Annotated in this window: 53 protein-coding genes (1 of these 53 only partly in view); 32 read left to right on the top strand and 21 right to left on the bottom strand. The window is 42.2% G+C overall.

Annotation, left to right across the window (positions count from 1 at the left end):
* The first annotated feature begins 127 nt into the window (after nucleotides 1–127).
* The 3 genes from RMY16_RS03765 (at nucleotide 128) to RMY16_RS03755 (ending at nucleotide 2,740) form a co-directional block, all read left to right on the top strand.
* Nucleotides 128–574, top strand: coding sequence for a tellurite resistance TerB family protein (locus tag RMY16_RS03765; protein WP_322735232.1), 447 nt, complete (start codon nucleotides 128–130; stop codon nucleotides 572–574).
* 259 nt (nucleotides 575–833) lie between these two features.
* Nucleotides 834–2,189 carry a UDP-N-acetylmuramoyl-tripeptide--D-alanyl-D-alanine ligase gene (locus tag RMY16_RS03760; RefSeq protein ID WP_322735231.1) on the top strand — a complete coding sequence of 452 codons (1,356 nt, stop codon included), beginning with the start codon at nucleotides 834–836 and terminating at the stop codon, nucleotides 2,187–2,189.
* Nucleotides 2,186–2,740, top strand: a complete 555-nt coding sequence (locus tag RMY16_RS03755; RefSeq protein WP_322735230.1) for a GNAT family N-acetyltransferase — start codon at nucleotides 2,186–2,188, stop codon at nucleotides 2,738–2,740. The genes RMY16_RS03760 and RMY16_RS03755 overlap by 4 nt, the downstream gene beginning before the upstream one ends.
* 3 nt (nucleotides 2,741–2,743) lie before the next feature.
* Here RMY16_RS03755 and RMY16_RS03750 read toward each other — a convergent pair whose 3' ends face one another.
* Both RMY16_RS03750 and RMY16_RS03745 read right to left on the bottom strand, forming a co-directional pair.
* Nucleotides 2,744–3,073 (bottom strand): hypothetical protein, encoded by a 330-nt coding sequence (locus tag RMY16_RS03750; protein WP_322735229.1) that lies wholly within the window; start codon nucleotides 3,071–3,073, stop codon nucleotides 2,744–2,746.
* 206 nt (nucleotides 3,074–3,279) lie between these two features.
* Nucleotides 3,280–3,681 (bottom strand): fasciclin domain-containing protein, encoded by a 402-nt coding sequence (locus tag RMY16_RS03745; protein WP_322735228.1) that lies wholly within the window; start codon nucleotides 3,679–3,681, stop codon nucleotides 3,280–3,282.
* A gap of 169 nt (nucleotides 3,682–3,850) precedes the next feature.
* On the opposite strand from RMY16_RS03745, the gene RMY16_RS03740 reads away from it, so the two are divergent.
* Complete coding sequence (locus tag RMY16_RS03740) at nucleotides 3,851–4,795, top strand: putative 2-dehydropantoate 2-reductase (RefSeq protein ID WP_322735227.1); 945 nt, start codon at nucleotides 3,851–3,853, stop codon at nucleotides 4,793–4,795.
* Between the two features lie 123 nt (nucleotides 4,796–4,918).
* On the opposite strand, the gene RMY16_RS03735 is transcribed toward RMY16_RS03740, so the two are convergent.
* On the bottom strand, nucleotides 4,919–5,389 hold the full coding sequence (locus RMY16_RS03735) for a GAF domain-containing protein (RefSeq protein ID WP_322735226.1): 471 nt from the start codon (nucleotides 5,387–5,389) through the stop codon (nucleotides 4,919–4,921).
* Between the two features lie 184 nt (nucleotides 5,390–5,573).
* Between RMY16_RS03735 and RMY16_RS03730 the strand changes: the two genes are divergently transcribed.
* Entirely contained in the window at nucleotides 5,574–6,116 is a 543-nt protein-coding gene (locus RMY16_RS03730; RefSeq protein ID WP_322659554.1) for a Uma2 family endonuclease, read from the top strand.
* A 200-nt stretch (nucleotides 6,117–6,316) separates the two neighbouring features.
* The gene (locus tag RMY16_RS03725) at nucleotides 6,317–7,060 is read left to right on the top strand and encodes a DUF561 domain-containing protein (protein ID WP_322735225.1); all 744 of its coding nucleotides are present in this window, start codon (nucleotides 6,317–6,319) and stop codon (nucleotides 7,058–7,060) included.
* Between the two features lie 100 nt (nucleotides 7,061–7,160).
* Here RMY16_RS03725 and RMY16_RS03720 read toward each other — a convergent pair whose 3' ends face one another.
* On the bottom strand, nucleotides 7,161–8,309 hold the full coding sequence (locus tag RMY16_RS03720) for a DegT/DnrJ/EryC1/StrS family aminotransferase (protein WP_322735224.1): 1,149 nt from the start codon (nucleotides 8,307–8,309) through the stop codon (nucleotides 7,161–7,163).
* A 327-nt stretch (nucleotides 8,310–8,636) separates the two neighbouring features.
* Here RMY16_RS03720 and RMY16_RS03715 point away from each other — a divergent pair, with 327 nt between their 5' ends.
* On the top strand, nucleotides 8,637–9,413 hold the full coding sequence (locus RMY16_RS03715) for an ABC transporter permease (RefSeq protein WP_322735223.1): 777 nt from the start codon (nucleotides 8,637–8,639) through the stop codon (nucleotides 9,411–9,413).
* Between the two features lie 525 nt (nucleotides 9,414–9,938).
* Entirely contained in the window at nucleotides 9,939–10,157 is a 219-nt protein-coding gene (locus tag RMY16_RS03710; protein ID WP_094350008.1) for a hypothetical protein, read from the top strand.
* Nucleotides 10,158–10,326: 169 nt separating this feature from the next.
* On the opposite strand, the gene RMY16_RS03705 is transcribed toward RMY16_RS03710, so the two are convergent.
* The 5 genes from RMY16_RS03705 to RMY16_RS03685 form a co-directional block, all read right to left on the bottom strand.
* On the bottom strand, nucleotides 10,327–10,983 hold the full coding sequence (locus RMY16_RS03705; RefSeq protein ID WP_322735222.1) for a Uma2 family endonuclease: 657 nt from the start codon (nucleotides 10,981–10,983) through the stop codon (nucleotides 10,327–10,329).
* A 374-nt stretch (nucleotides 10,984–11,357) separates the two neighbouring features.
* Nucleotides 11,358–13,199, bottom strand: coding sequence for an ATP-dependent zinc metalloprotease FtsH3 (gene ftsH3, locus RMY16_RS03700; protein ID WP_322700383.1), 1,842 nt, complete (start codon nucleotides 13,197–13,199; stop codon nucleotides 11,358–11,360).
* A gap of 113 nt (nucleotides 13,200–13,312) precedes the next feature.
* Complete coding sequence (locus tag RMY16_RS03695; RefSeq protein WP_322735221.1) at nucleotides 13,313–14,107, bottom strand: aminotransferase class IV; 795 nt, start codon at nucleotides 14,105–14,107, stop codon at nucleotides 13,313–13,315.
* Between the two features lie 17 nt (nucleotides 14,108–14,124).
* Nucleotides 14,125–14,544: a GNAT family N-acetyltransferase gene (locus RMY16_RS03690; RefSeq protein ID WP_322735220.1), complete on the bottom strand. Its 420-nt coding sequence runs from the start codon at nucleotides 14,542–14,544 to the stop codon at nucleotides 14,125–14,127.
* Nucleotides 14,545–14,624: 80 nt separating this feature from the next.
* Nucleotides 14,625–15,410, bottom strand: a complete 786-nt coding sequence (locus RMY16_RS03685; RefSeq protein WP_322735219.1) for a hypothetical protein — start codon at nucleotides 15,408–15,410, stop codon at nucleotides 14,625–14,627.
* Nucleotides 15,411–15,937: 527 nt separating this feature from the next.
* Between RMY16_RS03685 and RMY16_RS03680 the strand changes: the two genes are divergently transcribed.
* From RMY16_RS03680 to RMY16_RS03670, 3 genes are all read left to right on the top strand, one after another.
* Nucleotides 15,938–16,447: a hypothetical protein gene (locus RMY16_RS03680; protein WP_322735218.1), complete on the top strand. Its 510-nt coding sequence runs from the start codon at nucleotides 15,938–15,940 to the stop codon at nucleotides 16,445–16,447.
* A gap of 95 nt (nucleotides 16,448–16,542) precedes the next feature.
* Complete coding sequence (locus RMY16_RS03675; RefSeq protein ID WP_322735217.1) at nucleotides 16,543–17,373, top strand: hypothetical protein; 831 nt, start codon at nucleotides 16,543–16,545, stop codon at nucleotides 17,371–17,373.
* Nucleotides 17,370–18,344, top strand: coding sequence for a hypothetical protein (locus tag RMY16_RS03670; RefSeq protein ID WP_322735216.1), 975 nt, complete (start codon nucleotides 17,370–17,372; stop codon nucleotides 18,342–18,344). The genes RMY16_RS03675 and RMY16_RS03670 overlap by 4 nt, the downstream gene beginning before the upstream one ends.
* Nucleotides 18,345–18,588: 244 nt before the next feature.
* On the opposite strand, the gene RMY16_RS03665 is transcribed toward RMY16_RS03670, so the two are convergent.
* Entirely contained in the window at nucleotides 18,589–19,803 is a 1,215-nt protein-coding gene (locus RMY16_RS03665; protein WP_322735215.1) for an acetate kinase, read from the bottom strand.
* A 214-nt stretch (nucleotides 19,804–20,017) separates the two neighbouring features.
* Here RMY16_RS03665 and RMY16_RS03660 point away from each other — a divergent pair, with 214 nt between their 5' ends.
* On the top strand, nucleotides 20,018–20,893 hold the full coding sequence (locus RMY16_RS03660; protein WP_322735214.1) for a M48 family metallopeptidase: 876 nt from the start codon (nucleotides 20,018–20,020) through the stop codon (nucleotides 20,891–20,893).
* 268 nt (nucleotides 20,894–21,161) lie between these two features.
* Here the strand turns inward: RMY16_RS03660 and cimA are convergent, their stop codons facing one another.
* Nucleotides 21,162–22,871, bottom strand: coding sequence for a citramalate synthase (gene cimA / locus RMY16_RS03655; protein WP_322735213.1), 1,710 nt, complete (start codon nucleotides 22,869–22,871; stop codon nucleotides 21,162–21,164).
* Nucleotides 22,872–22,946: 75 nt separating this feature from the next.
* Here cimA and RMY16_RS03650 point away from each other — a divergent pair, with 75 nt between their 5' ends.
* From RMY16_RS03650 to RMY16_RS03625, 6 genes are all read left to right on the top strand, one after another.
* Entirely contained in the window at nucleotides 22,947–23,285 is a 339-nt protein-coding gene (locus RMY16_RS03650; RefSeq protein WP_322659596.1) for a 2Fe-2S iron-sulfur cluster-binding protein, read from the top strand.
* 17 nt (nucleotides 23,286–23,302) lie between these two features.
* A complete protein-coding gene (locus tag RMY16_RS03645; protein ID WP_322735212.1) occupies nucleotides 23,303–23,680 on the top strand; it encodes a hypothetical protein in 378 nt (125 codons plus the stop codon).
* Between the two features lie 132 nt (nucleotides 23,681–23,812).
* On the top strand, nucleotides 23,813–25,831 hold the full coding sequence (gene thiO, locus RMY16_RS03640; protein ID WP_322735211.1) for a glycine oxidase ThiO: 2,019 nt from the start codon (nucleotides 23,813–23,815) through the stop codon (nucleotides 25,829–25,831).
* 305 nt (nucleotides 25,832–26,136) lie between these two features.
* Entirely contained in the window at nucleotides 26,137–26,316 is a 180-nt protein-coding gene (gene psb34 / locus RMY16_RS03635; RefSeq protein ID WP_322659602.1) for a photosystem II assembly protein Psb34, read from the top strand.
* Between the two features lie 266 nt (nucleotides 26,317–26,582).
* On the top strand, nucleotides 26,583–28,796 hold the full coding sequence (locus RMY16_RS03630) for a tetratricopeptide repeat protein (RefSeq protein WP_322735210.1): 2,214 nt from the start codon (nucleotides 26,583–26,585) through the stop codon (nucleotides 28,794–28,796).
* Nucleotides 28,797–29,240: 444 nt separating this feature from the next.
* A complete protein-coding gene (locus RMY16_RS03625) occupies nucleotides 29,241–29,957 on the top strand; it encodes a choice-of-anchor K domain-containing protein (RefSeq protein WP_322735209.1) in 717 nt (238 codons plus the stop codon).
* A 295-nt stretch (nucleotides 29,958–30,252) separates the two neighbouring features.
* On the opposite strand, the gene RMY16_RS03620 is transcribed toward RMY16_RS03625, so the two are convergent.
* From RMY16_RS03620 to RMY16_RS03605, 4 genes are all read right to left on the bottom strand, one after another.
* On the bottom strand, nucleotides 30,253–31,377 hold the full coding sequence (locus RMY16_RS03620; RefSeq protein WP_322735208.1) for a site-2 protease family protein: 1,125 nt from the start codon (nucleotides 31,375–31,377) through the stop codon (nucleotides 30,253–30,255).
* 82 nt (nucleotides 31,378–31,459) lie between these two features.
* On the bottom strand, nucleotides 31,460–31,690 hold the full coding sequence (locus RMY16_RS03615; RefSeq protein ID WP_322735207.1) for a hypothetical protein: 231 nt from the start codon (nucleotides 31,688–31,690) through the stop codon (nucleotides 31,460–31,462).
* 378 nt (nucleotides 31,691–32,068) lie between these two features.
* Nucleotides 32,069–32,731 (bottom strand): DJ-1/PfpI family protein, encoded by a 663-nt coding sequence (locus RMY16_RS03610; protein WP_322735206.1) that lies wholly within the window; start codon nucleotides 32,729–32,731, stop codon nucleotides 32,069–32,071.
* Nucleotides 32,732–32,793: 62 nt separating this feature from the next.
* Nucleotides 32,794–33,213 carry a DUF6220 domain-containing protein gene (locus RMY16_RS03605; protein WP_322735205.1) on the bottom strand — a complete coding sequence of 140 codons (420 nt, stop codon included), beginning with the start codon at nucleotides 33,211–33,213 and terminating at the stop codon, nucleotides 32,794–32,796.
* 201 nt (nucleotides 33,214–33,414) lie between these two features.
* On the opposite strand from RMY16_RS03605, the gene RMY16_RS03600 reads away from it, so the two are divergent.
* Nucleotides 33,415–34,065, top strand: coding sequence for a LuxR C-terminal-related transcriptional regulator (locus tag RMY16_RS03600; RefSeq protein WP_322735204.1), 651 nt, complete (start codon nucleotides 33,415–33,417; stop codon nucleotides 34,063–34,065).
* A 399-nt stretch (nucleotides 34,066–34,464) separates the two neighbouring features.
* Here the strand turns inward: RMY16_RS03600 and RMY16_RS03595 are convergent, their stop codons facing one another.
* The 3 genes from RMY16_RS03595 to RMY16_RS03585 all read right to left on the bottom strand — a co-directional run bounded on the left by RMY16_RS03595 (nucleotide 34,465) and on the right by RMY16_RS03585 (nucleotide 37,756).
* Nucleotides 34,465–36,177, bottom strand: coding sequence for a bifunctional diguanylate cyclase/phosphodiesterase (locus RMY16_RS03595; RefSeq protein ID WP_322735203.1), 1,713 nt, complete (start codon nucleotides 36,175–36,177; stop codon nucleotides 34,465–34,467).
* Nucleotides 36,178–36,623: 446 nt separating this feature from the next.
* On the bottom strand, nucleotides 36,624–37,331 hold the full coding sequence (locus RMY16_RS03590) for a phosphorylase (protein ID WP_322735202.1): 708 nt from the start codon (nucleotides 37,329–37,331) through the stop codon (nucleotides 36,624–36,626).
* Nucleotides 37,332–37,546: 215 nt separating this feature from the next.
* Entirely contained in the window at nucleotides 37,547–37,756 is a 210-nt protein-coding gene (locus tag RMY16_RS03585) for a hypothetical protein (protein ID WP_322735253.1), read from the bottom strand.
* Between RMY16_RS03585 and RMY16_RS03580 the strand changes: the two genes are divergently transcribed.
* The 11 genes from RMY16_RS03580 (at nucleotide 37,726) to RMY16_RS03530 (ending at nucleotide 50,044) form a co-directional block, all read left to right on the top strand.
* On the top strand, nucleotides 37,726–40,488 hold the full coding sequence (locus RMY16_RS03580; RefSeq protein ID WP_322735201.1) for an efflux RND transporter permease subunit: 2,763 nt from the start codon (nucleotides 37,726–37,728) through the stop codon (nucleotides 40,486–40,488). The two genes, RMY16_RS03585 and RMY16_RS03580, sit on opposite strands and share 31 nt — an antisense overlap.
* A complete protein-coding gene (gene hpnA / locus RMY16_RS03575; RefSeq protein ID WP_322735200.1) occupies nucleotides 40,488–41,513 on the top strand; it encodes a hopanoid-associated sugar epimerase in 1,026 nt (341 codons plus the stop codon). The genes RMY16_RS03580 and hpnA overlap by 1 nt, the downstream gene beginning before the upstream one ends.
* 69 nt (nucleotides 41,514–41,582) lie before the next feature.
* Nucleotides 41,583–42,602 carry an adenosyl-hopene transferase HpnH gene (gene hpnH / locus RMY16_RS03570; RefSeq protein WP_322735199.1) on the top strand — a complete coding sequence of 340 codons (1,020 nt, stop codon included), beginning with the start codon at nucleotides 41,583–41,585 and terminating at the stop codon, nucleotides 42,600–42,602.
* 357 nt (nucleotides 42,603–42,959) lie between these two features.
* A complete protein-coding gene (locus RMY16_RS03565; protein WP_322735198.1) occupies nucleotides 42,960–43,775 on the top strand; it encodes an alpha/beta hydrolase in 816 nt (271 codons plus the stop codon).
* Between the two features lie 528 nt (nucleotides 43,776–44,303).
* Nucleotides 44,304–44,825, top strand: a complete 522-nt coding sequence (locus RMY16_RS03560) for a phycocyanin subunit beta (protein ID WP_099099077.1) — start codon at nucleotides 44,304–44,306, stop codon at nucleotides 44,823–44,825.
* A gap of 96 nt (nucleotides 44,826–44,921) precedes the next feature.
* Complete coding sequence (gene cpcA / locus RMY16_RS03555) at nucleotides 44,922–45,413, top strand: phycocyanin subunit alpha (RefSeq protein WP_012411562.1); 492 nt, start codon at nucleotides 44,922–44,924, stop codon at nucleotides 45,411–45,413.
* A 693-nt stretch (nucleotides 45,414–46,106) separates the two neighbouring features.
* Entirely contained in the window at nucleotides 46,107–46,919 is an 813-nt protein-coding gene (locus RMY16_RS03550) for a phycobilisome linker polypeptide (RefSeq protein WP_322735197.1), read from the top strand.
* Between the two features lie 172 nt (nucleotides 46,920–47,091).
* Nucleotides 47,092–47,961 (top strand): phycobilisome linker polypeptide, encoded by an 870-nt coding sequence (locus RMY16_RS03545; protein ID WP_322659629.1) that lies wholly within the window; start codon nucleotides 47,092–47,094, stop codon nucleotides 47,959–47,961.
* An 81-nt stretch (nucleotides 47,962–48,042) separates the two neighbouring features.
* Nucleotides 48,043–48,300, top strand: a complete 258-nt coding sequence (locus RMY16_RS03540; protein ID WP_416211645.1) for a phycobilisome linker polypeptide — start codon at nucleotides 48,043–48,045, stop codon at nucleotides 48,298–48,300.
* Complete coding sequence (locus RMY16_RS03535) at nucleotides 48,300–49,145, top strand: HEAT repeat domain-containing protein (protein ID WP_322735196.1); 846 nt, start codon at nucleotides 48,300–48,302, stop codon at nucleotides 49,143–49,145. The genes RMY16_RS03540 and RMY16_RS03535 overlap by 1 nt, the downstream gene beginning before the upstream one ends.
* Nucleotides 49,146–49,315: 170 nt before the next feature.
* Entirely contained in the window at nucleotides 49,316–50,044 is a 729-nt protein-coding gene (locus RMY16_RS03530) for a HEAT repeat domain-containing protein (protein WP_322735195.1), read from the top strand.
* Nucleotides 50,045–50,166: 122 nt separating this feature from the next.
* Here RMY16_RS03530 and RMY16_RS03525 read toward each other — a convergent pair whose 3' ends face one another.
* Together RMY16_RS03525 and RMY16_RS03520 are read right to left on the bottom strand one after the other, a co-directional pair.
* On the bottom strand, nucleotides 50,167–50,889 hold the full coding sequence (locus tag RMY16_RS03525) for a nuclease-related domain-containing protein (RefSeq protein ID WP_322735194.1): 723 nt from the start codon (nucleotides 50,887–50,889) through the stop codon (nucleotides 50,167–50,169).
* Between the two features lie 116 nt (nucleotides 50,890–51,005).
* Nucleotides 51,006–51,656: a hypothetical protein gene (locus RMY16_RS03520; protein WP_322735193.1), complete on the bottom strand. Its 651-nt coding sequence runs from the start codon at nucleotides 51,654–51,656 to the stop codon at nucleotides 51,006–51,008.
* Nucleotides 51,657–52,032: 376 nt separating this feature from the next.
* On the opposite strand from RMY16_RS03520, the gene pruA reads away from it, so the two are divergent.
* Both pruA and RMY16_RS03510 read left to right on the top strand, forming a co-directional pair.
* A complete protein-coding gene (pruA, locus tag RMY16_RS03515) occupies nucleotides 52,033–55,005 on the top strand; it encodes an L-glutamate gamma-semialdehyde dehydrogenase (protein ID WP_322735192.1) in 2,973 nt (990 codons plus the stop codon).
* A gap of 347 nt (nucleotides 55,006–55,352) precedes the next feature.
* Nucleotides 55,353–55,799, top strand: a complete 447-nt coding sequence (locus RMY16_RS03510; RefSeq protein WP_322735191.1) for a GNAT family N-acetyltransferase — start codon at nucleotides 55,353–55,355, stop codon at nucleotides 55,797–55,799.
* A 61-nt stretch (nucleotides 55,800–55,860) separates the two neighbouring features.
* Here RMY16_RS03510 and RMY16_RS03505 read toward each other — a convergent pair whose 3' ends face one another.
* On the bottom strand, nucleotides 55,861–57,671 hold the 3' portion of the coding sequence (locus RMY16_RS03505) for an ATP-binding protein (protein WP_322735190.1). Its footprint extends 430 nt past the window's final position; the window shows 1,811 of its 2,241 coding nt (coding positions 431–2,241); its start codon lies off the right edge, out of view — the gene reads right to left on this strand; its stop codon occupies nucleotides 55,861–55,863.

Below are 57,671 nucleotides of genomic sequence, written 5' to 3'. Positions count from 1 at the left end.
TCGCCGTGAATAAATCCTGGGAACACTAAAGTATGAAAGTCTCATAGCGTTTTAGTCTTACCTGTAAATCTACCAAATATACAGGTAACAGTAACGCTATTGGGACTCTAACCAAGGAGCTACTACAATGGGTCTATTCGACGCTGTGTTGGGTACAGAAAGCCAAACCCAAGCAGCACTCAATCCAGCGGAAGCTTTTGCTGTCATCATATTGACGGCAACAGCCTCAGACGGTTATCTTTCTGTTGAGCAAGCAAATTCTATCATTTCTGTGCTGTCTCGGATGAAACTTTTTAAAAGTTATCCCAATGAAATGATAAACAGGCTGTTTGACAATATCTTGGGCATTCTCCAGGGTGATGGCTTTAATGCCTTATTTAATGCAGCCAAAGATTCTCTATCTCAAGACTTGCGGGAAGCAGCCTTTGCAGTAGCCACCGATCTAGTCCTAGCTGAAGGTATTATACCTGAAGAAGAAAAAAACTTCTTAAATGATTTATATCAAGCTTTAGGTGTTTCTAGTGAGATAGCAATACAAATTGTGCAAGTAATTTTGATTAAAAATCGTGCATAGGGTGATAGAACATAACTTGTTATGCCCATTGTCCTTAGCTGATTAAACTGTATAAGTAGCTTATAAACAAGGCGTGGCAGGGAAGTTGAGCTTCTTTGCCACTATTTTTTACTGTTCTTTGATTATTGGCAATAATTCAATATCGTCTAGAGATATTGCATTACAACGTCTCTACATTGATCGTATAAATTATCTCATCTCAACAATATTATGTCATAATTCGATTTTATGATTTTGAACTTTAAATTGTAAATTCCTTATGCGTTGTTCTGCCACCCTAACCCAACTGGTTGAAGTTATTTTGGGCCATTCTGTAAACTTATCTGAAACTGCTTTAACACAAGTAACTAGCGGTATCCAAACAGATAGCCGTACCTTGAAGCCGGGTGAAGTATTTGTCGCTTTCCGAGGCGATAAGTTTGATGGACATGAATTTGTGCCAACTGCGATCGCAAAGGGGGCAATAGCTGCAATTGTAGATTTTGAATACGAAAATCCGGGATTTCCTGTATTACAGGTAAAAGATACTCTCAAGGCATATCAACGAATTGGCAGATGGTGGCGCGATCGCTTTAATATTCCTGTAATTGGCGTCACGGGTTCCGTGGGTAAAACTACAACCAAAGAATTGATCGCCGCAGTTTTAGGAACAAAGGGACGAGTTCACAAAACTTATGGAAATTACAACAACGAAATCGGAGTCCCAAAAACTCTTTTAGAACTTGGCGCAGAACATGACTACGCCGTAATTGAAATGGCGATGCGCGGTAGAGGACAAATTGCCGAACTGACGCAAATAGCGCGGCCGACAATTGGAGTGATTACCAATGTAGGAACGGCACATATTGAGTTACTGGGTTCCGAAGAAGCGATCGCTGAGGCAAAATGTGAGTTGTTAGCCGAAATGCCTGCTGATAGTGTGGCAATTCTCAACCACGACAATCCTTTATTAATGGCCACAGCAGGGAAAGTTTGGCACGGAGAAGTTTTAACTTACGGCTTCTCTGGTGGGGATATTCAAGGGCAATTAATTGATAACGAGACTGTGGAAGTCGCAGGAATGCAACTACCTCTACCTCTACCTGGTCGTCATAATGCGACTAATTTCTTGGCAGCTTTAGCAGTGGCAAAGGTTTTGGGGATCGATTGGGCAAGCCTCAAAACACGTGTGATGGTGGATATGCCCACAGGACGATCGCAGCGATTTACTTTATCCAATGATGTAGTAATCTTAGATGAAACTTATAATGCTGCACCAGAAGCTATGATTGCAGCGTTGCAATTATTAGCAGATACACCCGGAAAGCGGAAAATTGCCGTATTGGGTGCAATGAAAGAATTGGGAGAGCGATCGCAGCAGTTGCACCAGCGAGTGGGAGAAACAGTACGAAAATTGAATTTAGATGGCTTGTTGGTTTTAGTAGATGGAGAAGACGCCGAAGCGATCGCTCAAAGTGCCGAGGGTATCCCATCGGAGTGCTTTGCAACTCATGCCGAATTGGTGGCTAGATTGAAGACATTTGTGCAAACAGGCGATCGTTTATTGTTCAAAGCTGCCCATTCTGTAGGACTAGATCGGGTAGTCAATCAATTACGTGCAGAATTTCCTAAATGATACCACTAGAAACCCAACGTCTCGTACTGCGAGACTTTGTAGAATCAGATTGGCCAGGGGTTCATCAATACGCTAGCGATCATGAAGTTGTGCGTTATTTAACCTTTGGCCCGAATAGCGAAGAAGATACCAAAAACTTTTTGCAAAGAGAGATTTCATTGCAAGGGGAAGAACGCCGTCAGCATTTTGCTTTGGGAGTAACTTTAAAACCCCAAAATAAATTAATTGGTATCTGTCGCATATCTGTTCAGGATGCTGACAACAAAATAGGCTCTATTGGATACTCTTTTACTAAGGAATTTTGGGGACAAGGATATGCAACTGAAGCTGTAAAAGCACTTGTATCCTTTGGTTTTCAGGAGTTAGGCTTACACCGCATCTTTGCCACTTGTCACCCAGAAAACATTGCCTCAGCAAGAGTTATGCAAAAAATCGGAATGCAGCAGGAAGGGTATTTGCGAGAACACCATTGGATTAAGGGAGAATGGCGAGACTCTTGGCTATATGCCATCCTTGAGCATGAATGGAGAGGTCTAAAATATCACCTATAGACTTCAGTTGGAAAGACTAGGACTGTTACTGTAGCGTCTTTGAAAAAGAATTGCTGCAAAATTAGTCACCAAACAGGTGATTGCTAGCCACAGCAAAATATAAGTAGGAGCCATCACTACGCCAATCATGAACCAAGTATATACGTGCAATATCATTACAGAAGCGAAAAAGCTAGCGATTCCAGCAGATTGCCAAACTTGATGCGATGGACGACGTAACGCTACCAGGCTTATCGTTAAAATTGTGACAAGTAAGTTCGCTGGTACAAGAAATGCACAAATACTTACGCAGTTGCCACGAGAGAACTCTACTAAGGTGTTAAAATCGAGCATTAATTTTGTTGGGATAGATGTTAGCTTTTTAAGAATTTAATTTAATTTATTTTAAAATAACTAAATCTAGATTAACAGAGGAGTGAGTAATCACATTGCAAACATAACATAAATTAAACTATTGAACTGCGTTTTGATACTACCAATAGTTAGTTAATTATAAAGATTTTGGATAAGTAGGGTGGAAAACACCCACCCTAGCTGAATTAACCCGGTAAAATTACCGTATCGATAACGTGTATCACACCATTATCAGCTTCTATATCTGCTGCTAAAACTGTGGCATTTTTAACTTCAAAACCATCAGAAGAATGAATTTTAATCGTTGAACCTTCCACAGAATTAACCGTGCCAAGTTGTGCTAAATCATCCTGTAGCAGCTTTCCGGAAACGACATGATACTTTAAAATTCGCGTTAACTGGGGAATGTTTTGTAACAAAGTTTGGATAGTTCCCGCTGGTAATTTGGCAAAAGCATCGTCATTTGGTGCAAAGACAGTGAACGGGCCAGGACTTTTTAATGTTTCTACTAAACCAGCAGCTTGTACAGCTGCCACCAGTGTTTTAAACGACTCAGCCGTAACTGCAATATCAACAATATCAGCCATATATCTTACCTAAATCTCTGCAAAAGATTTTAAAGGATAATAAACCTATTTTAAGTTTTATTAAACAAAAATATATTTCAAATCAGGCGTTGAAAAAACTACATCTAGATGCGTACTCCTGTCAGACATCACCTTATGATGTTTCTAGGAAAATTCCGTTATAAAATAAATGTCCGATCGCACGTATGCCATTCTGGGAACTGGAGCATTAGGTGGATTCTATGGCACCAGACTGCAAAAAGCTGGGTTGGATGTCCACTTTTTGCTCAAGAGTGATTACGAACAGGTAAAGAAATATGGTTTAGTGGTAGAGTCCAAAGACGGTGACTTTACCCTTCCTGAAGTCCATGCCTACAACGACGTAGAAAAGATGCCACAATGCGATGTGGTAGTGGTGGCACTGAAGACGACGCAAAACCATTTACTACCAAAGATGTTGCCACCTGTAGTTAAAGATAATGGGGTGGTGTTGGTATTACAGAATGGACTTGGTGTAGAAGAGGAAGTTGCTGAAATTGTTGGTAATGTAACTGTTATCGGCGGATTGTGCTTTTTATGTTCTAACAAAGTGGGGCTAGGGCATATATACCATCTAGACTATGGGCAAATTAACTTCAGTGAATATACCCCTAATTATCAGCCTAGTGGGATAACTGAGAGGATGCAGCAAATTGCTGATGACTTTAAAAGCGCTGGGATCTCAATTGAATTAGCTGAAGATTTACTACTAGCACGTTGGAAAAAGTTGGTGTGGAATATCCCATACAATGGGCTTTCTGTGATTCTCAACGCTAGAACTGATGAATTAATGGCGTATGAGTACACCCGCAAGTTAGTCGAACAGTTGATGTATGAGGTAGCGGCGGGGGCAAAAAGTTATGGGCGGATTATTAGCGATCGCTTCATTCAAACAATGCTCGATTATACTGTCAAAATGACACCTTACCGCCCCAGCATGAAAATTGACTACGACGAACATCGTCCGTTAGAGGTAGAAGCAATTTTCGGCAACCCATTACGGAAAGCCCAAGCAGCAGGTGTCAATTTAATGCAGATTAGCTGTTTATACCACCAATTGAAGTTTTTAGATGCGAAGGGAAAGTTAGGGGAATGAGGGAGACAAGAAAATCTTAGAGGAGCAATATTGACAGATTTTTCTGGTTATATACCTATTGGCAATAAAACTGTAGAGATTTGTTAAAGAAAGAGAGTTAAAAGATTTAGTCGCTAGTTGATTTTAACTGACGATTTTCCGGCTAATAGCCTCTCCAATCTCCATCAGTATCTCTTTCTCTTCTGGAGTAAATTCGTAGGGAACCAGCTTGGCAATGCCCAAAGTACCATGTAATTGACCGTTTAGCATTAGCGGCATCGCGATCGAGCCTTCTACCTTCGTTTCTTTTGCTGAGAGCCTAGCCAGCCCCGATTCATCCGTTTGCAGGTTGCAAATCTGTACAGGTTGCTTGCGTTCGGCGGCGACACCGGCCATCCCTTTGCCAATGGGAATTACCGTCATTTTAGGCAACAGGAATTCTGGAATACCCTGGTAAGCCTTTAGGTGCAATAGCTGGCTATCCTGAACTAGGGTATGGATGGTACCTGTAGAGCAGTCGAAAGCGTCCAGGATTTCAGCCAGCAATCGCTTCCAGTCAATGACAGATCCTTCATCAGCCAGGGTATCAAAAATAGGTTTGGTATTTAAAGTCATAGTGCTAAAAAATAAAGTTTGATCGAAAACGCGGAAAGTAATTAGTAATTAGGAAAATTCATTTAGTAAAACCAATCTTCCCTTTCCACATCCCGTAAAAAGTCACGGAAATTCATAGGGCGATCGCACTTGGAGAGGTCTGTTGTCTCCATAATTAATATAGAGGCGTGTAACTAGAGATTTTATGTCCCTAACACTTGAAGACTTGGAACAAATGCAGCAACAGCACCCTGACTTCCGCATGGAACTAGTCAAGGGTAATATTATTGTTATGAGTCCATCAGGATACGAATCAGATGAAGTCGCAGCTGAAATGGTAGCCCAGCTACGTAACTGGGTTAGACCGCGCAAACTTGGACGAACAGCAGCTTCTAGCGCCGGTTTCAGGTTGCCTAATTCCGATTTGCGCGCACCGGACGCTTCATTTGTTTTAGCCGAACGCTTGCGTCGTAGCCCCAAGTCTTTTGCTCAATTGGCTCCCGATTTGACTGTAGAGGTGAAGTCCCCTAGCGATAATTTAGAGGATCTGAGAGCCAAAATTCAAGAATTTCTGAGTTTGGGAACTAAGGTAGGAATTTTGCTCAATCCAGATGAGCGGATTGTTGAAGTTTACAACTTTGGACAAGAGCCAATAATACTTCGTGATGGCGATATTTTAACAGTTCCCGAACTGCTCCCAGGATGGGAAGTACCAATTGCAGATTTGTGGCCTCTAGAGTTTGACTAGGATAGTGGTAAAAACCCTACAGACATAGATGGATCGGATTAGAAGTTTATGCGATCGCTTTCAGTACAGATGGCAAAACTTTGACTAGTGGCAATAAGGATAAAATTATCAATATTTGGCAACTACTATAGTGATTTAGTCTCTCATCAACTGAGGGACGGTAGAATATACCTAATTTTCGTAGCTTCAAAAGCCAAACTATGACGATGCATTCCACACTCCAACGTGCATTTACTAACCGCCGCGTTCTAAAAGTGATCAGCGGTTTAAATAACTTCGACGCCGCTAGCGTCGCTGCTACTGTCAAAGCTGCTGAATTTGGCGGTGCTACTTTTGTCGATATTGCCGCCGATCCAGCTTTAGTCCAATTAGCTAAAACTTTGACAAATTTACCTATTTGTGTTTCAGCAGTAGAACCAGAGAAATTTGTGCAAGCAGTGGCAGCTGGTGCTGATTTAATTGAAATTGGAAATTTCGATTCCTTTTATGCTCAAGGACGGCGTTTTGAGGCTCCAGAAGTGCTAGCGCTGACTAAGCAAACTCGCGCTCTCCTCCCGGAAATTACCTTATCTGTCACCGTTCCTCACATCCTGGAACTAGATCAACAGGTACAGCTAGCAGAAGAACTGGTGAAAGCTGGAGCCGATATTATCCAAACCGAAGGCGGTACTAGCAGTAACCCAGTTCACCCCGGAACTCTAGGATTAATTGAAAAAGCTGCTCCCACCTTGGCAGCAGCTTTTGAGATTTCCCGTGTAGTGTCAGTGCCAGTATTGTGTGCTTCCGGCATTTCTAACGTTACCGCACCATTAGCGATCGCGGCTGGTGCTGCTGGTGTTGGTGTTGGTTCCGCCATTAATCAACTCAATAGCGAAGTCGCAATGATTGCTGCTGTGCGTGGCTTAGTAGAAGCCTTAGCAACTGCAAATGTAGTAAGGAGTTAAGAGTGATGAGTTAGGAGTGATGAGTAATGAGTAATGAGTAATGAGTAATGAGTTGAAGAAACTTATTTATTCAAAACTTTTAACTTCTAACTCCTAACTCCTAACTTCTAACTTCTTTCAGCGCATAAATCACCTGATCTTGCTGCTGTTGTGTCAGTTCTGGGAACATAGGCAATGATATAACCTCATGACAAGCTTGCTCTGCTATTGGTAAGTCTCCAATTTGATAGCCCAGACTTTGATAAACTGGCTGCAAATGTAAAGGATAGGGGTAGTAAATCATTGAACTCACGCCCTGTTCTTGCAATTGACTACGCACCCAATCTCTGTATTTGGCACTGGAACCATTGCGCCCTTCGCCGGATATGCGAATAGTGTATTGATTCCATACCCCAATACCCCCAGGTAATTCTTGGGGCGGGACAATCCCCGGAAGTTGACTGAGGAACTGATAGTAATAGTTGGCGATATCTCGGCGGCGATCGTTCCAAATATCCAAATAACGTAGCTTAATCTGCAAAATGGCTGCTTGGAGAGCATCTAATCGGCTATTTACACCGATTTCTTCGTGTAAATATCGAATTTTACTACCATGATCTCGTAGTATTCGCAGTTTAGTGGCGATCGCAGGGTCATTAGTCGTTATTGCTCCACCATCGCCGCAACCACCAAGATTTTTGGTAGGGTAGAAACTAAAGCAACCAATATGTCCAATACTTCCTACTTTTTGATCGGCCCAAATTGCTCCTGTAGACTGAGCGCAATCTTCAATTATTGACAAATTGTGAGACTGAGCGATCGCCATCAATGATGTCATATCCACAGGTTGTCCAAAGAGGTGAACCGGGATTATCGCTTTAGTTTTAGATGTAATCGCCGCCGCGACTTGCTCCACATCCAAATTAAACGTAGTCGCGTCAATGTCAACGAAAACAGGCTTTGCACCGACGGCGCTAATTACTTCAGATGTTGCAATAAAGGTAAAAGGCGTTGTAATCACTTCATCGCCTGCACCAATGTCCAAGACTCGTAACGCTAAGTAGAGCGCATCAGTACCAGAATTACAAGCCACACATTCAGTAACAGTATTATAAGCGGCAAATTGTTGTTCAAAGCCTTCGACTAAGGGGCCGCCAATATAGCGGCCAGAAGCTAAAACTTCTAAGACGGCTGCACTTACTTCTGCTTCGATGGTGGTGTATTGCTGCTTGATATCAAAGGCTGGGATGGGATTTACACTTTGGATCATGAGTTCTCATTTTATCGGGAGATACAAAGGATGCACTTCGACAGTCAATTTTTGCTGATTGAATTGTTAATCAAAGAGGAGCTACTAAAAGACTATCGCCCAAGATACGCATCTATTAGGGTTTTTACTTAAATTGTGGTGCAGTAAACCACCGCACATTTAATTTACAGATAGTAGGCATACTAGGTGTTTGCCATGTTAAGGTCGTACCATTTGGAATTTTGAATTGATGAAAGTGATATATATCAACCAAGATCCAACACATCGGATCAAAGTTCCTCTTGTGTAGACTGCTTGGAGAAGAAAACATTAGGAAATAGAGAACCCATGCAGGATCTGATCAAGCTGGATTTCGGGGATTTAGCTATAGCTGTGGGATTGATGGCGATCGCCATTGGTTTATCTGCCTGGGAAAAATTAGGATTAGAGTTGAACCTAGCCCTTGCTACTGGGAGAACCATCTTACAACTTCTTGTATTGGGATACATTTTAGATTTCATCTTGGCTTTAGACAATGCTTGGGCAGTTTTGGCGCTATTAGCAATAATGCTGACAATTACGGCGATTGTCGCACGAAATCGCATCAGCCAAAAAATTCCTCATTTATTGCCTTTGGTGTGGGGTGCAATTTTAATTAGTACCGCCGTGACAGTGTTTTACATCAACTTCTTAATCGTTCAACCAGAGAGATGGTACGAACCACAGTATATAATTCCCCTAGCAGGGATAGTCTTAGGTAATGCTACCAATGCAGCTGCGATCGCAGGCGATCGCCTTGTCAGCACCATTAATTCCAGCCATCTCGAAATAGAAACCCATTTAAGCTTAGGTGCAACTCCAGAGCAAGCAGTTAGCCAGTATCGCAAAGACGCCATCAAAGCCGGATTGATTCCTACTCTCAATCAAATGATACTCATAGGTATGGTCGCAATACCAGGAATTACCACCGGACAGTTATTAGCTGGTGTCAAACCTCTAGATGCTGTCTCCTACGAAATTTTGATTATGTTCATGGTTGCTTTTGCTAACTTGTTGACAACAGTTTTAGTCACGAAGGGGTTGTGTCGGCAATTTTTTAATTCTGCCGCGCAGTTGGTGAGATGATGAGTGCTGAGTCAAGAGTGCTGAGTGCTGAGTCAAGAATCAAGAGTGAAGAGTTAAGAGTGAAGAGTGCTGAGTGCTGAGTCAAGAGTAAGGAATTAATCTACTCCAAAATAAGTATTTCATTTCCTTGTAGGGGCGCATAGCTGGCTGTGCTACCCTACAAAGTCTTTACATAATTGAAATATGAAAACATTTTGGAAACGCATCTATCCTATGAGGTATTTTATACAAAGCATAAATAAATATTTATATGGTTATATAAAAATCATGTGATTTCAGTATTCAAACCTGACGCTGTAAAGCTGAGAACTCAACGTATTGCCGTCTATCGGAGGTAACAGCACCAAAAGAGGAATGTCATCATTAGGAGATGTCCCTTTAGGTAGGGATGTCAAGTAGGTGAAATATTTATTAATATTGTTAATAGATAGTAAATGTAAATTCAGCGTCAGGAATCGGAAAAAATTCCTAATGGCAGGTATTTAGCATCAATCACCAGATTGTTCACCTACGGAACAGAAGATTATGAAAGATCAAAAACGATCGGACTCTAAAGAATTCGTCGGAAATCTCAAGAATGGGATTTGGCTATTTGGGCTGTCATCCTGGGTATTTGGCATTACCGATCGCAGTATTGCTTCATTTGCAGATGGCTATCTATCTGCTTTGGATTTGACGCAACTATTTACGGCAGCTACATTCTTTGTGGCATGGCTATTTTTGAAACCGACATCCAGAGTTTAAGTTAACCAACTGATTAGTATCCAGTCACTCTTGACGTTAGTCCGATCGAGATTTAGAAAGTTATCTATTTGATGTCATAAGGGGTGTGCGACAGAATGCATAAATTCTTTTGCATCGATCGCAATCAAGGTAATTCGTAAAATCTTCGAGTTCCCCTGATTTCGAGTTGTTATGGGAGAGAATCAGGATCGATACCAAGTTCGCGCAACCTTTGTGCCAGCATTTGGGCACGTTCTTCCGGCGTTAGTAAACGTCGTTCTTGGTCGTTATACCAGTACAGCCACTCTCGCGTGATACCGTGATATATTCCTCGTTCTATGCCAATTCCCAAACCTACCTCTGGTAGCCAAACAGGATTTCCTGACAGCAATTGATACTCGTTATTGACTAATTTATAAACCTCTAAGTGTTGCTTGCGGCGGCGAGTAGGATTATAAACTACATAGTACAAGACTTTAAGCTTTGCGTACTCGTTTTTTTTGGTAGTGTATTCTCCGCGATAAGTCTGAGATACTACTTCCAGTACCAATATAGGAACTTTTTTTTCTTCCCAAATTGCATAACTTAAACGCAGGTTTTCATCAAAAAATCGCTCGACTCCCAGGCTTAAAAATGCATCTGGCACTATCGCTGGTAGATTGGGGTCATAGTAAACAGCCATATCAGCCCCGAAAAACCAGTCCATTCGATCTGCCCATGCCATCGCCAGTACGGCTTTAAGTAAACTAGGAATTAAGTCTTGTAGTTCATTATCCACAGGGGTATCGTCAGAGTCAGGCAGTTCCTCAGAGGAAGGCAAACAAGCTAATGGATTGTACTCTAACATAATGGGTTCGGGGATTTTTTCACAATCCAGACTTCTTAAATTGTAGCTAGATTGTATCTTTTACCTTGTGAAGTCAAAGTTATAGCTCTTTTGATTTTGGTGTATCTAAAAAAATTTTTCTAATTTTCCGGAACTGATTATGCTCACGTGGTAGTCTTTATCATCAGATTAGCGTTAGCGATTTATACTGAAACTTTATAACGAACCTCCGGGGAATATAACCCCATTACGGATTAAAAGCCCGGTCTTCATGGCCGGGCTTTTGCCAAGAAATTAAATAAAAAATCGGGGTAATTCTAGAAAATCTCAGAATTACCCCGAATTTTAAAAGTTAAGAGCTAAAAATTGTTTTTCACTCATCACTTCTGATTAAATTAGGCAAACGCAGCAGTTGTCACATCATTGTTCGACAGAATTTCTTGCAACTCTTCAGCGTCTACTGTTTCTTTATCAACCAGCATTTGCGCTAGCTGATCTAGAATGTGGCGATTGCCCACTAACACTTCTTTCGCACGTGTATAGGCTACATCTACAAGTTTGCGGACTTCTTCATCAATGGCGGCGGCGGTTTCTTCAGAGAAATCACGCTCTGACATGATATCGCGTCCGAGGAACATGTTACCTTGTTGACGACCAAGAGCAACAGGGCCTAAGCGATCGCTCATCCCAAATCGGGTAATCATCTGACGCGCAACCCGTGCTACTTGTTGTAAGTCATTAGAAGCACCAGTGGTAACTTCTTCTTCACCAAAGATTAATTCTTCAGCAAGCCGACCACCCAAAGCCACAGCCATCTGATTTTCCAGATAAGCGCGGCTGTATAAACCTGTGTCCATCCGGTCTTCGCTGGGGGTAAACCAAGTTAAACCACCTGCACGACCGCGAGGAATGATGCTAATTTTTTGTACTGGGTCATAGTCTGGCATCAAAGCACCAACTAAGGCGTGACCAGCTTCGTGATAAGCTACCAAGGTTTTGCGCTTTTCGCTCATTACCCGGTCTTTCTTCTCTGGCCCAGCTAATACGCGATCGATCGCATCGTTGATTTCATCCATTGAAATTTCAGTCAAATTCCGGCGTGCTGCCAGAATTGCGGCTTCATTCAATAGGTTGGATAAATCTGCGCCAGTAAATCCAGGGGTGCGACGGGCGATTTTATCCAAGTCCACATCTTTCGCCAAGGTTTTGCCACGGGCGTGTACCTTGAGAATTTCGCTACGTCCGGCATAGTCGGGACGGTCAACCACAACTTGACGGTCAAAGCGACCAGGACGCAACAAGGCTGCATCTAGAACATCAGGACGGTTGGTAGCGGCAATAATGATGATGCCAGTGTTACCTTCAAAGCCGTCCATTTCGGTGAGCAGCTGGTTGAGGGTTTGTTCCCGCTCATCGTTACCACCACCTAAACCTGCACCCCGTTGACGACCTACAGCGTCAATTTCATCGATGAAGACGATACAAGGAGCATTGGTCTTAGCTTGTTCAAATAAATCGCGGACGCGGGATGCACCCACACCGACGAACATTTCCACAAATTCTGAACCGGAGATTGAGAAGAAGGGTACACCTGCTTCACCAGCTACAGCACGAGCTAGGAGGGTTTTACCTGTACCAGGAGGGCCAACTAACAACACACCTTTAGGAATTTTTGCACCAACGGCGGTAAAGCGATCGGCGTTTTTCAAAAAGTCTACGACTTCGTTTAATTCCAACTTGGCTTGGTCAATACCAGCAACATCGCCAAATGTCACCTGAGTTTGTGGTTCCATTTGCACTCTGGCTTTGGATTTGCCAAAGTTCATTGCTTGGCTACCTGGGCCACTTTGAGCGCGACGTAGTAAGAAGAATAAGCCAACCAAAAGCAATACAGGGAAAAATAAGCTGCTCAGTGCCTTAAACCAAAATCCTTCGTCGGTTTGGGGCAAAACAGAAATATCAACGCCTTTAGAAGTCAGAGTATTAATCAAGTCTGGATCGTTGACTAAGGTAACAATCCGTTTAGCTGGGTCATATTTGGGTGTAACCAGTGCTGTAGAGCGGTCTGCACTCAAACTGACTTTTTCTACTCTGCCTTGCTGAACTTCTTGAATAAAGCGACTGTATCGCCATGTCTCTCTGCTTTGGGGTTGTTTGTCAAAAAATGCTGTTCCCAGCGCAATGACGACAATAAACAGCAGCGCGTACAGCCCTGCATTTCTCCATCTTTTATTCACTAAGGTCTATCCTCCGGTATTTTTCGCGCAATCGCCTAGCTTCTCTGCTCGGAAAGGTGATTATTAAGAATTATGTTAACTTATCTTAAGATATAACAAATTTGGCGTGGTTGTCATGCTAAAAAAAGCTCCCTTATTAGCTGAAAACTATGATGGTAGGGATTACATTGTAGCGACCCTGAAGGCAGATGAACTGTATGAATGGGAATAATTTCGACCACACTATTAGTGTAGGCGATCGCTTCAAATCTCTGGACTAACTCGACGCTCCAAGTTTCTTCTCGTGCTGGCTGCTGGTGGTTTTGCAACCAGTTTACAAGTTGCGATCGCCCAATTCCTGGCAAAATTCCGGCTGTCAACGGTGGCGTGTACCAACTGTGATCGTACCATCCCCAAAGGTTGCCTGTACTGGTTTCTAGCCAATTTCCTTGAGCATCGACTAATATTGCTTCTTGAGCATCTGAGCTAGTTTTTGCCAACCAAGCACTCAAATAATTTCCAGTTTTATGAGAGGGGAGCGAGCGAGAAAATTCAGGACTCGCAACTGCACACGAGATACCATTTTTTTGTTTTTCTATCAAATTTTGTGGTAATAATCTACTAGTTATCCATTCTCGTCCATCAGGAAACAGGGTAATTCTGAGAACGGGGAAGTGTGGGAGAAGAATTTGAGCGCCTTGACGCAGACGGTTCCAATCGGGTTGCTGCCAGCCAAAAGTTTGTAGTGAGAAGAGCAAGCGATCGCAATGTGCTTGCCAATTAGTTAAATTACTATCTAGCGAGTTCTGATAAACCCGCAATGTTGTAAAAATAGTTGCCCCATAAAGTAAACCCGGATCGTTAATGTTTAATTCTAGGGTTTGAGAGTGAATTAACTTGCCGTCATACCAAAAAATATTATTTGTCACAACCAAATTGCTTATTGCTACAACTCCATTGAAAAGTGATGACTTGTAATGCTCATACGCTGCATGAGATAAAACCTGTGAGCTGCAAATCGCTGAACGCCAGAATCTAGACTCAGGTGTTTACACTCATGATTTTTAGCATATTTAATTAGCCACTGAAATAATTGTTGACCATAGCTGTGTGACCGTTTCAACTCATCAACAACTAAATCGTCAACATATAAAAACTTTCCCGATGCTAAACAATTAGAAATGCGAAATCCAGCTACTGCTACAGCTTGTTTTTCTACTTCCAAGAATGCAAGTTGATATCCTTCTTTCATTTGATATCGAACTTGTTCTACAAAATTATCCTGCTCAAGGTGCGGGCGCAACTGAGAAATAACAGGAAAACACCCTAATATTTGAAAGTCAGATTCTGCCAATTTTATTGACATCAGTATTACCCTAATAAATCATGTATGAGAAACTTGAAAATAATTGAATGAATATAATCTTCGATTACACTTGCAATAACTTAATCTTTAGGTGGAAATATAATTTTATTCGTGCCTTCAGGAGTTGTAACTATTTTTCCTCCCAAAGCTTCGATTTCTCTAATTGCGCGTTTCTGAGTTCTCTCATCAACATGATTATTTAAAACCATTGACCATGTAGAAATTTGAGCATATTTACTGTTATGATTTCGACTCAGAAATTCAGCAGTTCTTTGGGAAGTATTAGCTATAAGCTGACTCTCTGGATCTGAAAATTTACTAGCCCAGTTTGCCGCCGTTGCAAAAGACTGTTGGGCAGCTTTCGCATTGCCTAAAAATAATAACTCATCAACTCCTTTATAACGCCAAACGTAATAAGACCTTTCGGGAACTGAGGGAGATAGTGATTTTAAGCCTTTCTCTGATAGTGCGATCGCACGTTCTGGCATACCAGCATATAATGAAGTACTGATCGAAAGACTGTGATACGCTGCTAAAAATCGCGGGTCACGTTCTAGAATAACTTCAAAATATTCTGGACTTAAACTGTAACCTGTTTTATCCCGAATTTCATCATCTCCAAAATATTGGAGAAAATTGAGATATACCAAATCTGCAATAAAGTTATCGTAACCAAAACTAGGCGTTTTTTCGAGAAAATTAAGACGGAGCTTTTCAGATTTTATTTCTTTCTCTAGAGTTTCTAAAGAGGCAGATTGTTTTCTATTTATTAGTTTTTGCAATTTGGGGAATTGAATCAAGCCAACTCCTAAAATACACATAGAAATTACAAAAGGTGTAGCAAAAGCTTGACGAGATAACAACATATTTTCCTTGGCTTTGCGATCGCAGTTATATCATTGTATACATAGTGCTATAAGAAAAGTCAGGCCTACTCGTGCGTCTAAGCTTTGCTTGGTAAGATAAAAAAGTTGACTTAAATAAACTAATTTTATTATTTAGTGCTTATTGATACTTTAAACTTATCTTTGCTCTAAAATATATTTACGTATTCTTTGTATAAAAGCAATATTTAATTTATACTGATTTGAAGTAAACGCCCAAAAGCTAATTAAATAATTATTTCAGAATCACGCTACTTAGGACAATGGGGAAATCCTACGGTAGTGCTAGATTCGCTGCAACGCAATTATTCCAAAATCTAAAATGGTATTATTCTTTTTCTAAAATAAATTTGGCTGTAGGAAATTATAATTTTTTTAGTAAAAATTTCTTAAATATTAAGTTGTTTTGACTTTAATTACTTTTTTTTATTAAAACCCTGAAAAATTTTGACATAACCTATAGTTGTATCTTGTTTATATTGAAATCTGTCTGTAACCTCTAAAACATCATGGTGAATAATACTTTTAATAAAAACCCAGAAACTGATGGTCAATCCATAGAGAATTGGGAAATTAATAGTCAATATAGCAAACCAAGTAGTGAATTTAAAATCAAAGTTAAGAAGCTGAATAGTAAGGGAGAAGGATTCAACATTGATGAAATTATTGATGCTATTCAAACAGCAATAGTTGAAGTTGTCGAGTTAGAAATTACCACTTGGGTTCCAGAATCATCTACTCACTTAGAACAACTGCAAGGACAGCAAATTGCCCAAACAGGTAATCGAATGCACACTATAATCAATCTAATTGATGGTGATATAACTAATGAAGTTGGTAGTCAATTTGTTGGGAGTGGCCCATATACAGAACTTCGCGAATTTCATCTAACTCAAATCAAAGAAAGCCGGGAAATTATGCAGAAAAATATAGAAAGTTTGCAAAAGTTATATGGATTTTTTATAGAAATTATGAAATCTCGTAAAACTTCACAACAATCGTTATCCCGTCCTCAGTAATTATTGATATTAATTAGACTAAAATACCTACAGAATAGGAATTTATCCAAACCTGTAGGTTAATTTGCTTTAAGTAAATCAAGGAAATTATGACTATGCCTAACAAAATTCAAGAACAAGCCAAAGATTTGCTAGAGAAAGTAGTCTCATCTGTACATGAATTAGTTGATGATATTACAGCTTTAGAAATAAATACAATGGTTGTGGAGCAAATTACTGGCGCAAAATTTAATGCTTGGCAAGCGTATGAAGAGATTTATTCAATAAATGACAAAGACTACTTTGATGTCAAAGGAATTCCAAATCCAGACGATTTACCAGAACCAGAAAAAACTCAAGCTCAAGAATTACGCAAGCGTTATACAAGTCTATTTTCGCAACTTGAAAGAGAATATTTTTACATTCTTCTGGAAAAAAGCAATGATAGTAGTGACCCAGACTCCAGAATAATCCAATATCAAGAGCGTCTTAAATATCAAGTGGAACATAAAGCGAATATTCTTCCAACTGATGAGGTATACATAAAGTTAGCTCGACCAATATTGCCTGCTCCTACTCCTGTTGCAGATCGAGAAGAAAATAATCTAAAAAGTTTGCAGCAAAGGTGGAAAGAGATTGAAGAACTTTTAAATAATGATAAATTTATTCGTACCTTGCGGAAAATGTCTGAACTCAAAGCGGCACTTAATAGTGATAACATTACCACCGTAGATATTGATATTATTTATGCTCAAACTGTTATGCAGTTAGATGGAGATATTATTAGTCGTTATCATAAAAAGCTATTTCAATTACCTGAAGGAGATAGAGATTTAATCCTAAAAATACATAATGAAGGGGTAGTTGCTGGAGAGAAACAGTGGCGTGGAACACTAGATTTTCTGATTGGTATTGTACAAAATATCGCAAAATTATCCCGACAATGAACGCCGAACAAACACACACAGACAATGAAGCTGATGTTCAACTCCCTTTCTTTGTACAAATACCTCAAGGCACTCCTATTGAGCTTGAAATTAAGGTTGAACCAGGACAGTATACTTTTTATCTGAATAAGACTGTTTTAAAACAAATTGCGGAAGCACGAGAAATAGGCTGCTCTTTGTACATTCCTCCAAAGCTACTAGCTTACCTTTGGTATTACAATTGTTTTAGCGATAAGATTTGCTTTAATAAGAACGCTACACCATACACTAAATTAGTAGTTAATAAAAACAACTTTAAAATATTCGACAATACTTTTATCGTAAAGTTTATCAAATTATTTTGGAGTAAATCATTACAAAATAAATCGAGATTACAGTATGGACTTACTTTTAATTCTTATTATAGAGAAGATACATCAGCTTTATATTTTTGGAAAGAACAAGATATTATTTTACAAAGCAATATTTTATTTTATGGCGATATAATTCACAAAATTAGGAGTGATTTTATCCAAAATCCTCAGTGTTTAAATATTATTTATGTGCATTATTGGCTTATTGAGCAAATACTAAACTGTCTTCGGACTCAATTAAATCTGCTAGTTTGGGAGATAGCTTTTCTCTTTCCTGCTGGTTTTCTAGTTTACAATCTCCATCTAGCAAATTGGATGCTAGTAATATTTGCTTGGTTAGGGTTAACTATATTATTTGCTACTACTCGCTATATAGTCGTTAATCAATTTCAAAGTCGTACTTCCATAAACTCTAAATTTATAAATAGGTTGATATGGACGCTGATTTGTTTCATCCCTAGTGTTGTTGTTGCTACTACTAGCTTTAGTAATCTCACTGCCTTATTCTTGCCGCTTTTTTCACTTATCACCCCAAAATTTGTAGAGTACATTTTAAACTTTACATGGGGGCGAGTTGTTAAATTGATTATGCGTCCCTTATTAAGAAATTTAAATTAAATAAAATCCATTTAACTCTCTTTCTTTCACTATCGCTAGAGTAAAATCCAAAATCTTTACTCAGAATTGAGCTTTGAATATTGTCTCTCTAAAGTGATTAAAAAGTATGAAGCTGAACATTTGGCTTGTCAAGAACTGATTTTAAAACCTTGGAGACTCGATATGAAGCTGTTCAGGACTTGACTAACTTGAAATCTGCTGCAATTTAGCCAACTTCTAAAAGGGGTTGGCTTTTTGATTATTTTTACTTTGTCAATATTTGCCAACAATGCTCGGCGATCGCCCAATCTTCTTGAGTATGAATAACTAATACCCGCACTGCTGAATCGGATGTAGCAATATCCTCATCTACAGGTTGCTGTTGATTTTTCTCAAGGTCTATTTTTAGTCCGATAAATCCCAAGGCTTCACAGGCGGCTTGGCGAATTTCTGGAGAGTGTTCACCTACACCTGCTGTGAATACTAAAGCATCTAATCCGCCCAAACTAGTAAGCATTGCGCCAATACCAGAACGCAAGCGATGTACGTAAATATCCCACGCCAGTTGAGCGCGAGAATTACCTTGAGCGATCGCTTCTCTCACTTCACGCACATCGCTAGATACACCCGAAATTCCCTTTAACCCAGAAGCTTTATTTAATAACTCATCCAACTTTTCTACAGAGTAATTGCAGTGCCGCAACAGGTAAATCAGAATCCCCGGATCGACTGAACCAGAACGGCTACCCATCATTAATCCATCTAGGGGCGTGAATCCCATAGTAGTATCAATACTGCGACCGTTTTTAATCGCTGCTAAAGAGCAGCCATTGCCCAAATGGCAGATAATTAACCGCTCAGATGCAACATCTCGACCGAGAATTTGGATAGCACGTTCAGAACAGTATTGATGACTAATACCATGAAACCCATAGCGACGGATACCTTGCTCTACCCACTGATATGGGCCGGGATAGATTGCTGCTGCATCGGGTAAAGTACCATGAAATCCGGTATCAAAGACTGCTATTTGGGTGACTCCTAAGATTTGTTCAATTGCTTCTATGCCTTCCAAACCCACTGGATTATGCGCTGGAGCAAGGTTAGATAGATCGGCGATCGCCTTTTTGACATCCTCCGTAATTACCACACTATCTCGATAATCTTCTCCACCATGTACTATTCGATGCCCCACCACATCGATTTCTGACAAGCGATCGATTACCTTGGTAGCACCATGACTAAGTGTATCGAGCATATCGGTGAGGTGCGCCTGTGGAGAATCACCAGAGATTGATTTTTGCAGCGTTTCACCCATAGCAGTTTTCACCTCAATTTCTGCCACACCCCGATCTTGAGTCCAGTTGATTTTCCCTTCCCAAAGGGGTTCGGGTGCTTGGCTAGGCAGAGTTTCATCTGCAATTTCATACAGACAACTCTTTTGGCTGCTCGATCCGGCATTCAGTACCAATATCTTCATAGTGACAACAGAAAAACATGACCTTCTTTGATCGTGTCACTAAATCTGGTCTCATGCTTAGTTTTCTCAACGACGAATAAGAGTTTTAAGAGTTTGCGATCGCGAGAAACTAAAAATACTGCTCCCCTTAATGAAATCGTTATACTAACTGTGGGAGGCTGTTTATCTATCCAGCCAGATTCCACAGTTGTATTTTTTTATAGCTTGTTGCACTATGTCTTTCTTCAAAACCCCGCTGATTGGTTTAAAAGCTGACTCATTTCGTCATCCATTAGACCTGGAAGCTACCAGAGCGCTCAAGCAGATACCAGGCATAGATATGTTGGTGCGAAATTGGCTTGGGCCAATGGCAGAGCAGGTTTTCTATGTGGAAAATATTGCCTCTAGCATTTTGGTGGGTGAAAAGCAACTACCCGATTTATACAAGCTGTTGTTAGATGCCTGTAAAATCCTGGATATAGAGCCTCCCCAGTTGTACGTCAGGCAACATCCGGCTCCCAACGCCTATACTTTTGCTGTGCGCGGTAAGCAGCCTTTTGTGGTGCTACACACTTCGCTGATTGATATTCTCACACCAGAGGAAATACAGGCAGTAATCGCCCACGAGTTGGGACATCTCAAGTGTGACCATAGCGTTTACCTGACACCTGTAAATTTATTAATATTAGCTGCGGCAATTGTGCCCAATGTCGGCACCTTTGTTGCTCAAGCCATACAGGCGCAACTTTTGGAATGGGTACGTTGTGCTGAGTTTACCTGCGATCGCGCCGCATTACTAGCAACTCAAGACCCGAAAGTGGTTATGTCCGTGTTGATGAAGTTGGCTGGTGGTTCTCCCACCTTAGCGCCCCAACTGAATCTCGATGCCTTTGTTGCCCAAGCCCGCGCTTACGATGATATTAGCAAGACAGAACTGGGTGAAATGGTCAAAGCTGCCCGTACAGCCCAATTAACCCATCCAGTGCCAGTACTGCGCGCGCGAGAAATTGACCGCTGGGCAAGCAGCACCGAATATCAAACTCTGTTGCACAGTCACGGGCTGAAGTCTAATAATGAAGTTGCACCCAAAGGTGGATGGCGCAATTGGTAGAGCTACTATTTACAACGACTTTTTCGCTACATAAGCATAAAAGTCTTAATAGATTGTCAGAAGCGATCGCACTTTGGCGATCGCTTCTGACGATCAAAAAACGCAAACTTTTCCTTACACTACATAAATATGGTTCGGATAAGTATTTTGAACTCAGAATTACCTTTGGGGAAAAGGTTACTGGGTTTGGGTTAAAGGTTTTTTCTCCCCCTTTCCCTTTCCCCTTTCCCCTTTCCCCGACCCGTACCTACACTACATATCTCTTTTGTCAACTAGAAGCTTTCACGGCTGCTTCGGCTTGGGAGTGCAATAACAAACCGTATTCCAATCCCTCCACCACCGCTTGATAGGAAGCCGCCAAAATATTGGTAGAAACCCCTACCGTCGTCCAGCGTTGACGACCATTGCCTGATTCAACCAACACACGAGTTTTTGCCGCAGTGCCCGTATGTCCGTTGAGAATCCGCACTTTGTAATCTGTCAAATCAAAGGTTGCAATTTGGGGATAAAAGTTCACCAAAGCCTTGCGTAAAGCTGCATCCAAAGCTGCCACAGGCCCGTTACCTTCCGCCGCCTCCAAAATATTTTTCCCGTCAACAGCGACTTTGACTGTAGCTAAGGCATTGCTAGTTTCTTTCCCCTCAATCAAGTCACAGTGGACTTGAAAACCTTTGACTTCAAAAAACTTTTGGCGGCCTCCCAAAGCTTCATGCATCAACAGCACAAAACTGGCCTCTGCTGCTTCAAATTGAAATCCTTCACTCTCTAAATCTTTGAGGCGCTGGAGAATTTCTCTAGCCTCTGCTTTTTGTTGATCCAATTTAATGCCAAAACTGCGGGCTTTGGCTAAAACATTGCTCAGTCCAGACTGTTCCGAAATCACAATGCGCCGACGATTCCCGACTTGTTCCGGCTGAATGTGTTCGTAAGTTAGGGGATTACGTTCCACTGCTGATACATGAATACCGCCCTTATGGGCAAAAGCCGAACGTCCCACAAAGGGAGCGTGTTCATCTGGCGCGAGGTTGACTACCTCACTCACAAAACGACTAGCTTCTGTAAGTTGTGTGAGCTGGTCTTCTGTGATACAACTGTAACCCGCCTTCAGTTGTAAATTGGGGATTAGCGAACAGAGGTTAGCATTACCGCAACGTTCACCATAACCATTAATTGTGCCCTGTACCATCTTTGCCCCTGCCATCACGGCGGCTATTGCGTTAGCAACCGCCATTTCCGAATCGTTGTGAGTATGAATTCCAATTTGGGGCATTGTCCTTTGTCCTTTGTCCTCGGTCATTGGTTGTTGACAAATACTTCGACTTACCTCGACTTCGCTCGGCACAAGTCGCTCAGTACAAGTGACCAATGACAAATGACTAATGACATCTTGAACAATTTGGCTAATTTCGTGGGGTAAAGTGCCACCATTGGTATCACAGAGGACTAGCCATTCCGCACCAGATGCGATCGCAGCCTCTAATGTCTGTAAAGCATAATCTCGATTGTGCTTATAGCCATCAAACCAATGTTCGGCATCGTAGATAATGCGGCGCCCTTGAGAACGGAGGTACTCAATGGTGTCGCGAATCATTGCCAAATTTTCTTCTAATGTCGTCTTGAGTCCTGTTGTCACATGTAAATCCCAAGACTTGCCAAAAATCGTTACCCAGCGAGTTCCCGCCGCCAAAATATCCTGTAGCATCGGTTCGGTGGCGGCAGTAGAGTTGGGGCGTCGAGTCGAACAAAAAGCGACAATTTCAGCCTGTTTGAGCGGATCTTCTTGGAGTTGCCAGAAAAATTGTACATCTTTGGGATTGGCACCAGGCCAACCACCTTCAATAAAGGGAATTCCCAGTTGATCGAGTCTACGGGCAATGCGTAACTTATCTTCTATCGATACAGATAGCCCCTCGCGCTGAGTGCCATCCCGTAATGTAGTGTCATAGAGCCAAAGTTGAGGTGAAGAATTTGTGGTCATAAAACTGGGACCGACGAGACAACTTTCGAGGCAATGTGTCAATATACAACAAAAAGCCAGCTTGGCAATTTAAAAATGCCTAAAGTAATAGCTGAAGGTAAAACAATTGATTGCGAGCATGGAAGCAATCTGCGCAAGATTTTGCTGCAAAATGGTATTGACCTCTACAATGACGGTGCTAAGGTAATAAACTGTCGGGGCATTGGCAGTTGTGGTACCTGCGCGGTTAAGGTAGAGGGCAAAGTCTCAGCAGCGAACTGGCGCGATCGAACACGGCGTTCGCTTCCTCCCCATTCTCCTACAACAGACTTACGTTTAGCCTGTCAAACTCAGGTTTTAGGCGATGTGAAAGTGACAAAGTTTGATGGATTTTGGGGACAAGGTTCTCGAATAGTGTGGACACCAAAAGGTTAAAAAGGAGTTAAGACAAGATGGGTAGATGGACACCCTTAATTTTAATGGCTGGCGGTTTAGCCATTCTGCTTGGTACATTACTGGGCATCAACTTTCCGATGGGCGTACAAACTGCGAACGCTCCCAGTGACAAGAAATCAGAAGTCCTGCCAGCTAATATCAATGTTAATAGCAGTGCTGGCAGCAAGAATGAAGAAACTGCAACAGAAGGAAACGAAACAACTGAAACCAACGAAAATAGACGCGGTATTATAGCCCCAAGACCTGACAACAGGAGTAACGTTGCTCAGAATTCTGCTGATGACTCAACTGAAAATAATACAGATTCTTCACAAACAAGCACACCATCTAGCGATCCAAATCAAGGTAACGAACCAATTCGCGCCTTGTGGTAACGATCAGATCCTTCTTCAGACCCGTCTTTAGTTACAAGTTATAAGTTATAAGTTATGAGTTATGAGTTATGAGTTATTAGTTATGTACTAATGATAAATGGCTAATGACAGATGACTAATGACTAATGACTAATGATTAGTGAGACTGTGATTATTGGTGGCGGCGTTATTGGTTTAGCGATCGCCATTGAATTAAAATTGCGCGGGACAAACGTCACCGTGCTTTGTCGTGACTTCCACGCTGCCGCTACCCACGCCGCCGCCGGGATGTTGGCACCAGATGCAGAAAACATCGCTAATGAAGCAATGCGTTCTTTGTGTTGGCGATCGCGTGCCTTATATCCCGACTGGACGCGCAAATTAGAAGAACTGACCGGCTTAAATACTGGCTACCGTGCCTGTGGTATCCTTGCACCCGTCTTTGAAGAGGCAGGGGGGCAGGGGGGCAGGGGAGCAGGGGAGCAGAGGAGCAGAGGGGAAAGTCTTTCCTCCTCATCTCCCTCATCCCCCTCTTACTGGTTAAATAAAGAGGCAATTCATCAATATCAGCCAGGATTGGGAGCAGAGGTAGTTGGTGGCTGGTGGTATCCTGAAGACGCCCAAGTTGATAATAAAGCTCTAGCTCACGTATTGCGGACGGCGGCTGAATCTATTGGTGTTGAACTCAAAGATGGTATTACGGTAGAAGGATTTTTACAGCAGCAAGGACAAGTGGTTGGCGTGCAAACCAATGCTGGAATAATTCGCGCCGCGCACTATGTTTTAGCTTCAGGTGCTTGGTCAAATGAATTGTTACCGCTACCTGTGCTACCCAGAAAAGGACAAATGCTGAGTGTGCGGATACCAGAAGTTTCGCCGGAATTGCCCTTGAAGCGGGTTTTGTTCGGGCAGGATATTTACATCGTACCAAGACGCGATCGCCTGGTTCTTGGCGCAACCAGTGAAGACGTTGGCTTTATGCCCAACAACACCCCAGAAGGTATTCAAAAATTATTACAAGCTGCCATCCGCCTGTATCCCCAATTAAAGCATTATCCCATCCAGGAATTTTGGTGGGGATTTCGCCCAACCACCCCTGACGAATTACCCATTTTGGGCACTAGCCACTGTCAAAATTTAACCTTTGCTACGGGTCATTACCGCAACGGAATTCTACTTGCGCCCGTAACCGCCGCTTTGATTGCCGATTTAATCTTAGAGCAAAAGTCTGACCCCCTACTTGCTGATTTTCACTATTCGCGCTTCCAGTCCAAGTCATCTACCTCCACCCCAATGCTGACTCACTCTGCTAATTTCTCTAACGGACATCACTCTGCTATATCCCCACTCCCCACAGATGTGATTAATCGCGTCTCTACCGATTCCCCACTAATTATCGCTGGCAAAACCTTCCAATCCCGCTTGATGACGGGAACTGGTAAGTATCGCAGCATTGAGGAAATGCAGCAAAGCGTCGCCGCCAGCGATTGCCAAATTGTCACCGTAGCAGTACGACGGGTACAAACCAAGGCTCCGGGACATGAAGGTTTAGCTGAAGCCTTGGATTGGACGAAAATCTGGATGTTACCTAATACCGCAGGTTGTCAAACTGCTGAAGAGGCGATTCGGGTGGCGCGTTTAGGGCGAGAAATGGCGAAATTGTTGGGGCAAGAAGATAATAACTTTATAAAGTTAGAAGTAATACCTGACCTTAAGTATTTACTCCCAGATCCAATTGGGACATTGCAAGCAGCAGAACAACTAGTTAAAGAAGGCTTTGCAGTATTGCCCTATATCAATGCTGACCCCATGTTAGCTAAGCGTTTAGAAGAAGTAGGCTGTGCTACAGTCATGCCTTTGGCATCACCAATTGGTTCTGGACAAGGACTGAAAACAACTGCCAATATCCAAATAATCATCGAAAATGCAGGTGTGCCAGTGGTGGTAGATGCTGGTATTGGTTCACCCTCAGAAGCCGCTCAGGCAATGGAATTGGGAGCAGATGCCTTGTTGATTAATAGTGCGATCGCTCTTTCTCCAAAACCAGCAGCAATGGCTCGTGCGATGAATTTAGCAACAGTCGCTGGTCGTCTAGCATACCTTGCTGGCAGAATGCCTATTAAAGATTACGCTAGTCCTAGTTCACCTCTAACTGGGACGATTACTAGTTAGAGAATGGGGACTGGGAAGGCAGGGGAGCAGGGCAGCAATACTGCTCGGTTAAAGGGAAAAAGGTAAGGGGAAAAGGATTGGAAGGCTCGATATATAAGGTTTTTCCCCTTTAACATGAATCCCTTTCCCCCAAAACCAGACAAGTATTGAGTAGGGGAGAACTAGCAGTAAGTCTTTCCCCTCTGCCCCTTTCCACCTCTGCCTCTAGTCCCCAATCCAAAATGTAACGATTTATCTAGCAGTTTAAGACCAGATTTAGCATTTATGTAACATTAAATTAACGATAAAGATAAAGGAATTCATTCATGCCCTATACCAATGAAGAAGGCGGTCTTCTGAATAATTTTGCCCGGGAACCAAAGGTTTATCAAGCAGAACCTCCCACGGAAGGGCAAAAGCGAACTTATCTCTTACTAGGAATTGCCGCTACAGCTTTGGTTGCCGGCTTGATTCTAGTCGCCTTCTTTGTTTCTAAGAGCAGCTGATCGTAAAACATTTTAAGAAAACTTCATCTTTTTTATAGTTTTTCAGGTTCCGATTTTAAAAGGGGCCTGCTTTTTTATTTTTTGTTAAAATCGAACTAGGAATGAAAGTATATAATTATACTTTGTTGTTTCTACTATAATTGAAGGCTCAATACATCCTGAGCAGCACAATATCTACTTATTAAAAATCATTTTTATTATGAATTTAGCCCACTTGAATGCACCCAGAAAGGTGATATGTACTATGTTTTGGCTTTTTAGCCACTATGAGCGTGAATGATACTGCACCCAACAATAATTCTACTTGGAATCGGCAAGTATACCACCGCCTGAAACTTGCCTTAAGTCTTGGCTTACGACGACAAATTCTTTTAGCAGTATGTGATGATTTATACTTAAGAAATCAGGTGGCAGCCCGTTTGCATTCTACATTGGCTTATCCTGTTGGACAGGTGCTATATCAATCATCAAATGCTCAGGAAAATAGCACTCCAGCTTATCCGCGATTAGTCACGTTGCGTTTGAATTTAAACGATCCCAATCCCATAATCCAGATTAATCAATGGTTGACTAATTATCCACCGCCAATAGTTGGGGCATCAAAAGATAGTCCTGGAAGGCCTTTTCCAGTACCAGCATTTCAGATTGTCGGCGTGGAGCATCTCACTAAGCAACCAGTTGCAACACAGCGTTTATTTTTGCACTATCTCCGCTTAAGCGAACAATATTTTTCTACACAAGAATCTAGCCGATTCTTAGAATCTAATTTGCTTTTGTGGATACCACGTCCTTGGTTATCGGCTATTAAGCAATCAGCACCACAGTTTTGGCGTTGTCGTACTGGCGTATTTGTGTTTGCTGGAGAACCCACACCAGCAACTCAGAATTTGGCCTATCCAGAACGTTTTTCACGTTCAGGAAGCTTGGATTTAGGGAATATTGAGCAGTCGATTCTAGATGAATCAGCTAACCAAGCAGAACTCAGAACCGCAGCCACTGAGTTCAAGTTTGAGAATAATTCTGATTTTCCAGTAGAGATACAAGGGAATCGCGTACACAAAACTGAGGAAGTTCCACCATCAACGGCGGATTTATTGAAGGCTACGCCACAACAACAGGAATCTACAAATCGGTCTGGTAGTGGGAGTAATAATCGATCGCTGTCATCTTTATCTTACATTAACAGTGAGTTAACGGAGCTAGTAATAGCAACCATTAATACAAATACTGCTCAAAATACAGAGGATTCCTTACAACCACAGCAGATTTTATTGGAGATTGAAGAATTACACGAAAATCTTGTTTCAGAGGAGATACTGGCAGAGGCTTATCATCGCTTGGGTACTTTATACCGTCTTCGCATTGAGCAAGGAGAGGCAACTCTAGAAAACCTGATGGTGGCAATTATTGCCTATCAGGAGGCAATTAGCTATGACGAAAGCTCACCGCAACTTCCAGATATCTTGAATGATTTGGGTACACTCTACTGGATGCTATACCGCACACCACCCAATTCTGAAGAGGGACAAACTTATATAGAGCAGGCAATAGAATTTTATCAGTTGGCGTTAAAGATAATTTCGCCCCAGACACATTTGGAAACTTACGCTCGTGTGCAAAATAATTTGGGGACAGCTTATGGTGATTTAGCTCGTTTCTCTCACCCATCGGAAAATTGGCAACAAGCAATTTTCGCTTACAGTGAAGCACTCAGCTACCGTACAGCGGATATGGATTCATTAAAGTATGCGGCTTGCCAAAATAATTTGGGTACTGCTTACTGGCATTTAGGGCAATACAATCAACCGATTGTGCATTTAAAGAAAGCGATCGCAGCTTACAATGAAGCGCTTGCACACTACAACCCTGAAGAGGAACCGCTGAAGTATGGGATGATTCAAAACAATATCGGTACTGCGTTTTGGAATCTGGCACAATACGAACAACCTGCTCAAAACCTCCAGCTAGCCATAGATGTTTATAGCGAAGCTCTTAAGTATCGCACTCCAGCTAATGTTCCCAGTGCCTGCGCCGCTACACAAAATAATCTGGGTACTGCTTACTGGCATTTAGCAAACCTATCTGAGACTACTCAAGAGGCACGGCAAAAATATCTGCAACTATGTATCAGCGCTTACGAAGAAGCTATAGCTTTGGCTCACTCACTTAGCGGTAATTCTTTAAGTTTTGATTTGCTTGCCTCTCACAATAACCTGGGACTAGCACATTATCAGCTAGTAATAGATAAGTCTTTTAATGGCGACAAAGCAACACGCTCTCAACACTTAGAAGTAGCATTAGATAACCATTTGCAAGCCTTAAACGGATTAAGTAAACAACCAGAGGCTTATCAAACAACCTTTGCTTATGTGGTGAAAACTATTCGTGCTTTTCATAATGAGTTAGGGATACAGGGACAAAATCTGGCTTTGTCTAAAGTTCCTAGCCAGTTGTTACCAGAGATTTTGTCAAAATTATGAATCCCATTGCTCCCCATAGTGCGGAGAATGTCAAAAAACTGTAACTTCATATCAGCTTGACAATTTATTGGGAAGTCTAGTAAGGTAGCAATGTTTACGATGGGCTACGCCTACGTAATTACTAGACTTCTTGCATAAATCAAAAAAAGAACCCTACTCCGCTTTTGACTTACGTCAAAGTCTCCACTCTTGCTGAGAGGTAGCGTGTTAGGGAAATTTTGCAATTGGTTTACTCTTTTACTAATTACAAACTAGTGAAATATATTTTAACAACCCATAATCTTAACTTAATAAATATAAATTATTTATTAAATTATTTTGAAACACACATAAAGACTTTATAAAAAATACAAGAAGACATTGGCGTATTTTCCGTAAATTTACTAAGGTAGACTGAATATCTACTTGAAAGAAGCTCCAGAATGAACGTTAAAACCTAGAATTATGAAACTAAGTTTTGTTTTGGCTACTGCTATATCTAGTTTTTTTGTGAGTTCGACCACAGGATTTGGTTTCTCTGGTCAAGCACAAGCTCTAACTTTTACTGGCATCTCTAGTGCGACATGGGGAAATCCTACTCCAGGACTCAGCGATACTAATCCCATATATACAGGTGTGGGAAGTAACACATTTACTTGGGGTAAAGCTAATTTGTCGGCAGGACTTCCAAATAAACTAACCTCTAATGGAACTTCATTTTCTGCGGATATTAACTCTGTGTTCAAAATAGCTGATTTAACTTACTTTAATGGAAAGATAGTCCCCGATACAGGCATTGAATTTGTACCTTTAAATCTCAATGTATCCTTCAGCCCTCCTGTGGGAATCAGCCAAGTTTTTGACTTCAACTTGCGTTTAGTAAATACACCTAACGACTTAAAAGATCCTGAAAAGATTGCAGACCTAGTATTTTTAGACACAAATTCGAGTAATCGCAGTTTCACCTTTGGAAGTAATAAATATATCCTTGAGTTAACCGGCTTTAATCTAGACGGTCGCCAGATAAGTATTAAGGCTTTTGAAGAAGCTACAACTACAACAGCTATTTATGCCAAAATCAAAAATATACCCGAACCTGCGCCAGTAGTGGGTCTATCTTTGCTAGGGATATACCTAATATCTCGTAAAAATTTTTGGAAAAAAAATACTAAAAGCCTATAAATTATGACTTCTTCAAAACCCTTGTAAAGATATAGCACTGCTATGTCTATACATTATTTTTCACCAGATGTCTAATTTATAGAAATAGGCAATAGAAAACTGAAAAAAGGGATAGATAGGTAGTGAGTCTTGTTCAAAAATTAAATAGGAGTCCTAATATAGTAATCCGATTTGATTTTTGAACTTATACCAATTCAAAAAAATCAAAAATTTGGGCGATAAAAATGTAGAGACGCGATTTGTCGCGTCTCTACAAAGGTTTACCGTTTTTTGATAGACGCGATTCATCGCGTCTTTATGCAGGGTTAGGTTGGGTTCGGCTTTGAAGTAGCTGAATAATTGCAGCTTTTTCTAAGATTCCAACTAGGACGCCATTCTCACGTATCACGGGAAGCACAGATAGTTTTTGTTGTTCGAGTAACTGCATCACTTCCAGCAGAGGTTGATCTGATTTGACTGTAGTAGATTCAGTAATTGGTCGCATGACTTGTTTAACTTGAGTTTCTGACCATAGTGCTGTGGGGATGGTTCTTAAATTATCAACTGCGATCGCACCTACTAATTGTCCATCATCATCAGTCACTAAAAACCGATGCCAGTTTTGCCCACTTATGACTCGCTCATCGCCAAACTCTCTCAGAGTAAGATTAGCAGATACAATCGGGCTGTCATGAGTTACAGCATCTTCGGCTGTCAAACCTGTGAGTTTTTCTTGGACTCTGGCAAATTGAGCTGAATTACCAGCATTTTGCAACAAGAAGAAGCCAATTAACAAGTTCCAGAAGTTACCGGCGCTGCCAAATAATAGTAGAGGAAGTACACCGGAAAGAATTGCTACCCAACCAAATATTTGTCCAACTCGACTAGCAAAGGTTACACCTTTATAAGGATTACCTGTAATTTTCCAAACAATTGCTTTCAGTATATTTCCGCCATCCAAGGGCAAGCCAGGAATCAGGTTAAATAGCGCTAATGCCAAGTTAACAGAAGCTAGAACACCAAGAATTGCAGCTAACGGCCCTGATGCAGCAGAAGTAACACCGATCGCTGTAACGATACCGCACAATAGTAAGCTTACCATTGGCCCGGCGATCGCTACCCAGAAAGCTTCACCTGGAGTTTTCGACTCTTTTTCTAAGCTAGCCAAACCGCCAAATATAAACAGCGTGATGGATTTGACATCAATTCCCTGACGAATCGCAACAAAACTGTGGCCTAATTCATGGGCGACGACAGAGGCAAATAACATCAGCGCTGTCATCAATCCTAGTAGCAAAGCTAATCCCGCAGACAATTGGGGAAATTGCGCCGCCAGTCCACTGCTATAGCTCCAAGTTACTAAACCCAGAACTAAAAACCATGACGGATGGATATAGAAGGGAATTCCGAAGAGATTACCAACGCGAATTGTGCCATTCATGTCGTTCACCTTTGATTTCAGCTTCGAGAGGTTTGCTTTCTTCCCTCTTGATGTCTCTAGTGTAACGAAAGGTTAAGAGATTTTAATCTTGATGGCGGTAGTGGTGTCCGTCGGCAAAGGTGCGGTTATTGGGAATATTGAGAGCATCCAAATTCAGGAAGCAGGAGAAACGTTGGATCGCGTCGATAGCACATTTCGATACATTTTTTTGTACGAATGCTGCTTTATACCCAGAACTTCTGTCTGAAATGGGGCGCTCAACAACCCTCCTAGTAATAAAAAGGACAGTCCACTGTACTCTCGCACGAGCCAAACATGAATAGACCTGCCTTGAAAATAGAGGCTGAAACAACGCAAAATCGTTCCAAGATCATTTTCATTGTTCCTTGTGAGCGCAGCTCATGGAGTCTCTTGCATAAATCAAAAATAAGAAAGAACCCCACCCCGCCAAAGCTACGCTTTGTCTCCCCTCCCGAAGAGCGGGGAGGGGTTGGGGGTGGGGTGTTAGGGACTTTTGCAAGAGGTCTAATGAATAGTCCACCAGGCAGGATCGTTGAACTAGGCAACCCCAATCGTTAATAACTGAGCAATCAAGCAGAGGTTAAAGACAGTTTAAGTCGTATAAAAACGGATTTATATCCAACGTGTGAGAACACGTTCAATTTCCAAATTTGTGGTCATGTCAGACTGCCTATTTTACGTTTAAACCCAATGTCCCCGTAGCATATAACATCGCTTTGTTGACTAACTCAGCCCCCGCTTTTTCGGGTGAACCGACATCGAATGGAGGAGCTGGATCGTACTCCATTAATAGTTGAGCGATCTTGGCGGCTTCTTCACCACAAAGGACTTCAGCGATCGTTAGACCAAAATCAATGCCTGCCGTAACCCCCCCACCAGTTATGCGATTTCGGTCAATCACAACTCGCTCCGTTCCGACCTCAACGCCCAACATTGCGAGTTGTTCACGCATCATCCAGTGAGTCGCCGCTCGATAGCCTTGTAGTAGTCCTGCCTTCGCTAAAAACTCAGACCCGCCGCACACAGAGGTGATGAACTTTGCCGTGCTCCCCTGTTTGTGGAAAAACTCAAGCACTTCTGGATCGTTTACTACTGCACTCTGTCCTAAACCGCCGCCGACGCAGATTGCGTCTAAAGGTGGGCAATTTTCAAAGGTGGTATCGGGCAAAATCATCATTCCGTCATCGGTTTTGATCGGGTCTAAAGCTTTCCAGATGCGGTGGATCTGGACACTAGGAAGCGAATTAAAAACTGTCTGAGGCCCCACAATATCAAGTGCTGTCATGCCAGGATAAAGTACCAAACCAATAATATGTTTTTGTGAGTAAGTCATGAATCAATCTCCTGATGAAAGTTGCTATGAAATCTATCCTTAAAGAATTGAAAGTTAAGGATTTAGTCTTGGTTGTGGTTGGGAAATACAATGCGAGATGTCCGATGAACTAGGGTTGTAGAAATAGAGAATAAGGAAAAGCCGATAAGTGGATGGAAGACTGCTAAAGGAAAAGAAGTCTTCAAGTGAATTGTGAGAAATTGCAGTCCTAGCAGCACTGGAATACCTGCTGTAAGGCGCTGGACTCTTGAAGGAAACGGCATTAGAAACACCCATATCAACAAAATTAGTGAGAGTCCGCTATATCCTCGCACGAGCCAGATATGTAGGTTCCACCAATTAGAGTTGTAAAAGTAAGCCAGTCCAACACTGAATACTTGGATTGCTAAACAGAGATTAAAAAACACTACTGCGATAAAAAAACTAATTTGAATCCAGCGCCCGGATATCTGTGTATCATCAATGCCAGGATTTAGAGTCATGGTTAAGTAATCCAAAAAAAGCAAATAAATTAGTCATTGGTCATTAGTCATTGATAAAGAGTTTTTTGGTACATACCTCGCAAGAGAGTGCCCAAAAAAACTAATGACAAGTGGCAAATGACAAATGACAAATGACTAAAGCTAAGATAAGTCTGGTTGCTATACTGCGCCTAGACCTCGAAAGGGTACAATTTGCCAATCATGATTGCCTTACAAACTCTGTTTCATGCAATTGCTCAAGCTAAAGATGAAGAGACGTTGCGATCGCACATATCCGCAGAAATGAGTGAGTATTTTTCAGCTACACGATGTGGGCTGTTTTTCTTTGCCCAAATTTCTCTAGTTGACAAAGCACTGCAAATTGCATTATCACCTCAACATAATCCAGTTGCACGCTACTTACTAGAACGCCATGCCCCTGTTCATGAAGCTTTGGTAGTAGAACCTAAAACATGGAAATTGATTTGTCCTCGTGCCGATCACTGGCACGTCATGGCAGGGCCAATTGTCAGCAATGGTGAGTTAGTGGGTGTAGTAGGTTTGACACGTCAGCAAGGAATGCCTGCATTTAATTCACAAAATCTTACAGATTTGAGTGCGCTTTGTCTGCACATTTCTACTTGGGTGGCAATGGCGCGATTGCAACAACCATTATTACAGACAGACCGTTTAACGCCTCGTGAAATGCAAATTGCTTCCTTGGTGGCTCAAGGACAAACCAATGCAGAAATTAGTGCTGAGCTTTGGATTACTGAAAACTCTGTCAAGCAAGCTTTAAAAAGGATGTTTCGCAAACTTGAGGTTTCATCTCGTGCTCACATGGTTGCAAAGCTTTCCACAGTTTCAAAATAAATAACCTTTTATTGGCCTTATTAATCCTGGATTTCTCTGCTTATGTCATCGAAGAAAGGCAGGGGGCAGTGTTTCGACTCCTTTCGACTTCGCTCAAGGCAAGCCGCTCAACAACCAGGCAGGAGGTTTTAGAAAAGAATTTTCTCTGGAGGCAAAATGGTCTGAGAGCAACTAAATTTATTTATGAAAAACAAAAAAATATGTATTTTATTAAGTAGGCGCAAGAAATACAGCGTCCTTGTTAATGTCCGTTCGGCTGAGGCTCACGGTGGAAGCCTAAATTTTTTTATGGGGATTCCTTCAGCATAGCTGCCTCCTTAACTTGCCCCCTGATAACCATTTCTAGCAAAATTCAAGTGAAACGTTATCAGGGGTGTATTTTCTGGCTTAGGCATCCACTTATGCTGGAATTTTCTCCATCTGCTGAGAAGTTTTCTGCAACATCGGAGTAATTATATCAGCGGGTACAGGACAACTGAAGTAGTAACCCTGACCTTCATCACATCCCTGCATTTTCAAGTAGTCAAGCTGTTCTTGGGTTTCCACACCCTCTGCCGTGATGTTTAACCGCAGGCTTTTTGCCAGGGCAATAATCGCATTCGTGACGGCAGCACTATCAGGATTAGATGTGACATCCTGTACGAATGAGCGATCGATCTTGAGCATATTCACAGGAAAGCGCTTCAAGTAGTTAAGGGAGGAATAACCAGTACCGAAGTCATCTAGAGCTAACCATATACCCAGTTCTCGTAATTGTTTTAAGGTTTTAACCGATCGTTCCATATCAGCCATCAAGAAGCTTTCTGTCACTTCTAATTCCAAATAAGATACTTGGAGTCCAGTCTCCTCAAGAATTTGACTGACGATCTCAACCAGATTCGGTAGTTCAAACTGTCGAGCTGACAGATTTACAGATATCCGAATTGGGTTAAATCCAGCAAGCTGCCAAGCACGGTTTTGGGCACAAGCAGTTCGCAAGACCCATTCACCAATTGGTAGGATCAAACCATTGCCTTCTGCAATGGGAATAAACTTTGCTGGAGAAACCAAACCTAATGTAGGATGCTGCCAGCGAACCAACGCTTCCATAGCTGTAATTTGTCCACTGTGTAAATCAATCAGAGGTTGATAATAAACCAGCATTTCATTGCGTGCAAGCGCCCCATATAATTCATTTTCTAAAGTTATTCGCTCCTGTAACTGAGCATTAACTTCCGGTGAATAAAATTGGTATTTGCTACGCCCTTGCTGCTTCGCCTGGTACAGCGCTATATGAGCCTGTTGCAAAAGTTGATCTATGCTATTACACTCATTTATTCCATTAATTGTGATACCGATGCTGGCGGTGATATGAATCAAATTACCCTCTATAGAAAAGGGTTTGCTCAGAGTACTTAACAGCATCTGAGATAGCTTAATCACACTTTCAAAAGAAATAATGTCTATGCGGGCAATGGCAAATTCATCTCCACTCAAATGGGCAAGAATATCTGTTTGTGTCATGCAGAGTGATAACCTCTGAGCAACTGCTCTTAACAACAAATTTGTTGTTTCATGCTCCAAACCATGACTCATAGCAGTGAAATCATCAATACCTAGTAAAAAGACTGCTACAAAGCGCTGGTTATTTTCAGGTTGAGATAGAGTCTGATGGAGGCGATCGCGAAATAAATCACGATTGGGCAATCCAGTTAGATCGTCATAATTACTGATGTAATGAATTAATTCATCTAATTTGTAAAGAGTTTGTGAAGTATCCGCCATTAATGTGCCGGCTTCATCAGCAAAATTTGTGGGCAATTCAGGTAAAGTTTTGGTGTTTAGATAATTTTGCAATGTTGCAGATGTCAAAATAACCGGTTTGAGGAGGTGGTGTAGTGCATAGAGGGTGGCGGCTGTACCCGCTAAGGTAGCCAACAGAGCAATAAGCATAACTCGAATCGCCATCTCCAAGGAATAGGAGTTTGAGATAACGAAACTCAAGAGTAAGGTTAGAAGTGGTATGTGAGTACCCAAAAATGCCACCAACATAATTTTAGCGGTGTAACTTTTTTTGAGTAATGGAAAACTAGCTAGGAACGAGTATAGATTGAGCTTGTGATTGAGCTTCATAAATTCCGTTTGATAGTTGGTAAATTAGTTCCGCGCTATTCTGGCAAAAGGGTATTTTTGATTTACAATTCAGTGCAATTAGCTCTCATGGAACCCAACCCTGATAAGGTTATATATTATGCTTCCCAATCTAGGTTTCTATTTATATGTTTAACTATAAAGTTTATGTAAAACTTATTCATAAAAAATTTCATAATAAATACTTACATCATTTTTATTTTTATTAGTTTTTCTTCAGGTGATGTAAGAGTAAAAAATATGTAAATTCGATTTTATTAGTGAAAAATCATTTTTTCTAACTAATGGCAGAGACACAGAAAATGCCAACAGACTAAAAAGGTATTTTCACAAATGATTTAGGATTGCTATATTTTGTAAGGACATAGCAAAGCTGTGCCCCTACTGTATAGTTATTTATCTAAAAATGACTGTAAAGACGCAACAGATTATTTATTGCTAGAGCCTGAAAAAAGTAGATTTGTAACTTGCTCTAACACCTTTAATGCTGTTAATGAACCTCGAATCAACCGAGTAGCGGCAAAGGGTTGTCGAAGCATTGCGATCGCTAACGGAAAAGGGTTTAGAGAGCCATCAGAGTTAATTGCTGGTGTGAGATCAGGGATATTATGCTGGCAATCGTCGCTGACTACTCGCAGCATTGCCACAGACACCCCAGCGGCATTGAAAAATTCTAAAGCGGTAAATCCTTCCATATCAACAACATCAGCCACCAAAGTCTCACTTAAACGACGTTTTTCGGATGCAGACCAAATTACGCGATCGCTTGTCAGTGACTTGACCAAAGATACTTTTTCTGATATATAAGAGTGCAATTGTGCTGTAAAAGTGCGATCGCATTCTTGCTGCTTTCCTTGATAAACACAATCTTGATACAGCACAAGATCGCCAACTGTGTAGCGATCGCTCAAGCTGCCACATATACCCATAATCAGCACTCTGGATTTTGGAGTCAGAAATTGTCCTTGTTGCAGGTATTTGAGTAAAGGCTTCATTCCAACAGGTATGGCTACTACTTTTGGGATAGAGGCAGTAATGCCGCTTAATCCGCGACACACAGCTTTATATTCTGCTCCTTGAGGCACCAAAATTGTGTTAACGGGCAAAAAATTAGGCACTAGTCTCGATAGTTTCAAGTTTTAACGGTCAATTAATGTTTGGAGTAGATGGGCGTGGCGCGATTCTTCTTTACCTTAGAGAGCGATATCTACGACCCAATACTTCTCGGTTCAGGGGAAAAGGGGAAAGGGAAAAGGGAAAGAAAAAACCTTTAACCCTTACCCTTTACCCCAAACCCGATTCCGAGTTAAAAATGCTTAACCGAGAAGTATTGATCTACGACCGACTAAGCCTACGCAGTTTGTAAAATACGATTGCTCACCGTCGCTGCGTAACCACTAACTAAGATTGGGTCATATCTGAGTGACAATAAGTAATATTGCCGTTTAGTAGTAAGCAAAATTCGCAAACCGAAGATGATTGCTGTAGCATGACTAAATAATTGTGTCATCCACACGATAATTTTCCAAGATGGTAAAGCTTCATAACTCCAAATCCGCACGAGAACTCTTCAATATTTCCAAATTGGCGATTCAATTTTCGTGGCTGACGGTGAGTTTTTGGATTGCCGTAACGGTAGCTGGTGTTCTGGCTTTCAGTTCCCTTAAGTATGCCTTGTTTCCAGATATTACCTTTCCAGTGGTGGTTGTAAATGCTACAGCCCCCCTAACAACTGCCCTGGATACAGAAGCGAAGCTCACTAAACCCCTAGAAGAACGCCTCCGCTCTCTGGAAGGACTGGAAAATATTCGCTCATCAACCTATCCTAGTCAAACAGCTGTTGCCCTTTCTTTTGCCGTTGGGACGAATTTAGAAACATCGACCAAAAAGGTTGAAACTGCCCTAAAGCAACTAACTTTGCCTCAAGGAGCGACTTCTAAAATTATTCCTCTGAATCTAAACGAGTCAGCCGCCATTAGTTATGCCATAGAGAGTCCTACACGGAATCTCAAAGATTTGACGAAGTTGGCGCAAGATGAGATTGTCAGTGCGATCGCTAAATTACCAGGAGTATTAAAAGTTTCACTACTAGGCGCTGCGACTGCAATTCCTCCGGTAAATCCAGCAAATGCAAGTGCAACAGCTCTCCCTCAAGGTGGGTCAACATTAGTCCGGTTTAACGGTCAAGATGCACTAGCATTTCAGGTAATCAAACGCGGTAGTGCTAACACCTTGGAAGTAGTGAGTCAGGTTGAGAAAGAAGTTCAAAGGCTACGCTCTACCCTTAAAGATGTCAAACTCACCTTAGCTGCCACCCAAGCAGAATATATCCGCCAAGCCACCCAGTCAACAATTGATGCTTTGCTGGAAGCGGTCTTATTGTCTATCGTAGTAATTTTTCCTTTTTTGTGGAATTGGCGGGCAACTCTGATTTCTGCCTTAGCGATTCCCACGTCTTTGCTGGCGACGTTTATCGTCATGGCGATTTTCGGCTTCAACCTGGAAACAATCACCCTGCTGGCTTTAGCTTTGGTGATTGGTAGCATTGTTGATGATGCGATCGTGGATGTGGAAAACATTATGCGACACGTTGACGATGGGGAAACTCCTCGCCAAGCAGCGCTTTTAGCTACAAATGAGATTGGGTTGACAGTTACCGCCGCCACTTTAACAGCAGTAGCAGTTTTTCTACCCATAGGTTTAATGGGTGGGGTAATTGGTCAGTTCTTCAAGCCTTTTGGCATCACTGTATCCGCGGCAATGCTGGCTTCTATGCTAGTTGCTCGGACTTTATCTCCAGTTCTGGCTATCTACTGGCTGAAACCTAAATCCTCACTCTCCCCGCGTCGAGAAGCAAAAATCTGGGTAGCTTTTACTCAATTTTACGGAAATTTACTGAGTTGGTCTTTAAATCACCGGAAAATAGTTATCGGGTTAGCTGTCTTCAGTTTCATCGCAGGTATAGCACTGATTCCATTAATTCCCAAAGGATTTATTCCTAAACTCGATCGCGGCGAATTTAATATTGCTTATACGGCTCCTTTGCCGAGTATTCCTAGTGGAACAGAGCGGCAGGGGGGCGGAGGGGCAGCACTTCGGCTACGCTCAGTGACCGAGGGGCAGGGGGGCAGCACTTCGGCTACGCTCAGTGACCGGGGGGCAGGGGAGCAGGGGAGAAATCCTAGTCTCCAGTCCCCAATTCCTAACCCCTTGAACGATTCTCTTGAGGTTGCAAAGAAATTAGAAAATGTAGTCAGAAAATCACCGGCAGTTGAAACGGTATTTACCACCGTTGGTTCTCGCGAGGGTGAGCCGAATAAAGGAATACTATATGTAAAGTTAAAGGGCGATCGCACAATTACAACTGCCGAACTACAGGATCAGTTGCGCTCCTCCTTACCTGTTCTTTCTGGGGTAACTACTAGTATTGAAGATATTCAATTTGTTGATTCTGGCGGTCAAAAACCCCTCCAGATAGCATTACAAGGTGATAATCTCCAAGCTTTGAGCAAAGCAGTCAAAGCCATTAAAGAAAGGATTCAAAGGCTACCAGGATTCGCTGATGTTACAGTTACAGGTGCAACGAATCCACAGGGCACGGTTTTTCAGATCGAGCGGCTGAATAATCAACGGGTGGCCTACATCAGTGCTAATCTTGGCAAAAATCTGTCTTTGGGTGATGCCACTGACAAAGTAGTAGCTGAAGCAAACGCGGTGTTACCCTCTAATGTTTCTTTAAATTTAGGGGGAGACTCTGCCCGTCAAGGTGAAGTCTTTAGCAGTTTCGGTACTACTCTGGCTTTATCTGCCCTGTGCATTGTCATAGTCCTAATTTTACTATTCAAAAGCTGGGTAGACCCTCTGGTGATTGGTGTATCTTTACCTTTAGCACTAGTAGGGGCAATGTTGGCGCTACTGATTACTAAGAGTGACTTTGGTATGATCTCATTGATCGGTTTCGTCTTTTTGCTAGGGCTGGCAAATAAAAATGCCATTTTGCTTGTAGATTATATCAATCAGTTACGCAATGCTGGCTTAGACCGTACCGAGGCGATCCTCAATACCGGACTAGTGCGCCTCAGACCAATTATGATGACCACGGCCTCCACTATTTTAGGCATGTTACCGATCGCATTAGGTTTTGGTGCTGGTTCCGAATTGCGATCGCCGATGGCTGTAGCGATCGCAGGTGGACTAGTAACTTCAACTATTCTCAGTTTGATTGTTGTGCCAGTCGTCTATACCATCTTGGATGATTGGTTTCCTCGATTTAAGAAGAGGGGGGCAGCTTAATGCAGGTTTTTGTCACGGGGGGTACGGGCTTTATTGGTGCCCACTTGGTACGGTTGTTGCTGCAAGAGGGTTACACAGTCAAAGCGCTGGCACGCTCAACCAGCAATTTGGATAATCTACGCGCTCTGGATGTGAAAATTGTCAAAGGCGATTTGAACGATCCAAATCTTTGGCAACAGATGCTTGGTTGTCAATACCTATTTCATGTGGCAGCCCATTATTCCCTCTGGCAAACAGACCGTGAATTACTCCACCGTCACAATGTCTTGGGTACGCGTAATGTGTTGGCAGCAGCTCGCAAAGCTAACATTGAGCGCACCGTCTACACAAGTTCGGTGGCAGCTATTGGGGTAGGATCGTCAGGGGAAGTTGTTGATGAAACACATCAGAGTCCTTTAGAAAAGTTAGTGGGTGACTACAAAAAGTCTAAGTTTCTGGCTGAACAAGAAGCCATCCAAGCCGTTGCTACAGGTCAGGAAGTAGTTATTGTGAATCCCAGCAGTCCTATTGGCTCGTTGGATATCAAACCTACACCGACGGGTGATATAATACTGCGGTTTTTGCGACGGCAAATGCCTTTTTACTTGGATACTGGTCTAAATTTTATCGACGTGCGGGATGTGGCATGGGGGCATTTACTGGCTTTGCAACGGGGTAAATCTGGCGATCGCTATATCTTAGGTCATCAAAACCTCAGTCTCAAGCAACTACTCGAACAACTCGCCGATATCACAGGTCTTAGCGCACCTCAACAAACTGTACCCGCTTGGTTGCCCCTGAGTGTTGCCTGGGTTGATGAAAAGATTCTCGCACCATTAGGGAAATCGCCCTCAGTACCATTGGATGGCGTTCGCATGGCGAAACAACCTATGTATTACAATGCTTCAAAGGCTGTACGAGAATTGGGTCTACCCCAATCTTCGCTTAATGCCGCACTCAAAGATGCTGTGGATTGGTTTGTTGCTCAGGGATATGTCAACCCCTCTGGGAAATTCAAAATTCAAAACTCAAAATTCAAAATTTAAGACCCCATAGATAAATCTTGGGGTTGAAAAAGTGGTGCATTTATCTTTAAAAGAGGAGCGATCGCAACAATGGCAGTTAATCTACAACAAGCTATGGATATTGGGAAGTATCTTGTTACACAGCGGTTGAAAGGACGTAAACGCTTCCCCTTAGTGTTGATGTTGGAACCTCTTTTTCGGTGTAATCTCGCTTGTACTGGTTGTGGTAAAATCCAACATCCAAAGGAAATTTTAAAGCAAAATCTCACCCCAGAACAGTGTTTTGCCGCAGTGGAAGAGTGCGGCGCACCGGTTGTCTCCATTCCTGGCGGAGAACCTCTGCTGCACCCCCAAATTGATGAGATTGTCCAGGGATTAATTGAGCGCAAGAAATATATTTACTTGTGTACCAATGGTTTGTTGTTAGAGAAGAGTCTGGATAAGTTTCAACCTTCTCCTTATCTAACTTTCAGCGTGCATTTAGATGGAATGCGGGAGTTGCACGATCACTGTGTTGATCGCAAAGGTGTTTTTGATATTGCTGTCAAAGCCATTCGCGCCGCTAAAGCTAAAGGCTTTCGTGTTACTACTAACACCACTATCTTTGAAGGTACTGAACCTAAAGATATACAAGAGTTCTTTAACTTTCTGGAAACATTAAATACTGACGGGATGATGATTTCTCCTGGCTACAGTTACGAGTGGGCACCAGATCAAGATCATTTTCTCCACCGCGAACAAACCCGCGCCCTCTTCCGAGAAATTCTGGCTCCTTACAAAAGTGGTGAAAAAAACTGGAACTTCAATCACAATCCCTTGTTCCTAGATTTTCTCACTGGTGATAAAGACTACGAATGTACGCCTTGGGGTAGCCCTAGTTATAGCGTTCTCGGTTGGCAAAAACCTTGCTATCTGCTGAACGAAGGTTATTACTCTACCTTTAAAGAATTACTCGCACAAACTGACTGGAGTCAATACGGCCAGAAGAGTGGTAATCCTAAGTGTGCCGATTGTATGGTTCATTGTGGCTACGAACCCACCGCCGCAATGGATGCAATGCAGCCGCAAAATATGGCGCGTGCCCTTGGCAGTGTGTTTGGTAGGAATTAGGAAGTAATGAAGAGTGCTGAGTGCTGAGTGCTGAGTGCTGAGTGCTGAGATGCTGGGTTGAAAGACCGCTTACCCTTCGGCAAGCTCAGGGCATCGCGAGGGGTGAGGCTTTTACTCAGTACTTGTGTAATGACTAATTCTTAATTTACGCAGTAATCAGCAATCAGAATTCAGGGTTGAGTAGGGTCAATACTAGATCATAATATTAAAGGGTGCTATACTTGCGCACCCTTTAAGGATTCTAATTGTACTGGAATGTGTATAACAACATACGATAGTTCAAGGAGAATGCTTATTTAGAAATATTGCGATCGCTCCCTTAGCCAAATTAGCTGAAATGTATCAGGAAAAATACTCATGCCATTTGTATCTGTTCGTAACCTGCAAATGTATTATGAGATTCGTGGCACTGGTCAACGCCTGCTCAGTATCAGTGGTACTGGAGCACATTTGCAGCGATCGCCGACTATTTTTGACTCACCGCTAGCCCCACACTTTGAAATCCTGGCCTACGATCAGCGCGGTCTGGGTCAAACTTCAAAACCTGATATTCCCTACACCATAGCAGATTACGCCGCCGATGCAGACTCTTTGTTAAATGCAGTCGGGTGGGAAAACGCTCATGTCATCGGAATTTCCTTTGGGGGTATGGTAGCCCAAGAGTTGGCACTGCGCTATCCACACCGCGTTAAACGTCTTGTTTTGGCCTGTACTAGTAGTGGCGGTGCTGGTGGCTCGTCATATCCACTACATGAACTCGCGAACCTACCTAACGAAGAACTAGCTTATCGGCAAATCACAATTGCTGATACCCGTTGGCAAGAAGAAGCTTGGCTCTCTAGCCGAACTACACAATTTCAGGAATTAGTGAAGCTGACACTAGCAGTTTCTCAAGCGGGTAGAGAGGAACCAAGTCGTGAAGTCGGGCGTCGTCGCCAGCTTGAGGCTCGTGCTGCTCACGATACATACAATCGACTTTCTCAACTGCATATTCCTGTCTATATCTGCGGCGGTCATCACGATGGCATATCTCCTCCTGCCAATCTTGAGGCGATACACAAACAGATACCAGGTTCGTATTTAGAGTTCTTTAAGGGCGGTCATAGCTTTCTTTACCAAGACCCCCAAGCATTTAAGCGCGTTATTGCCTTTCTCCAAAATAAATTCGAGTAATTTTACATAAGACACATAAGACATAACTACAACTGTAGTCACATAGGTTAGGACAGTGTTGATTGCTCAAAGGCTTGAAACGACTGGGTTTTTGTTCAGCACTCAGCACGGGCTAAACGCCCCGCTTCCGCTAACAGCACTCAGCACTTTGCTATACAACACCTATTGCTCTCCCACAGGAGCAGCGCTCGGCTCATAAACTAAACAGAGACAGAAATATGAAGTTATGTAACTATTTTTCACAAACATAATAATAATTTGTAATAAAATATGATACAGCAGCATTGTATAAAGAGAACTTGGAAGTAAAAAACAACATCTTAATCAGGTTTTCCAGTCGTTCATAGAAGTTTGAAGTTTTTTAACAAAAGTTTTAATCTGAAAGCCTGGAGATCGTAAACTTATTTCTTGGATGTCTGTTTTAAACCTTTCGTAACTCGTCAGGCAGTGCTGACATCAAAAATCAACTGAACCATTCAGTTTTGAGTCCAATTATTCTTAACCAAGCAAATTAGGAGATTTAACGCAATGGTTTTAGATGCATTTGCAAAAGTAGTTTCCCAAGCTGATACACGCGGCGAATATCTCTCTGATGCACAATTGGATGCATTGAGCGAACTAGTCAAAGATGGTAACAAGCGTGCAGATGCTGTTAACCGTATTACCAGCAATGCGTCAGCTCTTGTTGCTGCTGCGGCTCGTGATTTGTGGGCAGAACAACCCCAATTGATCACTCCCGGTGGTAATGCTTACACCAGCCGTCGTGCAGCTGCTTGTATCAGAGACTTGGACATCATTCTTCGCTATATCACCTACGCTATCTTTGCTGGCGATTCTAGCGTACTAGACGATCGTGCCCTCAATGGATTGCGGGAAACCTACTTGGCATTGGGAACTCCAGGAGCTTCAGTTGCTGTTGGTATTCAAAAGCTGAAACAAGCTTCTTTGGCAATTGTCAACGATACAAACAATATCACCAGAGGCGATTGCAGTGCTTTGTCATCTGAAATAGCTAGCTATTTCGATCGTGCTGCTGCTGCTGTAGCTTAAGCAAAGCAAGCATTGCTGATGTTGACTAAATAATTGTCCTGTCTATAGGACAAAACAAAATTTCAACCATAACGTTTGTAAAAGGGAAATACCAAAATGACAAAAACACCTCTAACTGAAGCAATTGCATCGGCTGATTCTCAAGGACGCTACCTCAGCAGCACCGAAATTCAAGTTGCTTTTGGTCGCTTCCGCCAAGCTCCTGCTAGCTTACAAGCAGCAAAAGCATTGAGCGCCAATGCTCAACGCTTGACCGAAGGTGCTGCTCAAGCGGTGTATAACAAGTTCCCTTACACCACTCAACAGCAAGGCCCTAACTTCGCGTCTGATGCGCGCGGTAAAGGCAAGTGTGTACGTGATGTTGGCTACTACTTGCGGATTATCACATACGCTTTAGTTGTTGGTGGCACAGGCCCCTTGGATGATTTCTTGATTTCTGGCTTGGCTGAAATCAACCGGACTTTTGATCTTTCTCCTAGCTGGTACATTGAAGCTCTCAAGTACATCAAAGCTAACCACGGTCTTAGCGGCGACCCAGCTGTTGAAGCAAATTCCTACATCGACTACGTAATCAATACTCTAAGCTAGAGTGTTTCTTTAGCCCGGAGAGGAAATCAGCTCTTATGACAAAGGAGTTCTATGAGTTGTTTACCTCTCCGGGCAGTTTTTTAAGAAAAGCTAGCTGAAAACCCTGGAGAAAGAGGAACGTAGTTCTGTATTTTTTGCTTTAGAACAGGGATGAAAGCTGCCGAGGTAGCACGGTATTTGCTACAACTTTGGGAAAGTTCACAACCCAGTGCCTCTTTTAAGCTACCGTCAATTGGCACAATATTTTTGTCAGTACAAGATTTAAAAACCTACCCTCGGACTGAGGGAAAGTATACGCCCGAAATAACGTAAGGAGATATCACTACGCCCTTGTGGCAAATGTGGTGAGGCAGCGAGCGCAATCTTCTCCCTTTTCTGACAAGACGCTCCGCGAACACATAGCGTTCTGAAGGAAAGACGCTGGCGCAACGTTAGCGAGTCAAATCCCCTACGGAGAAGCAAGCTACGAGCAGTGTCTGACAGAGAACGTCTGGAGGTTTCTCCCTCATAAGGGACTGCCAAACCGATAAGGTGAGCCGGGAAGCTGTGGAAACAGGATATTAAGGCAGCTATGTCTTAAAAATCGCCTTACTTAAAGCAAGGTGAGTGTCAATTTCAAAAAGACTGTTAAAAGACTAGAAAAAATTTTTCTAAAAAATTTTCAGTTTTGCAGTTAAAACTGGGAGGTTAAAGATGGCAGCTTTGGGACAAGCAGCAAGATTAGGGATTGGAGCGTTTGAAAATTCAGCACTAGTAGAACTACGCCCTGATAGAACAGAAGCGGATGTGGCAGTGGTTATCCGGGCGGCTTACCGTCAGGTTTTGGGTAATGCATATCTACTAGAAGGAGACCGTCTAGAGAGTGCAGAATCACTGTTGCAGCAAGGTGCAATCACCGTTAGGGGATTTGTGCTAGCCATTGCTCAATCAGAACTCTATCGGGATAAGTTTTTCTACTCCAACTCCCAAACTCGGTTTATCGAGTTGAATTATAAGCATTTATTGGGGCGTGCCCCAGAAGATGAGTCAGAGATTTCGTACCATGTTGAGCTTTACAACTCACAAGGTTATGAAGCTGAGATTAATTCCTACATTGACTCATTAGAATATCAAGAGAATTTTGGCGAAAATATTGTCCCTTACTATAAAGGCTTTAAAAGTCAAGTAGGACAGAAAAACGTTGGCTATAGCCGACTGTTCCAACTGTATCGGGGTTATGCCAATAGCGATCGCGCTCAAGGACAAAAACAAGGACGCCTCACTTGGGAAGTGGCTAAGAATTTAGCTTCACCCATTTATCCAGTCTCTGCTGGAGCCTTAACAGGACTCTCTACAGGTGGTCGCGGCGAAACATACCGGATCAGAGTACTACAAGCAGCTTCCCCAAACTCAGCTGTAGTACGGCGCGGTACTGCGGAATTGATCGTACCCTACGAGCAACTTTCTAGTAAATTGCAGCAGTTGAATCGCAAGGGTAGTAAGGTTATTAGCATTACAGCCGTATAAATAGGGAATCGGGAATTAAGTGAGGAGTTAGGAGTGAGGAGTTAGAAGTGAGGAGTGAGGAGTTAGAAGTTATGAGTTTTAAATTCCTAACTATATTCCTAGCCTTAACTCCTAACTCTTAACTCCTAACTCCTAATTTTTCCAACTACTAATTACAAAAGGAAAATTACCAATGGCTATTACAACAGCAGCTTCCCGCCTGGGAACAGAACCTTTTAGCGATCAGTCTCCTGTGGAATTGCGTCCGAATGCAACCAAAGAAGACATCGAAAGAGTAATTGCTGCCGTCTATCGTCAAGTTTTGGGCAACAACTATATATTGGCATCTGACCGCCTAACAAGTGCTGAATCGATCCTCCGTGATGGCAAAATTACAGTGCAAGAGTTTGTACGTCAGCTAGCTAAATCGGAACTGTACAAAACCAAGTTTTTCTACGACAACTTCCAAACTCGCGTCATCGAACTGAACTACAAACATTTGTTGGGTCGTGCCCCTTATGATGAGTCTGATGTCGTCTATCACTTAGACTTGTATCAAACCAAGGGATATGAAGCCGACATCGATTCTTATATTGATTCGCCAGAGTATCAATCTAACTTTGGTGAAAATATAGTACCTTACTATCGCGGCTTTGAAACCCAAACAGGACAAAAAACTGTCGGATTTACCCGGATATTTCAACTTTATCGCGGCTATGCCAGTAGCGATACCTCCCAACTCAAAGGCAAAGACACCCGCCTTGCTAGCGAACTAGGCCGCAATAGCGCATCCGTCGTTGTTCCTCCCTCTGGTGCTTCTTCAGGTTTTTCATACGTTGCTTCTGAAAAAGGCGTTACCCCCAACAGTACTTTTGGTGGTGCGGGAACCTTTGGTAAAGAAGGCAGACTTTACCGTATTGAAGTAGCAGGTGTTTTTGGAGCTGGGTATCCCAGCACACGCCGCGTCAATCAAGCAGTGATCATACCTTATGAAGAACTATCTAGTTACTTCCAGAGAGTGGTAAAACAAGGTGGTAAAATAGCTAGTGTAAAACCCCTTTAGTGTCAATAGTCAATAGTCATTAGTCGATGTCATTATTAAAGGCAAAAGACTAATGACAATTTAGAATAGGGAATTAATTTTATGGTTGGGCCAATTAGTAGTAGAACGAGTAGTCGCTACTTTCGGTATGAAGTAGTGGGTCTGCGCCAAAGCGAAGAAACTGAAAAAACCAACTATCCCATTCGTTCTAGTGCCACTGTGTTTTTCACAGTACCTGAGAACCGGATGAATCAAGAAATGCAGCGAATTACTCGCTTGGGTGGCAAAATAGTCAGCATTCAGCCATTGAACGCTGAACCTCAAACAAATAGCGAACAAAGCGATCCTCCTTCTTCATAATGAATTCTAGTCCGCAGAAATTTGAAGATTTATCACCGACAGGTAACTCTGGTGATGGTGAATCTTTAACAGTAGAACAAGCGATCGCTAATCTTGAAAGTGCAGATTTAGGTCTGCGCTTTTATGCTGCCTGGTGGTTGGGTAGGTTTCGGATATGTGAAGCAGCTGCGGTTACAGGATTGATTAAAGCGTTAGAGGATGAAGCCGACAGAACACCAGAAGGCGGATATCCTCTGCGACGGAACGCAGCTAGGGCTTTAGGGAAACTAGGCGATCGCCAGGCAGTCTCACCTTTAATTGCGTGTTTAGACTGCTCAGATTTTTATGTTCGGGAAGCAGCGGCACAATCCTTAGAAATGCTGGGCGATCCGGTTTGCATTCCTGCCCTGATCGAGTTATTACAAGTAGGTTTGCAGGGAGAGCAGCTGATCTCAAAGCAGCCTGATTTATCTCAACCCTACGAGGCCATTTTAGAAGCCTTGGGAGCCTTGAGGGCAACTGAGTGTATCCCCTTGGTAAAACCATTTTTAGAGCATCCAATCGAATTGGTGCAATATGCTGCCGCACGAGCGATGTATCAATTAACCCAAGAACCAGTTTATGGAGAACGGTTAGTAAAAGCTCTGGCAGGAGAAAAATTACAATTGCGTCGAGCAGTGTTAGCAGACTTGGGAGCGATTGGCTATCTACCCGCAGCAGATGCGATCGCCGAAACTCTTGCTGAAAATAGCCTGAAGCTAATTTCTCTTAAAGGATTACTAGAATATCAAGTTAACCACACAGCAACAAGCACTTTGTCAGATGGTGCAATTAAAGTAATAAATTTCATGGACTCGCTATTGTAGTTATAATTTCCCAGGCATTAGTCGTTATTAATACGCTTAAATCAATTGTTTATCAGACATAAACCCCTAACATAACTGCGAAATAAGGGCTAGGGGGTTTATGTCTGATGTCAACTACGGAGGAGTTAAGCTACAATTGGCAGATCCTTAATGACTCATGACAAATTATTATGAATAACAGTGACCTTGCTCAAATATTAATCCGTGCTGTGGAAGAAGCAGACTCCTCGGATCGCTTATTAGACGCAGTTCAGGAGTTAGCGGCAGCTGGTATAGAGGAATCTGTTCCCACTCTGATTGCAGCTTTGGGCTACAACAATCCAGGGGCAGCAGTGGCGGCAGTAGATGGACTAATTGCGATCGGGCAAGTCGCAGTACCGTCACTATTGGAACTAATTGATGACTACAACTACAGTGCGAGAGCTTGGGCTATTCGTGCCTTAGCCGGAATTGGTGATATTCGGGCGCTGGATACCTTGTTAGAGGCAGCAAAAACTGATTTTTCCTTAAGCGTGCGGCGAGCAGCTGCTAGGGGATTAGGCACTTTGCGCTGGCAGCAACTACCTGCTGAGAAAGTGGAATCTGTTCAGATTCAGGTATTAGAGGCACTATTACTAATTTCTCAAGATCCAGAGTGGATAGTGCGCTATGCGGCAGTGACGAGTTTAGAAACACTAGCGATCGCCATAGCAGTCACTTTACCCGATCAAGCATCGCGGATTACAAATCAACTTCAGCAAATACTCGATACCGATGCCGATCTGGGAGTTCGCACCCGCGTAAAATTTGCACAGCAAAAAATTCAACAGCAACAACATCAAGAAATGTTTGCACCGAAAAGAAAGCTAGAAAATACTGAAGTGTCTGAAATACCTCATCGTGGCGGTGGTAGACGTTAACTAAGGGATTTCCAACAAATTTATAAGTGATACCAGAGGGAGAAGGCAACGACTATTGGCATATTGCCGCCGTACACATCAATGGTCAAGCCTTCTGCCTAACTCTGGCGCACTTAATAAACTCAAATTATAGGATTCTGACGCTTAACAGGTTTGGGCTTAGGAATCGGTATAGTGTTTGTAGGAAGTATCAAGTTTTCAACGAATTGGGCAATTGCCTGTACTTGTATTGGTGCTAAACAATCAGGATAACTATTTATCATCTGTAGTAGTGCAGGGATACCTTGTAAAACTGGAACTGAGCAATCATTTGCTCCTATCCATTTAGCAATTGGGAAGACTACTGGAGCTGCAACAAACCCATTAGGAAGGTTAGGCATTAATGAAGTAATCCACTGACTAAACATTTTTTGATGGTAAATACTTTGAGAAGTCGGACTATTGTCAACTGCTACCCAATTGTTAGCTTCACGCCGTTTCCATTTATCTTTATAAGCGCTAAATGAGCCTTTCCAGGTTTTGACCTCTACTAAAAAAACACCACTTTCACCGATAATTAAATGGTCTATTTCCGTTAGAGAGCCTGAGTTAGTAGGGATTAAAGCATTATTAAATATCACCCATGTATCGGGGAAAGATTGCAAAAGTAGTGATACTCCCCATTCCCCCATATTGCCTTTGAATTTATTTGTTGCTTGGTTAAATTCAAACATGAATGAACCCAACCCGCCTAAAAAGCCATCACCTAATCTTTCATGAATTTCTTGGTGTTTGGTAGATTTTTTGGTGTCGATTTTTTGTTGGAATACTGCCCTAAGTGAGGGTGATTGTTGAAGAGTTCTCATGAAAATTGTAGTAATATTTGTCAGTAACCACCATTTTTATAGTTCCCTGAATTGGAGGTAAATCGCTCTCCCCTAATTCATATAGAAAAAATTTTATGCTACTAACAGTGATAAAGCTAACGAGAAAACAAAGACTGAATTTCTGCCTGGATATTACCACGAGCAGATGGTTCGGCAAACTCTGACATTAAAGGCGTAAAATAAATGCGCGATCGCTGTAAAAATCGTTCTAAAACCTGCTGACGACCTGTGATATAGTCTGCCTCTGCTACCCAGCCATATTCTTGACGAATGGCATGAGCGTATTCTTTATAATCAACTGGGTTAGTAGCTAAAATTGCTAAATCTGCATCAACTAAGACTTGGCTATCATAGTCATTCACCGCAGCTTGGTGGTCTTTAGTGTTCAGAATCAGACGGGTGACAGTAGTTATAGTACTTTCTGGAATACCCAAATTACTCAGAAACTCAAAAGCATAGTCTGCACTTCGTTCTTCGTTATCTTTGGCTTCAGTGTCATACACTACATCGTGAAACCACGCAGCTAGTTGAACAGCAGCTAGGTTGTTGGCATAGCCTTGCAAAATCTCAATTGTGCTGAGGACGCGATCGATGTGTTTCAGTGTATGGTAATAGCGACCAGGGGTAGAATAAGCTTCAACCAAGAGATTAAAGGCTTTCTCAGCTGCTACCTGGTCAATGCCAAAGGATTGGAGAGTGTGTTGCCAGTTATAAAATAAAATATCCATAAAGTTTTCTGTAGGCATAGAGGCAGTATACCCATTCTTAGTATTGGAAAAAATAAGTACATACGAGTATAGGCAAAGGTGGGTAGTCTCTTCTCGCGCGTCGAGACTTTTAAGATGTAACATTTAAGGCTTATAGTCAATTTTATAGATTTGCAAACAACAAATTTTCCACAAATCTGGATTCAACAACGTTAACAAATACTTCTTACAGCAGTTTGCGAACTGGCGTTAGCTGTTTTACAGCGTGTTCAATATCCTCCAAGCAAAAACTGAACCATCCTACGTTATAGATCATCCTACGTTATAGATATGGTGACAGCTAAATGAAAGCGTCAAAATAGAGACACAAGCTTTTGACAAAAAGCCTTGCCTTGTATTAACGGAGTTATTATCAGTGGTATTACAAGTACAAACAAGCACCTACGAAGCTAAAACCCAAGAAATTGCTAAACAACTTCTCGCAGCAACGCAGGAAAATCGTTCGTTTTTTTCTTCCCTGCGGGATCAAATGCGTTGGGATGATAAATTACTAGCTTGGGCAATGAGTAATCCTGGGTTGCGGGTGCAACTATTTCGCTTTATAGATACGTTACCTGCTTTGCACAGTAAATCAGAAATTGCCTCACATTTACAAGAATATTTAGGCGATGAATCTGTAGAATTACCGGCAGCTTTGAAGGGAATGCTAAACTTTGCTAATCCCGATTCGATGCCTGGACAAGTTGCTGCTACAACCGTTGGGACAGCAGTTGAGACGCTTGCCCATAAATATATTTCTGGGGAAAATATTAAACAAGTCATCAAAACAGTTGAACGACTCCGAAAAGAAAAAATGGCTTTCACCATCGACTTACTTGGTGAAGCCGTAATTACTGAAGCGGAAGCGCAGTCTTATCTAGAACGCTATCTAGAATTAATGCAACAATTGGTGGAAGCATCAAAGAATTGGACAACTATTCCGGCTATTGATGAGGCTGATGGCGAACCCCTCCCAAAAGTTCAGGTTTCTGTTAAATTAACAGCGTTTTATTCCCAATTTGACCCTTTAGATGCTAAAGGTAGTGAGGAGCGAGTTAGCGATCGCATTCGGATTCTCTTACGTCGTGCTAAAGAATTGGGCGCAGCTGTCCATTTTGATATGGAACAATATGCCTATAAAGACATAACTCTCAGCATTTTGAAAAAACTGTTACTAGAAGAGGAGTTTCGGCAACGCACAGATATTGGCATGACAGTTCAGGCATATCTGCGTGATAGTGAGCAAGATACCAAAGACGTAATTTCTTGGTTGAAGGAACGTGGTTATCCCCTGACAATCCGCTTGGTGAAAGGCGCATATTGGGATCAGGAAACTATCAAAGCAGCGCAGAAGCATTGGCCACAGCCAGTTTACAACGACAAAGCCGCAACTGATGCTAACTTTGAAAACATCACTCAGTTATTGCTAGAAAATCATCAATATGTCTATTCTGCCATTGGTAGCCATAATGTGCGATCGCACTCTCGCGCCATTGCCATTGCTGAAAGTTTAAATGTCCCCCGCCGTCGCTTTGAATTGCAAGTCCTCTACGGTATGGGAGATAAAGTTGCCAAGGCGTTGGTTGATAAAGGTTATCGAGTCAGAGTTTACTGTCCTTACGGTGAATTATTACCTGGAATGGCGTATTTAATTCGCCGATTGTTGGAAAATACCGCTAATAGTTCTTTTTTACGCCAAAATCTCGAAAATCGACCGATTGAGGAATTATTAGCAGCGCCGATTGTCAAAGAAGAAAAAAACTCTTTAACTCCTCATTCTCATTTCCTCGGTGCTGCTGATACCGATTACGCTGAGGAAGAGGTGAGAACCAAGGCGAAGCAGGCTTTCCAAAACGTTCGTCAACAGTTGGGTAAAACTTATTTACCACTGATTAATGGCGAGTATGTCAATCCGCCGGAATTTGTTGATTCTCTCAATCCTTCTAATTTCGGTGAGGTAATTGGTAAAGTTGGGTTGATTAGCGTTGAACAAGCAGAACAAGCAATGCAAGCTGCCAAAGCGGCGTTTCCTGGGTGGCGGAAAACACCAGCTAAACAACGCGCTGATATTTTGCGGAAAGCCGGTGATTTGATGGAACTCCGCCGCGCTGAACTTTCAGCTTGGATAGTTTTGGAAGTTGGAAAACCTGTTAAGGAAGCTGATGGAGAGGTTTCGGAAGCGATAGATTTCTGTCGGTACTACGCTGACGAGATAGAACGGTTAGATAAAGGTGTGAATTATGACATACCTGGTGAAACTAATCATTATATTTACCAGCCACGGGGGATTGCTGTAGTAATTTCTCCCTGGAATTTTCCGCTAGCAATCGCTTGTGGAATGACTGTTGCAGCTTTAGTTTCAGGCAATTGTACTCTCCTGAAGCCTGCGGAAACGTCTTCTGTAATTGCAGCGAAACTCACAGAAATCTTGGTAGATGCTGGTTTTCCCAAAGGTGTATTTCAATACGTACCTGGCAAGGGTTCGCAAGTTGGCGCTTATTTGGTAAATCATCCCGATACTCATGTAATTGCTTTTACGGGTTCTCAAGAAGTTGGCTGTCGAATTTACGCAGAGGCAGCAATCTTAAAACCTGGACAAAAGCACATGAAACGGGTGATTGCTGAAATGGGTGGCAAAAATGCCATTATTGTTGATGAAAGTGCTGATTTAGACCAAGCTGTTGTGGGGGTAGTGCAGTCAGCATTTGGTTACAGTGGACAAAAATGTTCTGCTGCTTCCAGGGTGATTGTGCTGCAACCGATTTATGATGCCTTTGTGCAACGGTTGGTAGAAGCAACAAAATCCTTGAACATTGGGGAAGCAGAGTTCCCAAGTACACAAGTTGGGCCAGTGATTGATGCTAATGCCCGCGATCGCATCCGCGAGTATATTGAGAAAGGTAAGGCAGAAGCAGAAGTAGCCTTGGAATTACCAGCACCAGAACAAGGATATTTTATCGGCCCAGTCATTTTTAGTGAAGTCTCACCAAATGCGGTAATTTCCCAGGAAGAAATTTTTGGCCCTGTGCTGGCGGCAATTCGGGTGAAAGATTTCCAGGAAGCGTTAGTAGTCGCCAACGGTACAAATTACGCCTTAACTGGCGGACTTTATTCTAGAACACCTTCGCACATTCAGCAGGCGCAGACAGAATTTGAAGTAGGCAATTTGTACATCAATCGCAATATTACCGGAGCGATCGTTGGACGACAACCCTTTGGTGGATTCAAACTTTCTGGAGTAGGTTCTAAAGCAGGCGGCCCTGATTACCTCCTGCAATTTTTAGAACCACGTGCGGTGACAGAAAATATTCAACGTCAAGGTTTTGCACCAATTGAAGGAGCAGATTAAACTAACGTGAATTCCACGGCTAATATAGTAGCCGTCTTAGCACAATCAAAACACCTCTCCCTGATTTTATTACGTAAAACCCTCCCTCTCCGAGTCCTACGGTGTACACACATCTTGGTAATGAAGCCCCAATCCTGGATTTACCCCCCTTAATCCCCCCGATGCATTGGAGGGAAATATCCGGTTCTCCCCCTTACCAAGGGGGAGTTAGAGGGGGTCAGAAGGACTTGTGTGTACACCGTAGTTCCGACTACGAGAGGGACAGGCTTGCACTTTCGTTCAAAGCATGGAGAGGTGCATCAAACTTACATTAAACTACAATAGGTAGTAACTTCAAAGAGAGTTTCATGAGTAATTTAGTTATAAAAGTTGCTGAATTACCTAAAGATTTTCCGGCAATTAAAGCAATTAGAAAATCAGTTTTTCAAGAAGAACAAGGAGTAGACCCCGCTTTAGAATTTGATGGCAAAGATGAAATATCCGATCATCTAATTGCTTATTTAAATATGGAGGTTGTGGGTACTGCCAGAATCAGATATTTGGATGATAAAACTGCCAAAATAGAAAGGTTAGCTGTTTTATCGACAGTAAGAGGCCAAGGTATTGGTAAGAAAATTATGGAAAATGCCCTACAGCTGATAGCTAACCAAAATATTCCAGAAGTAGTAATTCATGCTCAAGAATATGTGAAAGATTTATATAAAAAACTCGATTTTGTAGAAGAAGGGGAAATATTTGAAGAAGCTAATATTCTCCACGTAAAAATGATAAAAAGATTTTCACAGTCAAAGTAAAAATACTATCTAATATATTTTTTCACTAATTGTTTGTACAAAAATGTATTTTTATGAGCAATTAACTAAAATATCTCATCAAAATCGACTCTAACTGGACTATGTGAATTGGCTTAACAAGGTAGTCATTAGCGCTACCTGGCAGCATGGCAATTTCCTCCTCTAAAGGTTCGCTAAAGGTCGTCATTACAATCGGTAAATGTTGCCGATAAGGCTCTTTTCTAAGGATTTTCAGCAAATTCCAGATATGAACATCCTTTTTGACTAACTGGAAATCGAAAAAAACTAAATCTGGTTGGAAGTTTTGTACTTGTTTTAAAAAGTCGTTACCATTATCTATCCACTTGACTTGATAGCCAATTGTGTGGAGATAATCTTGCAACACTGTTGCTGTGTTTTCCTCTTCTTCTACAAGCAAAATAGTTTTATTTGTGGGGATGACTGGAGAAGAGGAGGACGAGGTAAAATTTGCTTCTTCTTCTGTCTCATCTGTCTCATCTATCTCATCTATCTCATCTGTCTCATCTATCTCATTTCCCGGATGCTCTGGATTTGGTAGAAACAGAGTGAACTGACTGCCTTTTCCTACAGTTGATGTCACGGTAACATCTCCACCATGTAAACGCGCTAATTTACGCGTCAAGGCTAAACCCAAACCAGTGCCTTCGTACTGCCGATTTAAGCGACTGTCAAGCTGTTTAAACGGTTCAAATAGAAATTGAAACTGACTTGAGTCTATACCAATGCCAGTATCTGAAACTGTAAACGTTATCCCTTGTGGCACTTTTTTGACTACCAGCGATACTTCACCTGCTGGGGTGAATTTAATCGCATTAGTGAGCAAGTTGAGTAGCATTTGCTTGATGCGCCGCTCATCAGCAATACAAATATCCGCTTCTAGATCAATTTCACAGGAGAGTTGTAATCCCTTTTCTGAGGCGCGATCGCGCACTGTCCAGATGGCATAATTACATATATCTGCCACTGATAAAGATGATAGTAACAGCTCCTCTTTACCTGCTTCTACCTTAGATAAGTCAAGGATATCGTTAATCACTGCCAGCAGGTGTTCACCACTACTATATATACAACTTACATATTCGTTCTGCTTTTCATTCAGAGAGCCAACTATTTCTTGTTGCAGTAACTGTGACAAACCCATAATCGCATTGAGAGGTGTCCGCAACTCATGGCTCATGGTTGCTAAAAATTCAGTTTTTGCTCGACTGGCAGCTTCTGCTGCTTCTTGAGAGGCGCGTAGTTTCAACTCTGTTTGCTTACGTTCAGTAATATCCTCAATCATCGCTAGAAAAAACTCAGGTTCACCATTGCTGCCTGGTATAACAGAAACAGAGATATGAGTCCAAACTAAGCTACCATTTTGGTGCTGGCAGGGTCTTTCTATCTCAATACGATGTCTTTCTACAAGCTGTTCCTGATGTTTGGAGGGTTGTAATCCGTCCCTCGAAGTTCTCTTTAATTCTGTGCGAATTCCTGACATCAGTCGTTTGTAAAGTTTTAAATCCTCCCTTTCTATGGAAATGTAATCTGTAAAGCGCTTGCCGTATAACTCTTCTCGGCTGTATCCTAAAATCTCGCATAGTGCCAAATTAGTATCGACTATCTGCCCTTTCATATCTATCAGGCCAATGCCAATAGAGGAACGCTCAAAAATCGCCCGGAATTGTGCCTCACTCTGCCGCAGTGCTTCCTGTACGACGTTTCGCTCGCTTGCTTCTATAGCCAGCGTCACAAAATCTGCAATTGAGCCAGCAAAACTCTCTTCTTCTAAAGTCCATTGACGACCTTCGCCTATGTGTTCGTGACACACTACGCCTAGCAAATGACCCTCTAGCCAAATTGGTGCATCTA

Source organism: Nostoc sp. DedQUE12b, from assembly GCF_034530835.1.
Lineage (GTDB): Bacteria > Cyanobacteriota > Cyanobacteriia > Cyanobacteriales > Nostocaceae > Nostoc.
This window is presented reverse-complemented; position numbering and strand designations above follow the sequence as displayed.

Coding starts and splice junctions, on each gene's coding strand:
- psb34 (WP_322659602.1), top strand. CDS start 26,137: ATGCCCTATACCAATGAAGAAGGCGGTCTTCTGAATAATTTTGCCCGG.
- RMY16_RS03760 (WP_322735231.1), top strand. CDS start 834: ATGCGTTGTTCTGCCACCCTAACCCAACTGGTTGAAGTTATTTTGGGC.
- RMY16_RS03665 (WP_322735215.1), bottom strand. CDS start 19,803: ATGAAGATATTGGTACTGAATGCCGGATCGAGCAGCCAAAAGAGTTGT.
- cimA (WP_322735213.1), bottom strand. CDS start 22,871: ATGACCACAAATTCTTCACCTCAACTTTGGCTCTATGACACTACATTA.
- cpcA (WP_012411562.1), top strand. CDS start 44,922: ATGACAAAAACACCTCTAACTGAAGCAATTGCATCGGCTGATTCTCAA.
- RMY16_RS03525 (WP_322735194.1), bottom strand. CDS start 50,889: ATGAGAACTCTTCAACAATCACCCTCACTTAGGGCAGTATTCCAACAA.
- RMY16_RS03595 (WP_322735203.1), bottom strand. CDS start 36,177: ATGAAGCTCAATCACAAGCTCAATCTATACTCGTTCCTAGCTAGTTTT.
- RMY16_RS03715 (WP_322735223.1), top strand. CDS start 8,637: ATGCAGGATCTGATCAAGCTGGATTTCGGGGATTTAGCTATAGCTGTG.
- RMY16_RS03740 (WP_322735227.1), top strand. CDS start 3,851: ATGTCCGATCGCACGTATGCCATTCTGGGAACTGGAGCATTAGGTGGA.
- RMY16_RS03545 (WP_322659629.1), top strand. CDS start 47,092: ATGGCTATTACAACAGCAGCTTCCCGCCTGGGAACAGAACCTTTTAGC.
- RMY16_RS03645 (WP_322735212.1), top strand. CDS start 23,303: ATGGGTAGATGGACACCCTTAATTTTAATGGCTGGCGGTTTAGCCATT.
- RMY16_RS03670 (WP_322735216.1), top strand. CDS start 17,370: ATGAACGCCGAACAAACACACACAGACAATGAAGCTGATGTTCAACTC.
- RMY16_RS03630 (WP_322735210.1), top strand. CDS start 26,583: ATGAGCGTGAATGATACTGCACCCAACAATAATTCTACTTGGAATCGG.
- RMY16_RS03535 (WP_322735196.1), top strand. CDS start 48,300: ATGAATTCTAGTCCGCAGAAATTTGAAGATTTATCACCGACAGGTAAC.
- RMY16_RS03730 (WP_322659554.1), top strand. CDS start 5,574: ATGTCCCTAACACTTGAAGACTTGGAACAAATGCAGCAACAGCACCCT.
- RMY16_RS03560 (WP_099099077.1), top strand. CDS start 44,304: ATGGTTTTAGATGCATTTGCAAAAGTAGTTTCCCAAGCTGATACACGC.
- RMY16_RS03620 (WP_322735208.1), bottom strand. CDS start 31,377: ATGAATGGCACAATTCGCGTTGGTAATCTCTTCGGAATTCCCTTCTAT.
- RMY16_RS03675 (WP_322735217.1), top strand. CDS start 16,543: ATGCCTAACAAAATTCAAGAACAAGCCAAAGATTTGCTAGAGAAAGTA.
- RMY16_RS03725 (WP_322735225.1), top strand. CDS start 6,317: ATGACGATGCATTCCACACTCCAACGTGCATTTACTAACCGCCGCGTT.
- thiO (WP_322735211.1), top strand. CDS start 23,813: ATGATTAGTGAGACTGTGATTATTGGTGGCGGCGTTATTGGTTTAGCG.
- RMY16_RS03550 (WP_322735197.1), top strand. CDS start 46,107: ATGGCAGCTTTGGGACAAGCAGCAAGATTAGGGATTGGAGCGTTTGAA.
- RMY16_RS03765 (WP_322735232.1), top strand. CDS start 128: ATGGGTCTATTCGACGCTGTGTTGGGTACAGAAAGCCAAACCCAAGCA.
- hpnH (WP_322735199.1), top strand. CDS start 41,583: ATGGCAGTTAATCTACAACAAGCTATGGATATTGGGAAGTATCTTGTT.
- RMY16_RS03520 (WP_322735193.1), bottom strand. CDS start 51,656: ATGCCTACAGAAAACTTTATGGATATTTTATTTTATAACTGGCAACAC.
- RMY16_RS03720 (WP_322735224.1), bottom strand. CDS start 8,309: ATGATCCAAAGTGTAAATCCCATCCCAGCCTTTGATATCAAGCAGCAA.
- RMY16_RS03685 (WP_322735219.1), bottom strand. CDS start 15,410: ATGTTGTTATCTCGTCAAGCTTTTGCTACACCTTTTGTAATTTCTATG.
- RMY16_RS03755 (WP_322735230.1), top strand. CDS start 2,186: ATGATACCACTAGAAACCCAACGTCTCGTACTGCGAGACTTTGTAGAA.
- RMY16_RS03660 (WP_322735214.1), top strand. CDS start 20,018: ATGTCTTTCTTCAAAACCCCGCTGATTGGTTTAAAAGCTGACTCATTT.
- RMY16_RS03600 (WP_322735204.1), top strand. CDS start 33,415: ATGATTGCCTTACAAACTCTGTTTCATGCAATTGCTCAAGCTAAAGAT.
- RMY16_RS03540 (WP_416211645.1), top strand. CDS start 48,043: ATGGTTGGGCCAATTAGTAGTAGAACGAGTAGTCGCTACTTTCGGTAT.
- RMY16_RS03705 (WP_322735222.1), bottom strand. CDS start 10,983: ATGTTAGAGTACAATCCATTAGCTTGTTTGCCTTCCTCTGAGGAACTG.
- RMY16_RS03735 (WP_322735226.1), bottom strand. CDS start 5,389: ATGACTTTAAATACCAAACCTATTTTTGATACCCTGGCTGATGAAGGA.
- RMY16_RS03710 (WP_094350008.1), top strand. CDS start 9,939: ATGAAAGATCAAAAACGATCGGACTCTAAAGAATTCGTCGGAAATCTC.
- RMY16_RS03680 (WP_322735218.1), top strand. CDS start 15,938: ATGGTGAATAATACTTTTAATAAAAACCCAGAAACTGATGGTCAATCC.
- RMY16_RS03530 (WP_322735195.1), top strand. CDS start 49,316: ATGAATAACAGTGACCTTGCTCAAATATTAATCCGTGCTGTGGAAGAA.
- RMY16_RS03690 (WP_322735220.1), bottom strand. CDS start 14,544: ATGTCAATAAAATTGGCAGAATCTGACTTTCAAATATTAGGGTGTTTT.
- RMY16_RS03745 (WP_322735228.1), bottom strand. CDS start 3,681: ATGGCTGATATTGTTGATATTGCAGTTACGGCTGAGTCGTTTAAAACA.
- RMY16_RS03565 (WP_322735198.1), top strand. CDS start 42,960: ATGCCATTTGTATCTGTTCGTAACCTGCAAATGTATTATGAGATTCGT.
- RMY16_RS03625 (WP_322735209.1), top strand. CDS start 29,241: ATGAAACTAAGTTTTGTTTTGGCTACTGCTATATCTAGTTTTTTTGTG.
- RMY16_RS03605 (WP_322735205.1), bottom strand. CDS start 33,213: ATGACTCTAAATCCTGGCATTGATGATACACAGATATCCGGGCGCTGG.
- RMY16_RS03580 (WP_322735201.1), top strand. CDS start 37,726: ATGGTAAAGCTTCATAACTCCAAATCCGCACGAGAACTCTTCAATATT.
- RMY16_RS03750 (WP_322735229.1), bottom strand. CDS start 3,073: ATGCTCGATTTTAACACCTTAGTAGAGTTCTCTCGTGGCAACTGCGTA.
- RMY16_RS03610 (WP_322735206.1), bottom strand. CDS start 32,731: ATGACTTACTCACAAAAACATATTATTGGTTTGGTACTTTATCCTGGC.
- RMY16_RS03650 (WP_322659596.1), top strand. CDS start 22,947: ATGCCTAAAGTAATAGCTGAAGGTAAAACAATTGATTGCGAGCATGGA.
- hpnA (WP_322735200.1), top strand. CDS start 40,488: ATGCAGGTTTTTGTCACGGGGGGTACGGGCTTTATTGGTGCCCACTTG.
- RMY16_RS03510 (WP_322735191.1), top strand. CDS start 55,353: ATGAGTAATTTAGTTATAAAAGTTGCTGAATTACCTAAAGATTTTCCG.